Origin of the sequence: Photobacterium rosenbergii, from assembly GCF_033022775.1 — a bacterium.
In the GTDB taxonomy this organism is placed as follows: Bacteria; Pseudomonadota; Gammaproteobacteria; order Enterobacterales; family Vibrionaceae; genus Photobacterium; species Photobacterium rosenbergii_A.
The window spans coordinates 1-47,057 of sequence record NZ_JAWJZI010000023.1 but is presented as its reverse complement, the minus strand read 5'-3'; the positions used below and the strand labels follow the sequence as shown (position 1 = coordinate 47,057).

The 47,057-nt window shown below is 49.8% G+C and carries 37 protein-coding genes, 2 tRNA genes and 1 riboswitch; of the genes, 29 read left to right on the top strand and 10 right to left on the bottom strand.

Annotation, left to right across the window (positions count from 1 at the left end):
• Positions 1-408: 408 nt before the first annotated feature.
• From malI to R2X38_RS24485, 18 genes are all read left to right on the top strand, one after another.
• Positions 409-1,431 carry a Mal regulon transcriptional regulator MalI gene (gene malI, locus R2X38_RS24570; RefSeq protein WP_317524975.1) on the top strand — a complete coding sequence of 341 codons (1,023 nt, stop codon included), beginning with the start codon at positions 409-411 and terminating at the stop codon, positions 1,429-1,431.
• Positions 1,432-1,543: 112 nt separating this feature from the next.
• Positions 1,544-2,656, top strand: a complete 1,113-nt coding sequence (locus tag R2X38_RS24565) for an NADH:flavin oxidoreductase (protein ID WP_317524974.1) — start codon at positions 1,544-1,546, stop codon at positions 2,654-2,656.
• Between the two features lie 218 nt (positions 2,657-2,874).
• Entirely contained in the window at positions 2,875-3,432 is a 558-nt protein-coding gene (locus tag R2X38_RS24560; protein WP_317524973.1) for a DUF1439 domain-containing protein, read from the top strand.
• 149 nt (positions 3,433-3,581) lie between these two features.
• Positions 3,582-4,850, top strand: a complete 1,269-nt coding sequence (locus R2X38_RS24555) for an extracellular solute-binding protein (RefSeq protein ID WP_317524972.1) — start codon at positions 3,582-3,584, stop codon at positions 4,848-4,850.
• A 6-nt stretch (positions 4,851-4,856) separates the two neighbouring features.
• Complete coding sequence (locus R2X38_RS24550) at positions 4,857-5,960, top strand: sugar ABC transporter permease (protein WP_317524971.1); 1,104 nt, start codon at positions 4,857-4,859, stop codon at positions 5,958-5,960.
• Positions 5,961-5,962: 2 nt separating this feature from the next.
• Positions 5,963-6,853 carry a carbohydrate ABC transporter permease gene (locus R2X38_RS24545; RefSeq protein WP_317524970.1) on the top strand — a complete coding sequence of 297 codons (891 nt, stop codon included), beginning with the start codon at positions 5,963-5,965 and terminating at the stop codon, positions 6,851-6,853.
• 448 nt (positions 6,854-7,301) lie between these two features.
• Positions 7,302-7,931: a CatB-related O-acetyltransferase gene (locus tag R2X38_RS24540; RefSeq protein WP_317524976.1), complete on the top strand. Its 630-nt coding sequence runs from the start codon at positions 7,302-7,304 to the stop codon at positions 7,929-7,931.
• Between the two features lie 285 nt (positions 7,932-8,216).
• On the top strand, positions 8,217-9,188 hold the full coding sequence (locus tag R2X38_RS24535) for a LacI family DNA-binding transcriptional regulator (RefSeq protein WP_317524969.1): 972 nt from the start codon (positions 8,217-8,219) through the stop codon (positions 9,186-9,188).
• Between the two features lie 189 nt (positions 9,189-9,377).
• Positions 9,378-10,613, top strand: coding sequence for an extracellular solute-binding protein (locus tag R2X38_RS24530; RefSeq protein WP_317524968.1), 1,236 nt, complete (start codon positions 9,378-9,380; stop codon positions 10,611-10,613).
• A 12-nt stretch (positions 10,614-10,625) separates the two neighbouring features.
• A complete protein-coding gene (locus R2X38_RS24525; protein WP_317524967.1) occupies positions 10,626-11,720 on the top strand; it encodes a sugar ABC transporter permease in 1,095 nt (364 codons plus the stop codon).
• A complete protein-coding gene (locus R2X38_RS24520) occupies positions 11,713-13,125 on the top strand; it encodes a carbohydrate ABC transporter permease (protein ID WP_317524966.1) in 1,413 nt (470 codons plus the stop codon). The genes R2X38_RS24525 and R2X38_RS24520 overlap by 8 nt, the downstream gene beginning before the upstream one ends.
• 15 nt (positions 13,126-13,140) lie before the next feature.
• Positions 13,141-15,483: a glycoside hydrolase family 65 protein gene (locus tag R2X38_RS24515; RefSeq protein WP_317524965.1), complete on the top strand. Its 2,343-nt coding sequence runs from the start codon at positions 13,141-13,143 to the stop codon at positions 15,481-15,483.
• Positions 15,476-16,111 (top strand): beta-phosphoglucomutase, encoded by a 636-nt coding sequence (gene pgmB / locus R2X38_RS24510; protein WP_039469552.1) that lies wholly within the window; start codon positions 15,476-15,478, stop codon positions 16,109-16,111. The genes R2X38_RS24515 and pgmB overlap by 8 nt, the downstream gene beginning before the upstream one ends.
• 25 nt (positions 16,112-16,136) lie before the next feature.
• Entirely contained in the window at positions 16,137-17,270 is a 1,134-nt protein-coding gene (locus tag R2X38_RS24505) for an ABC transporter ATP-binding protein (protein ID WP_222550030.1), read from the top strand.
• Positions 17,271-17,501: 231 nt separating this feature from the next.
• Positions 17,502-18,485 carry an OmpG porin family protein gene (locus R2X38_RS24500; RefSeq protein ID WP_107300503.1) on the top strand — a complete coding sequence of 328 codons (984 nt, stop codon included), beginning with the start codon at positions 17,502-17,504 and terminating at the stop codon, positions 18,483-18,485.
• A 254-nt stretch (positions 18,486-18,739) separates the two neighbouring features.
• Positions 18,740-18,955, top strand: coding sequence for a hypothetical protein (locus R2X38_RS24495; RefSeq protein ID WP_222550029.1), 216 nt, complete (start codon positions 18,740-18,742; stop codon positions 18,953-18,955).
• A gap of 255 nt (positions 18,956-19,210) precedes the next feature.
• Entirely contained in the window at positions 19,211-20,122 is a 912-nt protein-coding gene (locus R2X38_RS24490; protein WP_317524963.1) for a LysR substrate-binding domain-containing protein, read from the top strand.
• Between the two features lie 177 nt (positions 20,123-20,299).
• A complete protein-coding gene (locus tag R2X38_RS24485; RefSeq protein WP_317524962.1) occupies positions 20,300-21,772 on the top strand; it encodes a C69 family dipeptidase in 1,473 nt (490 codons plus the stop codon).
• 123 nt (positions 21,773-21,895) lie between these two features.
• Here R2X38_RS24485 and R2X38_RS24480 read toward each other — a convergent pair whose 3' ends face one another.
• The 3 genes from R2X38_RS24480 to R2X38_RS24470 form a co-directional block, all read right to left on the bottom strand.
• Complete coding sequence (locus tag R2X38_RS24480) at positions 21,896-22,867, bottom strand: TAXI family TRAP transporter solute-binding subunit (RefSeq protein WP_317524961.1); 972 nt, start codon at positions 22,865-22,867, stop codon at positions 21,896-21,898.
• Positions 22,868-22,925: 58 nt separating this feature from the next.
• A complete protein-coding gene (locus R2X38_RS24475; protein WP_317524960.1) occupies positions 22,926-23,810 on the bottom strand; it encodes a 3-keto-5-aminohexanoate cleavage protein in 885 nt (294 codons plus the stop codon).
• Positions 23,811-23,876: 66 nt separating this feature from the next.
• On the bottom strand, positions 23,877-25,208 hold the full coding sequence (locus R2X38_RS24470; RefSeq protein ID WP_317524959.1) for an aspartate aminotransferase family protein: 1,332 nt from the start codon (positions 25,206-25,208) through the stop codon (positions 23,877-23,879).
• A gap of 319 nt (positions 25,209-25,527) precedes the next feature.
• On the opposite strand from R2X38_RS24470, the gene R2X38_RS24465 reads away from it, so the two are divergent.
• The 3 genes from R2X38_RS24465 (at position 25,528) to R2X38_RS24455 (ending at position 30,323) form a co-directional block, all read left to right on the top strand.
• Complete coding sequence (locus tag R2X38_RS24465; RefSeq protein WP_317524958.1) at positions 25,528-27,048, top strand: glycoside hydrolase family 32 protein; 1,521 nt, start codon at positions 25,528-25,530, stop codon at positions 27,046-27,048.
• On the top strand, positions 27,042-28,967 hold the full coding sequence (locus R2X38_RS24460; protein WP_317524957.1) for an alpha-amylase family glycosyl hydrolase: 1,926 nt from the start codon (positions 27,042-27,044) through the stop codon (positions 28,965-28,967). Before R2X38_RS24465 ends, R2X38_RS24460 begins: the two co-directional genes overlap by 7 nt.
• 348 nt (positions 28,968-29,315) lie before the next feature.
• Positions 29,316-30,323 carry a substrate-binding domain-containing protein gene (locus R2X38_RS24455; protein ID WP_317524956.1) on the top strand — a complete coding sequence of 336 codons (1,008 nt, stop codon included), beginning with the start codon at positions 29,316-29,318 and terminating at the stop codon, positions 30,321-30,323.
• A 109-nt stretch (positions 30,324-30,432) separates the two neighbouring features.
• Here R2X38_RS24455 and edd read toward each other — a convergent pair whose 3' ends face one another.
• Both edd and R2X38_RS24445 read right to left on the bottom strand, forming a co-directional pair.
• Positions 30,433-32,229, bottom strand: coding sequence for a phosphogluconate dehydratase (gene edd / locus R2X38_RS24450; protein ID WP_317524955.1), 1,797 nt, complete (start codon positions 32,227-32,229; stop codon positions 30,433-30,435).
• A complete protein-coding gene (locus R2X38_RS24445; RefSeq protein WP_317524954.1) occupies positions 32,226-32,801 on the bottom strand; it encodes a gluconokinase in 576 nt (191 codons plus the stop codon). Before R2X38_RS24445 ends, edd begins: the two co-directional genes overlap by 4 nt.
• A 214-nt stretch (positions 32,802-33,015) precedes the next feature.
• Between R2X38_RS24445 and R2X38_RS24440 the strand changes: the two genes are divergently transcribed.
• The 3 genes from R2X38_RS24440 (at position 33,016) to R2X38_RS24430 (ending at position 36,776) form a co-directional block, all read left to right on the top strand.
• Positions 33,016-33,633, top strand: coding sequence for a bifunctional 4-hydroxy-2-oxoglutarate aldolase/2-dehydro-3-deoxy-phosphogluconate aldolase (locus R2X38_RS24440; RefSeq protein ID WP_317524953.1), 618 nt, complete (start codon positions 33,016-33,018; stop codon positions 33,631-33,633).
• A 126-nt stretch (positions 33,634-33,759) separates the two neighbouring features.
• Positions 33,760-35,247, top strand: a complete 1,488-nt coding sequence (gene ascF / locus R2X38_RS24435) for a PTS cellobiose/arbutin/salicin transporter subunit IIBC (protein ID WP_317524952.1) — start codon at positions 33,760-33,762, stop codon at positions 35,245-35,247.
• Between the two features lie 98 nt (positions 35,248-35,345).
• The gene (locus tag R2X38_RS24430) at positions 35,346-36,776 is read left to right on the top strand and encodes a 6-phospho-beta-glucosidase (RefSeq protein ID WP_317524951.1); all 1,431 of its coding nucleotides are present in this window, start codon (positions 35,346-35,348) and stop codon (positions 36,774-36,776) included.
• 108 nt (positions 36,777-36,884) lie between these two features.
• Here R2X38_RS24430 and R2X38_RS24425 read toward each other — a convergent pair whose 3' ends face one another.
• Together R2X38_RS24425 and R2X38_RS24420 are read right to left on the bottom strand one after the other, a co-directional pair.
• On the bottom strand, positions 36,885-37,799 hold the full coding sequence (locus R2X38_RS24425; RefSeq protein ID WP_317524950.1) for a D-alanine--D-alanine ligase: 915 nt from the start codon (positions 37,797-37,799) through the stop codon (positions 36,885-36,887).
• Between the two features lie 373 nt (positions 37,800-38,172).
• Positions 38,173-39,759, bottom strand: coding sequence for a Na+/H+ antiporter NhaC family protein (locus tag R2X38_RS24420; RefSeq protein ID WP_317524949.1), 1,587 nt, complete (start codon positions 39,757-39,759; stop codon positions 38,173-38,175).
• Between the two features lie 84 nt (positions 39,760-39,843).
• Positions 39,844-40,014, bottom strand: a riboswitch (Lysine riboswitch).
• 185 nt (positions 40,015-40,199) lie between these two features.
• Between R2X38_RS24420 and R2X38_RS24415 the strand changes: the two genes are divergently transcribed.
• Positions 40,200-42,113: a BCCT family transporter gene (locus R2X38_RS24415; protein ID WP_317524947.1), complete on the top strand. Its 1,914-nt coding sequence runs from the start codon at positions 40,200-40,202 to the stop codon at positions 42,111-42,113.
• Positions 42,114-42,199: 86 nt separating this feature from the next.
• On the opposite strand, the gene R2X38_RS24410 is transcribed toward R2X38_RS24415, so the two are convergent.
• A complete protein-coding gene (locus tag R2X38_RS24410) occupies positions 42,200-43,324 on the bottom strand; it encodes a M14-type cytosolic carboxypeptidase (protein WP_317524946.1) in 1,125 nt (374 codons plus the stop codon).
• 172 nt (positions 43,325-43,496) lie between these two features.
• Between R2X38_RS24410 and R2X38_RS24405 the strand changes: the two genes are divergently transcribed.
• The 3 genes from R2X38_RS24405 (at position 43,497) to R2X38_RS24395 (ending at position 44,364) form a co-directional block, all read left to right on the top strand.
• Positions 43,497-43,940 (top strand): NUDIX domain-containing protein, encoded by a 444-nt coding sequence (locus R2X38_RS24405; protein WP_317524945.1) that lies wholly within the window; start codon positions 43,497-43,499, stop codon positions 43,938-43,940.
• Between the two features lie 130 nt (positions 43,941-44,070).
• Positions 44,071-44,161, top strand: a tRNA-Ser gene (locus R2X38_RS24400).
• Positions 44,162-44,287: 126 nt separating this feature from the next.
• Positions 44,288-44,364: transfer RNA gene (locus R2X38_RS24395), tRNA-Asp, on the top strand.
• Between the two features lie 157 nt (positions 44,365-44,521).
• Here R2X38_RS24395 and R2X38_RS24390 read toward each other — a convergent pair.
• Complete coding sequence (locus R2X38_RS24390; RefSeq protein ID WP_317524944.1) at positions 44,522-45,694, bottom strand: iron-containing alcohol dehydrogenase; 1,173 nt, start codon at positions 45,692-45,694, stop codon at positions 44,522-44,524.
• 135 nt (positions 45,695-45,829) lie between these two features.
• On the bottom strand, positions 45,830-46,192 hold the full coding sequence (locus R2X38_RS24385; protein WP_317524943.1) for a hypothetical protein: 363 nt from the start codon (positions 46,190-46,192) through the stop codon (positions 45,830-45,832).
• A 117-nt stretch (positions 46,193-46,309) separates the two neighbouring features.
• Here R2X38_RS24385 and R2X38_RS24380 point away from each other — a divergent pair, with 117 nt between their 5' ends.
• Positions 46,310-46,885 carry a protocatechuate 3,4-dioxygenase gene (locus tag R2X38_RS24380; RefSeq protein ID WP_317524942.1) on the top strand — a complete coding sequence of 192 codons (576 nt, stop codon included), beginning with the start codon at positions 46,310-46,312 and terminating at the stop codon, positions 46,883-46,885.
• Positions 46,886-47,057 lie beyond the last annotated feature (172 nt).

Below are 47,057 nucleotides of genomic sequence, written 5' to 3'. Positions count from 1 at the left end.
GGCCCAAATCAAGGACCGTTCGTATCAGTAAAACCCGCTATGTGGTTCGCTCCAAACATCTTAATTGATAGGAGTTACCCATAGGGTAGTCTTCTTGGATGTGTTGGACATAGTGGGTAACCCCTAACCGTATTATTGTGTAGGTAGAGTTGATAAAACGTTTTATCAATTTTTTGAAAAAAAACGCTGAGGCAGAGACGTTAGTACTCATGCATCAACGTGTTGAATGTGTTCACGCAATAAGGATAAAACGTTTTATCAGTTGATTTCGCTGGTTTGATCACGAAATCTGATCGGTTTTTCGCTAGTGATTTAAACTGTGATCGAGGTAAAAGTGTGAAAAGCACGATAGAACGTTTTACTGGCATGTAATATTCTTGGGCTCTCGAAGACGGATACGAATGGCCAATGACCCAAAGAAAAGTAAAAATAACTGATGTTGCTGAATATGCGGGAGTGTCGGTATCGACCGTGTCTCTTGTCCTTGGCAACAAAGGACGGATCTCCGAGGCCACGATTAACAAGGTCAATGAGGCGATCAAGGCCTTGGGCTATGTACGCAACAAAGCGGCGGCCAACTTGCGCTCTAACCAGTCCAACCTAGTTGGTTTAGTGCTTAAAGATATTACCGACCCTTTTTATACCGAGATCACCGCTGGATTTAGCCAGATCCTCGAAAAACATGGCTTTATGCTCTTTCTCGCCCAATGCGGTGACTCACCAGAAAGGTTGGAGACATGCGTACAGTCGATGATCCAGCAAGGCGTTGCAGGTGTGGCGTTCAGCCCATTGCGCGGGGCAAGCCAGAGCGTGATTGATATGCTGTCCCAAGCAGAAATCCCCGCAGTTTGTGTTGCCCGGGCAACGGTGAATGACGATATCGATTATGTCGTCCCGGACAATACCCTAGCGGCTAAACGTGCTACGCAACACTTGGTTGAACAAGGGCACAGACATATTGCCTATGTCGGAGGGCAAGGGGATTCACTGACCCGTGCCGAGCGAATAGGCGGCTATTGCACGACTTTGATCCAATATGGCTTGCCGTTTAAAAACGAATGGATAGTTGAATGTGAGGGCAGTCAGAAGGCTGCGGCAAATACCGTACAAGACCTGCTGACCCAGCATCCTAAAATCACCGCTATCTTATGCCATCGTCCTGCAACTGCCTTGGGGGCAGTGTATGGGGTCGAACGTGCCAACCGCACTGTCGGGCGTGATAACTATATCGGCCAGCAAGTTGCTTTGATTGGCTTTGATGATGTGGCAGAGGCGGAGCTCACTCATCCACCGCTGACCTTTATGTCGTCAACCGCCAATGATATCGGTACGCAGGCGGGTAAACGCTTGGTACAGAAGATGAAATCCACCGAGCAAGCGGTTGAGAAAGTGGTACTGGCTCCAGAGCTTATCAGTCGTGGCTCGGCGTAAAGTTGATTTACTTGGGGTTACTTTAATCTAGATTAAGTTTTACCGGCAGGATCCTCGTTATTATCGGCCCCCACTTTTTGCTGTACCACACGATATTTGTAGAGGATTGGACTTGAGCACTTTGTTTACTGAAACCCGCATTGGCAAGATGGCGTTGAAAAACCGCTTTATGCGCAGCGCGACGTGGGAAAATATGGCGACAGAAGATGGCCATATGACAGATAAGCTTTACGCTATCTATGAAGAGCTCGCACAGGGTGAAGTCGGCCTGATCGTAACCGGTTATGCAAATATTGTTGAAGAAGAAAAGCCCAATGCCGGCATGATGGGGATCTACAATGATTCCTTCATCGATGAATACAAGAAACTGACTGAGCTGGTGCATCACAACGATTCTAAAATCGTTATGCAGCTGGCTTACGGCGGTACCAAAACTACCTTTAACCTTGGCGAAAGGGTTATTTTCGCGCCAAGTGAAGTGCCGGAAAAAGGCACCCAAACACTGGGCAAGGCGATGACCAAAGACGACATTGACTACATCGTCAAGGCGTTTGCCGAGGCCAGCCTGCGGGCACAAAAGTCAGGGTTTGATGGGGTTGAAATTCATGCTGCCCATACTTACCTGATCAACCAGTTCCTGAGCCCTTACTACAACCGCCGTGAAGACGAGTACGGTGGTAGCTTGGAAAACCGCATGCGCTTTTTGATGGAGATTTACGCTGAGACCAGAAAGTTGGTCGGTGACGACTTCCCAATCCTGGTGAAGCTGACGGCGACGGAATTTTTCGACGGTGGCGTGAGCTTTGACGAGACCCGTATCGTATGCCAAAAGCTCGAAGAGGTCGGGGTTGATGCGATCATCATCTCGGGCAATATCCATGGCAAGGCAAACACTATGGTTGGCCAGTCTTTCGATGGTTATACCATCCAGGAAGAAGGGTATTTCCATGAATACGGCCATGCTATCAGCCAGCAGGTTAGCGTGCCGGTTATTACTGTCGGTGGTCTGACGGACATTGCTGCAATCGAAAAGATCGCAGAGAACACAGGTATTCAATATTTCGCGCTATCACGTCCGCTATTGTCCGAACCGCATTTGATCAAAAGATGGAAGGAAGGGGATAGAACGCCTGTCGAGTGTGAGCGCTGCTCGAAGTGCCGTACCAAGCGCGGTAACTTCTGTGTGGTGAACAAGGAAAGAAAGACCCAGCTTGCGCACATGTAATTAGGCCGGATTTGAGTCTTATTGATGGTAAAGCCAGCAAAGTGTTGCTGGCTTTTTTGATCTTGTTGGTTGTCATGGAATACTGACGTCCCCATGACTTGATACGGACAGGGATAGTGTATTGATGACTGTAAAACTAAGCGCCTGTAAATGGGTGTGAACCACTTTTCAATTGTTGTGCTAACAATTGAAGGGTAGACAGAAAAGAGTAGTGATTGATGATAAAAACAAAAGCCAAATTACTTGCTGCGGCATTGGCTGCCGCTTTGCTTGGGGGCTGCGCCAGTTACAGCATTTCAGAGCAGGACATGACCAATTACCTGCAAGATTCAGTTAGCCTAGACCAATCGGTCGGGGTCGAAAATGTCATGTATGCCGAGGTTGCTGTGGACGACTTGGAAGTCAAAATTGGCCGGGCTGATGCCGATCGCGTATCGGTTTTCGCCAGTACCAATGCCCAAGTGCAGATGCTTAGCATGAAGAACATGGGGCTGGATCTCGACGTTGAGTTCAGTGCCGTGCCTGAATACGACAAAGACACGGGCGAAGTGTATTTGAAATCGCTGCGGTTGGAGCGTTTTGACGAGAGTAGCCAGCAGCTGACACCAGAAGTGAAGAAGCTATTGAAGCCGGCAGTCTCTATGATCGGATATGCGCTATCTAAACAACCGGTATATAAGTTGGATAGCTCGAAGGTACAGGAGGCCTTGATCAAATCAGCCGAGCCCAACTTGGTTATCAAGAATAACAAGCTGGTGATCGAGTTGTTTGATTAACTTTGCAACCCCTTTGGGCTCAACAGCCTAAAGGGGAGAGTGCTTGCAATAGTCAGTCGGCAGGCGTGGCGGTGTTAATCTGCCTCAAATTTCCCTAAGATCAGAGATTATGGGTTATGGCTGTGTGACTGAACATGGGGTTATCGCACGTGACTAAAAGCGCCATGGTAATTTGCTCAGTGTTTGGGCTATTTTCTGCCGCTTTTGCATCAGGTCCACCAAGGGAACTAACACTTTGGCGCCATCAAACGGGCACCAATGAGATGCAAGCCAGCGCCGACCAAGTGACGAGATTTAACCAGTCGCAGCAAAAATGGAAAGTCGTCGTTGAGTCACTGCCACAGGCGTCATACACCGAATCAATTACAGCTGCTGCCTTGGCGCGTCAGCTGCCCTGTATTTTGGGGGTCGACCAACCGACCGTCCCCAACTTTGCATGGTCTGGCTTTTTACAGCCTTTATTCCCTTTGCTCGCGCCTGCAACATACCAGGGTCTCAGCGTCGGTGGGCGAGGGATGTATCAAAACCAGCTGTATTCTGTCGGGCCTTTTGATGTTGCGCTGACGCTTTTTACTCGCCACTCCATTTTGGAGCGCTATCAAATTCGGGTACCCACTCTGTCATCACCTTGGACAAAAGAAGAGTTTGATTACGCCTTGCAGCGATTGAAAGCATCAGGGGAGTTTGCGTATCCCTTCGATATCAATACTGGATGGGGCGACGAGTGGCCAAGCTATGGCTGGGCACCATTAATGCAGAGTTTTGGGGCTGATTTGATTGACCGCTCAAACTATGTAGAAGCTGAAGGCATTCTGAATTCACCTGAAGCGGTGGCGTTTGCCGAATGGCTTTCCCAACTCGTTGAGTTTGGTTTAATTGACCGCCGTCCGGCTGACAGCCAAGGGTTTATTAATGGCCGTACGGCGATTCACTACACCGGCAGCTGGTCAGTTAGGCAGTATCAACAGGCTTTTGGTGAAGATTTGGCTATCCTACCTGTGCCTGATATGGGGCATGGTCCGGTCATTGGAGGAGGCTCTTGGCAGTGGGCGATAACCACTAGTTGCCAGGCACCCGATGGTGCTGCAGCCTTTATAGATTTCGTGATGCAACCGGAAGAAATCGCGCTTTTTTCAAAAAGCACCGGATTCATACCGACAAAATCCTCTGCCGCCGAGCTGACCGCGAACTACAACATAGAAGGTCAGTGGCGCATATTTTACGAATTTACTAAGCGGTATACGGTAAATAGGCCAGCCACACCCGCCTACGCCATTATTTCGGCTTCGTTTGCCAAAGCAATGCGCGATACTTTAGATGGCGGTGAACCGCAGGAAGAGTTGGATATGGCAGTCGATAATATTGAACGCAGTATCTATAACAACCGTGGCTTTGGCTTTTCTCTGCCGCAGGAATAACACGGATTGGAAGAGCAGTTAGACATGTTATCCAAAGGAATGACATTAGAAAAAAGACAGAAAGTCTGGGGTTGGATGATGGGGGGACCGGCGTTTTTTGGTTTGGCCTTCTTTGTCATTCTGCCATTTGTCATGGCAATCGCCATGACCTTTACCAATCAGCGGCTGTTGTCTCCGTATCCGACTGAGTTTGTCGGTATGCAAAACTATGAGCGACTGCTGGGTATTAACTACGTCGTGCTTTCACCCTTGGAAGATGAGGCTGGCGAGCTGATTTTGGATCAGAATGATGATCCGATATACCCCCGGCTACGGACGGTACTGAGATCCGATTATCCCAAACTGCGTTACTACTACCAACTTGCCAGTATTAAAGTCTGGGATGACAAAGCGTTTGTGTTGCTGGCGCGCGACCCGGTGTTTTGGCGCTCTTTGTGGAATACCCTGAGCTTTGTTTTGCTGGTGGTGCCGCTGCAAGGCTGCGTGGCTCTGGGGCTCGCGCTTTTGGTCAACCAAGGGCTAAAAGGGACGCTGTTTTTCCGAACGGTCTTTTTTGCCCCGGTTGTGACCTCGATGGTGGTGGTGTCGATTGTCTGGACTTTCCTCTACCACAAGGATATGGGCGCAATTAATGTCTACTTGCGTTGGTTTTCGCTAGGGCTACTAGGCCCGGTGGACTGGCTCGGAGATAAAGCCTGGGCCATACCCTCTATTGTCATTATGTCGGCATGGCAGGGGGCTGGTGTGCAGATGCTGATCTTTTTGGCTGGCCTGCAAGGGATCCCGAAAGAGCAATACGAAGCGGCCAGTATTGATGGTGCCAACCGTTGGCAGCGCTTTCGCTACATCACCCTGCCGGGACTCAAGAACACCTTGGTGTTCATTGTTATTTCGACCACCATTGCGGCATTTGGTTTGTTTACCCAGGTTGATGTCATGACCCAGGGCGGGCCACAGGATTCAACCTCAACCGTTATGTATCACGCAATAACCCAAGGGTATCGACAGATGGATATCGCCTACGGGGCAACTATCAGTGTGGTGTACTTTATTGTCATCTTCATTATCGCCCTATTGCAGAAGCGCTTCATGAGCCGGAGGCAGAAGTAATCATGGTGTCACGTTTCCATTTCAATAACCGTTACCAACGGATCCTGATGTGCGCAGTGATGCTTTTTCTCGCTTATATCTTCGCTTTTCCCCTGCTTTTCATGCTGGTGTCATCGTTCAAGCCTGAGGCGCAGATTTTCAAAGATCTCTATTCGTTGCGAGCAATACTGCCAAGCGGTGAGCTATCCCTCGACAACTACCGCGCGGTGTTTGATAAAAGTAATATCGTACGGTTCTTCTACAATTCGATGTTGATCACTGGCATCAGTGTGTTACTGGGGTTATTGATTAACTCTATGGCGGCGTTTGCCTTGGCAAGGTTGCGCTGGAGGGGGCAGGCATGGATTTTAGCTGGGATTATTGCCTTGCTGATCGTGCCTTTCGAAGCCATCGTGATCCCATTATTGATGCTGGTGGCAAAGTTGCCGTGGATCGAATGGCAGGATGGGCAGTTTATCCTTGCCCAGTCTTGGCTGAAAAGCTACCACGTACAGATTTTGCCCGGTGTCGCCAATGCGTTTTCTATCTTCCTGTTCTACCAGTTCTTCAAGGATATCCCGAAGGATTTCGATGAGGCTGCAGCGGTAGATGGCGCTACCCCGTGGCAGATTTACTGGAGGATCATAGTACCAATGTCGAAGCCGGTGTTTGCGACGGTAGCTATTTTGCAGTTCCTGACCAACTGGAACCAGTACCTTTGGCCTGTCATGGTGGTACAGAGTGAAGACGTCAGGCCGGTGATGTTGGGTATACAGCAGTTCTTTGGGGTGAATACCTCATGGGGTGAGGTCATGGCTTACGCTACCTTGATCACGCTTCCGGTGCTGGCAGTGTTTTTGTTCTTCCAACGCCGCTTTGTCCAGTCGATGGCAGGGGCGGGGATCAAAGGGTAAACCTTGTTGCTGATGGGCTGTAGCGGCAGCAGGGTGAAATGGCAGGGAAGAGGTCGGTGAGAGCGCTTAACTAGCAACCATTTTAGGAAAATGAGTTTTCTATTACAGCTCTCTCGTTATTGTTGACGCCGGTGGGCATATCGTTATGATCACGCTCTGAACTATTCATAAAACCAATTACGACGGAGGTGCACAAGATGGCTAAGCTTACCCGCAAGCGCGTGTGCATCTTTGTTGCCAAAATTGCTTACCTCAAGCAGCCCCAAATCGCTTAGTGCAGGCAGTAAATAATACTCACTTATTTACTGCCGAAGAATGATGCGAGACCATGCCCAACACTATGTGCACCCTAGCTTGCCGATAAAAAGATAACGCAAGTAGTTTGCTGTGGTTTACTCCGCTCTTCCATCGGCTTTCAGTTTTTCTATTTTATGAGAATGAAACGATGATGAATAACAAGCACTGGACGAAAATGGAATTGCTCCATCAAACAGTCAAAAACAAAAACATTTCCATCAAGGGCACCCATAGCTATTACAGCGATGCTTACGATAATGGCTTTGAGCGCTCGGTGGTGCGTTACCTCCATGGTGACGAACAAACTTGCCATCGCGAACCCCGTTGGGATATCGACAAGCTGTATATCGGCGATTATGTCTGTATTGGTGCTGAAGCGGTGATTTTGATGGGGGGTAACCATACCCACCGTTCCGACTGGTTTTCGCTTTACCCGTTTATGGACAAGATTGACGAAGCCTACCAATCAAAAGGAGATACCCATCTTGGTGATGGCTGCTGGATTGGCATGCGTGCGATGATCATGCCGGGGGTTAGCATTGGCGAAGGGGCGGTTGTCGCTGCCAATAGCGTTGTCAGCAAAAATGTCGAGCCATATACCATCGTTGGCGGCAGTCCGGCGAAAACCATACGTAAACGGTTTGCGCCAGATACTATCGAACGCTTGTTGGCCTTGAAAATCTACGATTGGCCTGAAGCCAAGTTCGATGCCCTCAAAGATGTGATCTGCAGCAATGATATTGAGGCATTGGAACACGCTCACCTTAGTTACGTGAACTGATCAGTGTTAGCAGCCTTTAGACGCTTTCTGTAGGCTGCTATTTACTTGTGTTACGTCGGTTTTTTCATCAATAACTCGAATGAGTAGTTTTTAATTTTGGCTTTCTTAGATTTACGTAAAGGCTAAAGCGTGATGTAAGTACCTAAAAGTTGGTAAAAAGTTAAGCTGTTCGTGTTGTTTTGTGTGATTCTGAGGCGTAAAGTGTCCAGCAGTTTGAGAAAATTGACCTTGAGTATTTACGTAAACTTTACGAAAATAGTTAAGTGATCTGTTATGGGGAAGAAAATGAACGTCATGGAACCAGTCGATATTCCAAAAGCGACCATCAAAGAAGCGGCAGAAAGAGCTGGCGTTTCGATTGCTTCGGTCAGCCGGGCTTTGAACAACAAACCGGGAATTAGCGAAAAAACACGTAAGCGCATCTTAGACATCTGTGCTGAGCTTAACTACATCCCGAATACCTCGGCAAGGGAATTGACGGCAGGGCATAGCAATACCATTGCTATTTCCATGGGGCCACATGACTTCGTTGCTTCGCGCTACCTTGGCATGCTCTGGCCTGCATTATCTTCTGCGATTCGCAAAAAAGGCCAGAACCTATTGCCGGTCGAACAAGATACCGATATCAGCCAGATCACTGGGGCGATTTTGCTCGGGGTTGAAGATAACGACGCCCGCGCCAAGTACCTAAAAGAAACAGGAGTTCCATTTGTTTCAATAGGTTGTAGCGATGGTGTGTTCTGGGTGGCACCGGATGACTTCAATGGTGCCCGCCAAGCAACCGAGCACTTACTGGAGCGTGGGCGTAAGCAAATCGCTTTTGTCACCCCGACGGTTTACGGCGGAGGTTATCAGTTCCGTTACCAAGGTTATATGTCGGCAATGGCGAGCAAGGGCTTGCCAGTCAGAGAGATCCGCACCACCAGTGAGCCGCTGGGAGAGATTGCCGCTTATCGCTATTTCCTCAATATGGACGAAAAACAGCTGGGGTCCCTTGATGGCTTCGTCTGTGAGTGTGATGAGACGGCGATTGGTTTGATTGCTGCCTTGCAAGATAGAGGTTACAAGGTGCCAGAGGACTTCTCTGTTGTCGGATATGACGGTTTACCTGGGGTAGCGAAAGAGCTGACAACGATTGTCCAGGACCCGCACGATATTGCCGAAAAAGTGTCTGAGTTACTTGAAGCAGCAATTGCCGGTGAAATGCCCCGTGGTGCTGTGATCCCTGTCACATTGAAAGTCGGCAAAACAAGCTGATCTAAGCAAAAAATATACCTTCCCATTATATTTCAACGTAAAAGCGTGACGAGAGTCGCGCTTTTTTTATCTCTATAGCAAATTGCCCCTACCTATTACGTTTTTGTGATCCTGTTAACGTAAACGTTTACGTTAAGATCGTAAACTCACCTCAGATTTTACGGATTGGACGAAAAGGTGAGGACAACAATGAACAAAAAAGCATTGGCGTTATCTCTGCTGTTAGCAGGCATGGCTTCCCACACAATGGCTGCAACTGAAGTGACGATTGCTGGTTGGGGCGGCAATGATGTCGTTGCCATGAACAAACTGGTGAATGATGTCCTGGTTGAAGATTTCAAGGCGGCAGGTATTGCCATCAAATACATGCCGGTTGAAAGTGACTTCGGGCAGTACATCATCAATGGTTTGTCTGCGGGTACAGCGCCGGATGCGTTTTACATTGATGTCTTGATGGCTCAGGCATTGGTGAACTCTGGCAAGGTTGCGGCAAACGACAAGAGCTTGGATAAGGTCTCAGAGCAAATCCTTCCTAACCTGAACCTAGCATTCACCCTAGAAGATAAGCAGTACGGCGTTGCTAAAGATTTCAATACTTTAGCGCTGCAATTCAACAAAGATATCTTCGATGATGCCGGCGTTGACTACCCAACCAACAAAGACTCCTGGACAGATCTGCTGACTAAGCTAAAAGCGATTAAAGCTGAGCTGGGCGATGAAGTCTCCGGTATCTGTGTGATGCCTGACTACGCACGTTTCGCTCCATTTGCGCTATCAACCGGTTGGAAGCCATTTAACGAAAATGGCCAAACTATTCTGGACGACGATTTCCGTCGTGCGTTTGAATTCTACACTTCGCTTAAGTCTGAAGGTGTTGGCATTCTTGCTTCTGATATCGGCCAGAGCTGGGGTGGTGGTTGCCTCGGCACAGAAGAGACGGCAGTTGCCATCGAAGGTAACTGGATAAGCGGCTATTTGCGCGATAAAGCGCCGAACATGCAGTATGGCTCGACGATGATGCCTGTCGATAGCAAGACTGGTGAGCGTGGCAACCTGCTGTTTACTGTGGCATGGGGTATCAATGGTGATGGTGCCAATGTTGAAGCGACCCGCAAGGCTGTCGACATCCTGACTAGCCAAAAAGCACAGAACTGGGTGCTGGATTCGGGTCTTGCCCTACCAAGCCGTGCAGATCTGTCTGAGGCGGAATACTTTGCCCAGCCTGATCAGGAAAACCAGCTAGCGAAAACCATTTTCGACGGTGCTTCAAGCGGCCACGTGATGCCATTTGCCTTCGGTCTGCATGGCTCGAACTGGATGCAACCAGTGAACGAAGCCCTGAACGCCGTATTGCTTGAGCAAATGACCGCTGATGAAGCGATCAAGATGGCTCAGGCGAAATACGACGCCATGACTGGCAAGTAAGCGAGGTTTGCAATGAATTCCCTTCGCTTACGTGAACAGGTTTACGGGTGGCTCCTAGCTGGGCCATTCGTTCTGACCCTGGTTGTTTTCTTCTTATATGCCTTGGTTCGTACCGTTTACTTCAGTTTTACGGAATACGATCTGTTTTCTGAGGCGGTCTGGGTTGGCCTGAATAACTTTGTTGCTCTGTTCAAGGATGACTTGTTTTTGCTGGCATTGGGTAACACGGTGGCTTTCTCGGTGATTGTGACGGTTATCCAGACGGTATTGGCATTGGGCTTGGCGATTTTGGTCAACTCCAAAATCCGCGGTAAGTCTTTCTTCCGCACAGCTTTTTACCTGCCGAGTATTTTGTCGAGTGCTGCCGTTACCCTGATTTTTATTTGGTTCTACCAAAAGAACGGTTACCTCAACGGCTTTTTGACTTCGGTAGCGGCAAACTCCCCGTACCTGACGTGCTTTGTAGTTACTGCTGCGATTTGCCAGCTGGTACTGGTGTGGCGTGACCGCATCCACGGTTTGCCGGCAAGCTGGTTCGATCCGGCTTGGGGAATCCTGTCATGCATGATTGCCGCAGTGATCACCTTGGTTGGCTCGATGACCGGCTTGGTTGAAGCCTCAAGTCATGTGGTGGAAGTGAACTGGCTCAACACCCGTGAAGAGGTTGGCCCGATGCCGCTGACGCTTTGGGCGATTGTTATCCAGAACATCTACACCACGATCCCGACCTTCATGCTGCTGTTTTTGGCTGGCTTGCAAGGGATCCCAGAGGAGCTGTACGAAGCAACCCGCATCGATGGTGCGAAGAAGTGGCAACAGCACTGGCACATCACGATTCCTCAGCTTGCACCGGTGACCTTTGTCGTTATCACCTTCGGCATCATCGGTACGCTGCAGATGTTTGACCAGGTTGCCCTATTAGGTGCCGCTGCACCACTAGAGTCACGTATTACCCTGGCTTACTACGTTTACCACAATGCTTTCCCACCGGGCGGTATACCGCAAATCGGTATGGCAAGTGCTGCATCACTGGTACTGGCGTTCATTACCTTGGTCGTGGTTTACATTCAGAAAATTTTCGGTGTGAAGGAGAAAGCAGATGTCTGATTTGGCACTGGCACAACCAGCTGAAAAACCGGCGGTTAGCATGGAGCAAATCAGTAAGTTCCACGCCCGCCGCCGCTGGGCCAAGGTGGCCTGGGTTTACGGTGCGCTGATGATGATTGCGACCGTGATGCTGGGTACGTTTGTGGTCGCTTTCATGGCGAGCCTCAAAGATGACCCGTTGGAGCAACCATTCAAGTTCAATTTTGCCCAGGTACAGCCTGCTAACTGGTCTGCAGCTTATCAGCTGGGTAATGACGGCAACAGTGCCCCTTGGTTTGGTGGCTTTGCACCGGGTGCGGATATCTCTTTCCAGGTGACTTATGCGGTCGAAGAGGGTGACGAACTCACTATCCCTGTGATTGAAGTGCCTCGTCGCCGTCCGGGTACTGGTATGGCGGCGGCTATTACCACCGAGTTTGCGGCCGATTACGCTGTGGTTTCCGAGCCGAAGCTGATTGGCGAAGCCAGCGACGTTACGTTTGTCGAGCAACGCGGTAAACGTGAAGTCACCCGCCAAGGCAACAGCGCGACGTGGGAATTCACTGTCCGCTACGAAGGCGATGGTCCGGTAGTGGATACCCTGCCACTTAACATCACCGCCCCTCGTGGCCAGGTACTGGTGGATAGCACCCTGTCACCGAACCGTATGGAGCGTCGAGGCCGAGTTGCCGCGTGGGACAACCTTGCACCGGGTGTGATTGGTTATGTGTTCAAAAGCTATGTAAGGGTTTACACCGAGTCCGTCAGCCTTGAAACCGGCAAGAGCCTGTTTATGAGCTGGACGATGAACTCATTCTTCATCGCCTTCGGCAAGGTACTGCTGACCCTGTTCTTTGCATGTACAGCAGGTTATGCCCTGGCGCGATTGAAGTTTACCGGTGCGCGCTTTGTGTTTGCTTTCATGCTGCTGAGCATGATGGTACCGGGTCAGGTGACCTTCATTTCGAACTACTTGATCTACCGTGACATTGGTTTGCTCAACACCCCTTGGGCTGTGATAACCGCCATTGTCGCCTCGGGACAGGTACTGATTATGAAGCAGTTCTTCGAGAGTGTACCGAAGGAACTGGAAGAGGCCGCGATTGTCGACGGTGCCAACCCAGCCACTATTTTGTTCCGTATTTTCATGCCATTGGCGAAGCCGGCCATCATGTCGGTCACCATCCTGGGCTTCCAGGGCGCATGGAATGATTTCTTCTGGCCGCTGGTGGTTATCAACAGCCCGACAGATGCCTACACGCTTCCTGTTGGTCTATTGAGCCTACGTAACGCTTACGGTGTTGCTGGCGACTGGAACCTGATCCTGGCCGGGGCCTTCCTGTCCACGATCCCTGTACTGATTGTTTTCATTATTTTCCAACGTTACTTCGTTGGTAACGATATTTCTTCCGCTGTTAAAGGTTAATTAGGAAATTTTACGATGTTTATGAACTACAACGCTGGTCAAGGCGAACTGAAAAACTGGATCGTTGAGGAAACCGCGTTTGACTCAGCATTCCAAGGCAAATGTGAAGTTGTTATGAGCCAAGGTAACGGCTACATGGGTGCGCGTAGTGCAACGGAAGAAAAATACGTTGGCCAGACCCGCAACCTGTTCGTTGCCGGTACGTACAACAAGTTCGATGAAGAAGAAGTGACTGAACTGCCAAACGCAGCAGACATGAGTGCGATTGAAATCTTCATCGACGGTCGCCGCTTCCACCTTGAAGCCGGCGAAGTGAGCAACTACTCACGCCGCTTGAACGTGAAAAACGGTGAGCTGACTCGTGAGTTCACATGGAAAAACACTGAAGGCAAGAGCTTCGAGATGCGCTTCCGTCGCTTCTTCTCACAAGCGAACCTTCACCTGATGGCATTTGATGTACAGGTTAAAGCCCTAGACAGCGATGCGAAAATCGAAATCCGCTCGGGTGTTGATGCCCAGCTTTCTAACTCGGGTGCTCAGCACTTCCACGAAGGCGAAAAGCGTATTTACGACAAGCGTTTCATCGAGCTTCTGCAGCACACCACTGAAAGCAAGGTAGATTTTGTCTTTCTGACGTCGCACCGTTACTTCGTAAACGGCCAAGAGTCTGAAATCGACCCGGGTCTACAGATGGACCGCCGTAAAGTATGGCTGAACATCCACCACGACCTGAAAGCAGGTGAAACGTTCGGTACAGAGAAAGTGGGTGTAGTACACACATCTCGCGACAAGCAGTTCGACGTTGAAGGCTACGAACTACAGTCGCTACGTGACCACGCACTGACAAACCTTAAGACTAACGCTGACCGTAGCTTCGATGAGCTGCTTGAAGAAAGTGCGGCAGAGTGGGACAAGCGCTGGGCGGGCATGAATATCACTATCGGTGGTTCTGACTTTGACCAGTTGGCAATCCGTTTTGCCCAGTACCAGCTAAACATCTTTACCCCAATGCACGACTCTCGCTTCGGTATCGGCGCGAAAGGCCTTTCAGGCGAAGGCTACAAAGGCCACTCATTCTGGGATACAGAAGTATTCATGTTGCCGTTCTTTATCTACACCATGCCTGAAGTTGCTCGTAGCCTGCTTGAGTACCGCTTCAAGACTCTAGATGGCGCGCGCAAGAAAGCGAAAGACAACGGCTACATTGGTGCGCAGTTCCCATGGGAATCAGCACTAACAGGTGAAGAAGTAACGCCTGTATGGGGTGCCGTTGACATCATCACTGGTAAATCAACCAAGATCTGGTCTGGCTTTATCGAGCAGCACATCACTTGTGACATCACTTATGCCCTATGGCAGTACTACCAAATCACTGGCGACCAGAAGTTCATGGATGACATGGGCTACGAGATCATGTTCGATACCGCGACGTTCTGGACTAGCCGCCTAGAGTGGCTGGAAGATCGCAACATGTGGGGTATTTGTAACGTTATCGGTCCTGATGAGTACAAAGAGCACATCGATAACAACGCCTTCACCAACTATATGGCGGTGGAAAACATCAAGCTGGCGATCCGCTACTACGAAGACCTTGAGCAGTCTAACTTAGAGCTACTGGCGAAACTGTCTGACAAGCTGAACCTAGTAGAAGCACGCAAGATGTGGCTAGAGCGCGTCGATAATGTTTACCTGCCACAGCCGCGCCCTGAAGATAAGGTAATCCCGCAGGATGACACTTACCTACAGAAAGAAATTATTGACCTGACTAAGTACAAAGAGCAGCCATTCGTTGGTGGCCTGTTCCAGGATTACAACCTTGAGCAGGTTAACGAGATGCAGGTTTCCAAGCAGGCCGACATCATGGTGCTGTTCCTGCAGCAGGAAGACAAGTTCGACCTGGAAACCAAGCTGGCGAACTGGAACTACTACGAGCCGAAGACACTGCATGACTCATCGCTAAGCCTGTCTACCCACTCGGTATTGGCTTCGGATGTAGGCAACGCTGAACTGTCTTACGACCTATACCAGCAGGCGGCAGGCATCGATATCGGCCAGAACATGAAGAGTTCTGATCACGGTATCCACGCGGCGTCTATCGGCGGTATGTGGCAGTGTGTGGTATACGGCTTCGGTGGTGTTCGTATGCTGGGCGGCAAGCTTCGCATCAACCCTAACCTACCTAAGCAGTGGGACAGCCTGAACTTCCCTATCTACTGGAAAGGCGAGCGTCTAGAAGTCACTGTCGACCAGGAAACAGTACAAATTGCCCGTCCTGAATTCACAGGCCAGGCGCTGGAAATCGAAGTGGCCGGTGAGCCACGTGTTATCGAGTCAACTGAGGTAACTTTCAATGTGTAAGGCATTTATTTTCGACCTGGACGGTGTGATCACCGATACTGCCGAGCTGCACTACCAAGCTTGGCAGCGTATGGCCGACGAAGAAGGTTACTACTTTGACCGTGAAATCAATGAACAGCTGCGCGGCGTTTCACGCCGTGCATCACTGGAAATTATCCTTAATGGCCGTGAGATCAGCGAAGAGAAAATCGCTGACTTGATGGAGCGCAAAAACAACTACTACGTTGAGCTGCTGAGCACGATTACTGCAGCAGATGTCCTGCCGGGTATCGAGCAGTTCCTGCTTGAGCTTAATGCGCGCGGTATCAAGGTTGCGCTGGCATCGGCAAGCAAGAATGCCCGCCCAATCCTGCACCGCTTGGGCCTGACGCCACTGTTTGATGCAATTGGTGACGGCTGGTCGGTAAACCGCTCCAAGCCTGCGCCGGATGTATTCATCCACGCAGCGGGCCAAGTGGGTGTTAACGCCGATGAGTGTATCGTAGTGGAAGATGCTGAAGCCGGTGTTGATGCTGCGAAAGAAGCGGGCATGAAGGTTGTTGGCATCGGGCCGAAAGAGCGTGTTGGCCATGCGGACTGGGTCTGTGCAGACACCAGCAAGCTAGTGGTATCGCAAATTTTGGCGTAACGAGTAGGGATTCAGAGGTAAAAAAATGGCGCGTTTAGAACTTAAGAACATCAACAAAATCTATCCTGATGGTGCCCACATCATCAAGGATGCCAACCTGGTAATCGAAGATGGCGAATTTACGGTTTTCGTCGGCCCATCAGGCTGTGGTAAATCGACCATGCTGCGAATGGTGGCAGGCCTTGAGGAAATATCATCAGGCGATATGCTGATCGACGGTGACGTGGTCAACACCCTGTCACCGACCGATCGCGGTATCGGCATGGTGTTCCAGTCTTACGCGCTATATCCGCATATGACAGTGTTCGAGAACATTGCCTTCGGCCTCAAACTGGCGAAGAAGCCAAAAGAGGAAATCGAACAGGCAGTGAAGAACGTGGCCGAAATGCTGGAGCTGACCAAGCTGCTTACCCAGCGCCCGAGCCAGCTTTCTGGTGGCCAGCGCCAGCGTGTGGCAATTGGCCGTGCCATTGTCCGTGACCCGAAGGTGTTCTTGCTCGATGAGCCATTGTCGAACCTGGATGCGGCGCTGCGTGTGCGTATGCGTCTGCAATTGGCGGATTACCACAAGAAACTCAAATCAACCGTGATTTACGTAACCCACGATCAGGTGGAAGCCATGACCCTGGCTGACAAGATCGTGGTACTGAAAGACGGTTTGGTTGAGCAGGTGGGTTCACCGCTGGATCTTTACTACTTCCCGAAAACCCTGTTTGTCGCAGGCTTCATCGGCTCACCGAAGATGAACCTGATCCCGGCAACACTCAAGCATGCCACGGAGGATCGCGCCACAGTTGAAGTGGGCGACTACACCTTTGAGGCAGAAGTGAATGCCGAGGCGGCAACACAAGGCGCTTTGATGACATTGGGTATTCGTCCGGAAGATATTCACCTGGCTGAGAGTGGTGTCGGTGTCCGCGTTGAGGGTATGGAACGTTTGGGTACTGAATCGCTGCTTTACACCACACTGCTGCGCGGTGGACAGGAGGTTCTGGTACGTGTACCAGGTACCGTGCATGTGGAAGTGGGCCAGCACCTGAATATCCATATTCCGGCGGAAAAATGTCACTTGTTTGATAGCAAGGGTAAGGCATTTACCCGCAGCTTTACGCTGGACGATTTAATAACCTTACCGCCACAAGTTCGCCAGGCCAGCTAGTTCGGTTCTGACGAAGAGCGTCTGAAAGTCAAAATAAAAAGCCCGCTTGGCGGCGGGCTTAATATCCAACGTCTGAGTTAACTCATTGACGTTTAAGTATTCCTCAACCTGTTGGCGCAGGTTGAAAAAATTGTCCTGACAGCATGCGAGTCTGTTTGCAGGACAACAATACTCTGCCCGTTGGCGCGGGCAAAACATCTACTGTACGCAAAATTATAATAGGGAAATATTATGAATAAAACAGTCGTGGCAATGAGCTTGGCACTCATTTTCTCTGGACAAGCCTTAGCGGAAACTGAACAGGAAGCAGAAAACCAATCAACGCTAGTTCGTCTGGAGAACGAGGCTTCAAAAGCAGAGCTGCTGACGGCGACTAACGCACCGGCGAAAGAAGAGGGTCGCCTCCATGGTACGTTAGGCACCAACATTGAAGTAGAGCGAGTGATCCGTGATGACGGGGTAAACGAAGGTAAACTGAAATATACCCTGGCACAGGGTAGCTTCCGCCATGATGATCTTCCGGGCTGGGACTTTGGTTTTTACTCGGCGCGTGAAGAGCTGTTCAACGGTAACTTGAAACACGCTGATTATGACCGTGGTGTTAACTCGATCCAGGAAATCTGGGCAAACCGCAGTTACGGGCAAGCATGGGGCAGCGTTGGCTGGGGGGTTAAACTAGCCGGTGAATCCATCGATAAGCGTACTACGCCAGAAGTTAAAGTGTTCGGTAACTACAACATTACTGATCGCCTAGATATTCATGGTTATGCGATGTACCACGTAGAATATAACCGTGGTAGCAGTGAGTTCCCTTATTGGGAAATCGAACCGGGTTTCGGCTATAAAATTGCCGACAACATGGGTGCATGGCTGAATTTCCGTTACCAGGAAGGTACACTCAAACCAAAATCAGGTGATAACTTTGTTGAAACAGAGACCATCATCAAGCCGGGTATCTGGTACAGCTGGGGCGACCTAAGTGCCTCTTTATGGGGTGAGTTCGGTAAATTCGAGAAAGAAAATGACCAAACAGGTGCACACGAGTGGTCGGAAGACTACTGGAAGCTAGGTATCTCAGCTAACTATGCACTAAACAGCAGCTGGCGTGTCTTTGGTGAAGTGAGCTATAAAGACATCAAGTTCGAAGATAACAGTAATTCAGAGTTCGATGGTTACATCCCGCTATTTATTGCCGGTATTAACTACAGCTTCTAATTTTCCTTCGTTTACTATCGATGTATCCAGGCCGTTTTCGCGGCCTGGAATAACAAAATCAATAAATATAATAAGTTACTATTAAATTTATTAAGAAAACAAAAGTAAGCCATGTGTATTGGACGTAAATTGAACCTTACGGCAAGCTGAACTTTACGCGAATATGCATGGATTTACGTATATCACACATCTTTTTATTCGCTACACTCATTGTGTAGGCAATAATGCAGCTATATACGGATGTGAGGTATAGGATGAAAAAACTATTATTGGCGTTAGTTTTAGTGGTACCAGCATTTGGGGTTTTGGCTTCATCATCAAGCTCTCCTTCAAGCTCATCTTCAAATAATGGCAGCCTTTCCGGTAGGCATTCAGAGTCTTATCAAGTTTGCTATATCGATGGCAAAGCTATCATGCTTCAACAAAACATGTGTTATGCCAAAGGCGGCAGTCTAGTAAAACCAAATTAATTAGTTTTAAACTTGCCTTTTAAAATGCACTTATAATGCAAGCGATATTAATTTAAGCAGGCTTTTTATTTTATATAACAAGCCTGTTTGGCTATTTATTGTATTTCAAAATACTCCCCTTATAGTGCTATTGCCTATTGCCTATTGCCTATTGCCTATTGCCTATTGCCTATTGCCTATTGCCTATTGCCTATTGCCTATTGCCTATTTAAACCATAAATTAAAGGCTCAACCTAAAGGAATAGGGTAACGGCATTGTTAGACATGAAAGAGCTTCCTTCGATAAGAGCGCTTCGAACCTTTCTCGTTGTCGCTAATCATTTGAGCTTTTCCAAGGCTGCCAGAGAGCTATCCCTTACCCAGGGGGCTGTCAGTAAGCAGATTGCCCAGCTTGAGCAGCAGTTAGGCCAACCTTTATTTGAACGTCACCTCAATGGTATCCAGTTATCTAGTATTGGATTAAGATATCTCCCACAGATAGCTGAAGCGCTGGAAGCGCTGCAAAATGCCACGGCCAGTTTGCGTCAACTTGATCAGGTTGAGGAAATAATAACGGTCAATGTCACCCCTTCATTTGCCAGCTTGTGGTTGATACCAAAGATAAACGGTTTTGCCAAAGCTTTTCCTCACCTTCAAGTCCAACTGAAAACCGGGGATGGGATGGTGAATGATATTAGCACTGACAATGACATCATCATTCGCTGTTTACCTCTTGCCAAGCATTACGAAAATGCCACTCTCTTATGCTACGAAAGTCTTCGGCTGGTGGCATCAGCTAATTTGTTACAGTTAAGGCCAATCAGGCACATTGATGATTTAGCTAATCATGTTTTTCTACCGCAAGTTACCCGGCCGCAATTGTGGGAGCAATTCAGAACCCATCATGACATTGCATTTCCAATGGATTTCTACGGCGTGGGATTTGAGCACTTTTATCTATCATTGGAGGCGGTGAGAAACCAGTTGGGCTTGGCTTTATTGCCCGATTTTATGGTCGATGATTTGATTGCCGAGCAGTTATTATTCAACCCACTTAATTCTGCGATGACCAGCCATTATGGTTATTACATGATTGTGCCTCATTATAAACGCCATGCCCGTAAGGTGTGTGTGTTTACTCAGTGGTTAGCCGACATGATGGGCAACAGCCAAGATCATATTTCCTAGCATTAATGTTCTCGTAAGTCCTTATTCGTGATCTTATCAGCAAATATTCCCTCCGATTGTGTTTACACTGCTTTTTGATTAGTGAGTCGATATTTGTGCTGATTTAATCAAAATTAAAAGAATAACTGAATAATATTTCATTGTTCCAATAGGTGTTCACACCATAGGAGAGATACGATGACGAAAATGTCTATCACGCTGTTGAGTGCTGCTGTTTTGTCAGCACTTAGCATGAGTGCTAATGCTTGTACGGGTTTGATTGTGGGTAAAGGCGCATCGGTAGATGGCAGTATTATGATTGCCCGCAACGAAGACTTTGGCATAAATAACTGGAATAAACACCTTGCCTATCGCCCACAGCAAATCAACGAATCGGGCGATTGGACCTTAGGTAATGGTTTAGTTGTGCCTATGCCGAGCCAGTTTTTTGCCTATTCGGCCATTCCTGATTGGGATGCACTGACCGTTGATAAAGACGGCAAGTATTACGAAGAGCGTGGTATCAACCAGTACAATGTTGCCGTCTCTGCTACCACCAGTGCCGAGGTTAATGAAAAAGCTGCGAAAGCCGATCCATTGGTGAAACCGGGAATTATTGAAGCCGTGATCCCGACACTTATCCTGCCTCAGGTGAAAACCGCCAAAGAAGGGGTAGAGTTGCTTGGCCAGTACATTGAAGAATATGGGGCTGGCGAAGGGAACAGCTTGTATATTGCCGATGTCAATGAGGCATGGTTGTTTGAAATCGGTTCAGGCCACCACTGGATTGCGGTGAAAGTACCTGATGACAGCTATGCGATGATCGCCAATGGTTTGCGGATCCACGGGGTCGACTTAGATGCACCGGATGTGATGCACTCCGAAGGACTACTGGATTTTGTTAAGCAACATAAGTTGCTCGATAAGCCAGATGCCAGCTCGTTCAACTTCGCCAAAGCCTTCGGGGTAATTGGTGATGTCTACAACGTTGACCGCGAGTGGTTGGGGCAGGCGATGCTGACACCTTCGCAGGTACAGGACACCCGTGAGCAGCAGTATCCACTGTTCTTAAAGCCTGATGATAAAATCTCGGTTGAGGATGTCGCTAGCGTGCTGGGTTCAACCTATGAAGGCACCCAACTGGCAGAGAAAGGGGAGCGGCCTATCCGTGTAGAACGCCAGCTTGAGTCGCATATTATTCAGCTTCGCCCGGATATGCCGGAAGAGTTCCAGGGCATCATCTGGCAGAGCTATGGTGTATTGTCAGAATCTGTCTTGGTGCCGCTATACACTAGCTTGCAAGAGTACCCAACCCCGTACACGGTTGGTACCGATACCTACAGTGATGACTCGGCTTATTGGCAGTTCCGAAGCCTGACGGCGTTGGCTACCGCCAATCCTGACAAGTACCTGCCAATGCTAAAAGCGACCTGGGACAAGGAAGAGAGCAAGCTTTACAAGCAAGTGAGCAATATGGATATGCTGCTCAAAGATATGTACAACCAAGATAAAGCGACCGCAGTCGAAATGGCGTCGGATTTCTCTTATGGCCAGTTGCAGCGCACCTTGAGCATGGCAACGGAGATCCGCTACAAGATGATGACAGACCTGACCAAGAGCACCGAGAAAAAATATAGCGAAGAAGAGTTCAAGAAGATCATGAGTCTTTAACTAGGCATTGTTTTAGTGTAGGTCTGCTGCATTAAACCTTATTTTTTCTGGAATGTTTGCCATCAATAAAAAGAGCGCGTGTGCGCTCTTTTTTAGTTCAAGCATGACTTGCAGATAACTCAGTTACATCAAGCCGACTTCTTTGTAGTATTTTGCTGCACCAGGGTGAAGCGGGGCAGAAAGACCGTCTCGGATCATCTCTTCTTTCTTCAGGTGGGCAAAAGCTGGGTGGAGCTTCTTGAAGTCATCAAAGTTTTCGAATACCGATTTGACGATGCTGTAAACCACATCGTCAGGTACAGATGTTGAAGAGACAAAGGTCGCACCGACACCGAAGGTGGTGACATCAATGGCATTGCCTTTGTACATACCGCCAGGCACAGTTGCGACACGGTAGAAGCTGTTGTCCTCGATCAGCTTGTTCACCTTGTCACCGGCAACGGTAATGATTTTGCTATCACAAGACGTGGTAGCTTCTTTGATAGCACCGCTTGGGTGGCCAACGGTATAGATCATGGCATCAATTTTGTTATCGCAAAGTGCTTTTGACTGTTCAGAAGCTTTTAGCTCAGAAGCCAGTTTGAAATCCTTCATTGACCAGTCGTATCTTTCCATCAACACTTCCATGGTGCCGCGCTGGCCTGAGCCTGGGTTACCGATATTTACGCGCTTGCCTTTAAGATCTTCGAAGGTTTTGATCCCTGAATCGGCACGGGCAACGATAGTAAACGGTTCTGGATGGATGGAGAAAACCGCACGCAGATCTTTGTATGCCCCGTTGTCGGCAAACTTGCTGGTACCGTTGTAGGCATGGTACTGCCAGTCAGACTGGGCGATACCAAGGTCGAGCTCACCGGCTCGGATAGTATTGATGTTATAGATAGAGCCGCCAGTACTTTCGACCGAGCAGCGGATGTTGTGATCTTTTCTGTCTTTGTTGACCAAGCGGCATATTGCTCCACCTGTAGGGTAATATACCCCAGTGACACCACCTGTACCTATGGTAACGAAACGGCTTTCGGCAAAAGATAGCGTCGAGGTACCCAGTAAAACGGCGGCACCGGTGTAGGCAAGAAGCTTGTTGATAGATCCCATAGAAGTCCCTTTTGATGAGTTTTACGCAAAAAGCAAAGCCAATGGATACTGCTTCTGGCTAAGCAGTGAGGAGCTGGCGAAAATGGTTAGCATCAAGGGTTGCGAGACCTAATTGCTTGGCGGTCTCGGCAAGGTTAGCCACTTGTTCTGCGTTGCTTGAGGCTAATGTACCTTGATGATTAACATGGTTATTTTCAAAGCCAACCCGAATATCTCCACCCATAATCATAGACGCTGTCAGGCAAAGGTGTTCATATTTTCCAAAAGCGCAAACTGCCCAGCGTTTGTCATGGTCAAATAACCGCTGTTGCAGGAAAGGTGAGAGGTCTTGCGGTAAGGCGGTTTGGTGTTTGTCGTAGCGACCAAGCACCAGCAAGATATGGTGGTTGTAGCTTGGCAACAGCCCTTTATCCAACAAGGAAAAGTATCGTTCAAGATCTTGAGGGCTGTAGAGAATGTATTGGGCGATGATCCCCTGCTCGGCAATATCGTGGAAAAAGCCGCTCGCTTTATCAAGGTATGAAGTTTCAAAGTTTAAAGTATCTTGATGGTGGCTAGTTGGGATTAATTCGCTAAGCGCCAAGGAGGCCGCTTCCGGCCTTACTTCGTTGATCAAGGCCATCTGCTGGTTGGGGGAATACTGCCCGACAGCCTCTGTGGTTAACTGGACAATAATGCTTTCACCCACTTGCTCTTTCAGGGCTTGGTAGAGGTGGAGGTTATCGTCGATCGCCAAAGAGTGCTTGCCTTCTTTATCCCTGGCATGGAGGTGCACCATCGCCGCGCCTGCGTCACGGCAGGCGATAACCTCGTCGATGATTTCCTGCCGTAGCATCGGCAGGGAAGGGTGATCGGCTTTGGTTTTCCTAGCCCCATTGGGGGCCACAATTATCGCTGTCTGACCGATAGAGTGCCTGTTTTCCATTTCTTCCTTTCCTGTCATTCAAATATAACCTATCCCATAGCCCATAGCCCATAGCCCCTAGCCCCTAGCCCATAGCCCATAGCCTTACATCCACCCCACCGAGGCTTGCAGCAATGAGGTATGTAGCTTGCTGACCAACTCATCCAGTTGGTGCTCTTCGATAATAAAAGGTGGCGCAAGCAATATGTGGTGACCCGCTTTACCATCTATCGTGCCAGACATGGGATAGCACATCAGCCCGTTGCTCATGGCGGCTGATTTTATCGCTTTGTGGGCTTGCGAATGGCTGGGCAGTGGAGCTTTCGATGGTTTGTCGGCGACTAACTCTATGCCGATAAACAGCCCCTTGCCTCGGATATCCCCGATGTAAGGTAACTCCCCTAAGCTCTCGTTGAGTTTTGCCATGAGTTGGCTGCCACGGCGTTTGACGTTGCCGAGTAGGCCGTCATCGACAATGGTATCAACGGTCGCCAGCGCCGCAGCGCATGCCATTGGGTGCCCCATAAAAGTGTGGCCGTGCTGGAAAAAACCGGAACCGTCGGCAATGGCCTGGTAGATGTTGTTATGGACGATGGCGGCACCTATCGGCTGGTAGCCGGCACCAAGCCCTTTGGCGACCGTGACGATGTCAGGCACGATCCCCTCTTGCTCAAAGGCGAAAAAGGTACCAGTGCGGCCAATACCGCACATCACCTCATCGAGGATCAGCAGCACATCATAGGTATCGCAAATCTCCCTGATCCGCTTGAAATAACCAGCAGTAGCAGGAAGCGCCCCAGCGGTTGCACCGACCACGGGCTCGGCAATGAATGCCATTACGCTGTCGGCTCCCAGCTCTAGGATCTTTTGTTCTAGCTCATTCGCTACCCTGAGGCTGTAGCCCAGCTCTGATTCACCCGGCTGCTGATCACGATAAGCATAGCAAGGGGCAATATGGTGGGCAGCCGAGAGTATCGGCCTGAAAGGCTCTCGCCGCCACTCATTACCACCGACCGAAAGTGCGCCGAGGGTATTGCCGTGATAGCTCTGTCGGCGGGCGATGAATTGGCTTTTCGTTGGTTTACCCTTTTCGACAAAGTACTGCCGTGCCAATTTCAGCGCCGCTTCCACTGCTTCGGAGCCGCCGCTGACAAAGTAAGTGTGGTTCAAAGCACCAGGTGCAAACTCTGCCAGACGCTTAGCCAGTTGCTCACTGCTATTACTGGTAAAAAAACCGGAATGGGCATACGGAATGCTATCTAACTGTTGGCTGATGGCCGCCTTTATCCTTAGGTGGTTATGGCCCAAATTCGAGACTGCAGCACCACCGCAACCATCGAGGTATTGCTTCCCTTGGCTATCCGTCAGGTATATCCCTTGCCCGCTAACTACGGTGGGTAGCGGCGTATGGCAATGGCGGTGGAAAACATGGCTCATTATTAGATCCCTTGCATATCGTTAATGGCTTGATTGTTGAGCTAACCCAGCCACTGTGGCAAACGAAAAAAAGTGCAGGGGTATGAGGAAAAAGAATAGGGGGCATGAAAGTCAGGGTTTATGGCTAAATTGCGGGAGTGTTTTCGTAAATTTTACGTTTTACGGGCGTGTTTAGATGATGTTTTGATGTTTTTACACATCTAACGAAGAAGAAAAACGACTAAAACAGCTGTTTTTGACGTTTTGTTGATACTCTTGTTTTCTTTAGTGTGATCGAGTTAACGTAAGCGTTTACGTTAATGGTGCATAATCCGCTGCATTGAGATGGATTGATACGGAAGAAGAGCAAGACATGGCAGAGGCTTACCGCCCTAAACTTCATATGACGCCGGATCAGGGATGGATGAACGATCCGAACGGTTTGGTTTTTTTTAACGGGCACTATCACCAATTTTACCAGTATTACCCACATGACACGGTGTGGGGACCGATGCATTGGGGGCACAAAATCAGCCAGGATTTGATCAACTGGCAGGAGTTGCCGCCGGCACTCTATCCTGATGAGTCGGGCATGTGTTTCTCTGGCAGTGCAATTGTTGATTGGAACAATACATCTGGTTTGTTCGAAAACGGTAAGCCGGGCTTGTTGGCCTTCTATACCTCATTTATCCAGCCTGAGGTAATTTTGGCCGATGGCCGCAAGGTTGAAGACCCTATCCAGCAACAATCGCTGGCCTATAGCCAAGATGGGATGATTTGGAAAAAGTACCAAGGCGGCCAGCCAATCATTCCCGCTCGCGGCAACCCAGGCTTCCGTGATCCTAAGGTCATCTGGCACCCAGCCAGCCAAGCCTGGGTGATGGTGGTGTCTTGCGGCCAGCATATTGAATTCTATCGCTCTACCAATTTATTGGACTGGCAACTAGTCAGTGAGTTCGGCTACCGTCATGGTGCCCACAGCAAAGGGCCGTGGGAGTGCCCGGACTTGTTCGAACTTCAAGTAGAAGGCAGCGAAGAGACCCGTTGGGTATTGGTGGTTGGTATCGGCGAAGGTGCCCATTGTGGTGGTGCAGGTACCCAGTACTTTATCGGTGATTTCGACGGCAAGACTTTTACGAACCACAACCATCCAGAAGATATTCTGTGGCTCGACTTTGGCCGTGACTATTACGCGACCCAGTCATTTTCAGATATTCCGAGTGAAGATGGTCGCCGGATCGTCAGTACCTGGATGAGCAATCACCAATATTCCTTGGAGCTGCCAACGCAAGCCTTCCGCAGTTCGATGGCGATGCCGCGTGAGCTTTTCTTGTTGGAAAGCAGTGCTGGCCTGCGGGTTGGGCAGCGTTTTGTCCGTGAACTCGGCACTATGCTGAAGCTTGAATCGAAGCCTGTGAGTGCACTATCAGCTTCTGAGGTGAAAAGCTCAGTGGTAAAAAGTTCGGTGATGAAATGTGAATTCACGGCGGCGCTTTCTCAAGACCAGACCTTATCACTGGCACTGTTTGAAGATCACGACATCGAGTTCCAGTTCAAGCACCTTGAGGCAGGGCTTGAAATCCGCTCTTTGCGCAAAGGGCAATTCGGCCATGCGCGTATTGATGAGCACTACCCCCATGATTACTCAGTCGTTCTTCCTGTCGCTGCTGAGTTTTCCGTTTCTGTCTTAGTGGACAACGGTTCGGTTGAATTGTTGATCAACGGCGGTGAGTTCAGCTTTACCAATTTGGCCTTCGCTCGCAATACCGACGCGATGTACGCAATCAGTGTTGATAACGGCGAGTTACCTATCCAGCAAAGTGCTGTCAAAATATTAGTGCAAGGAGAGCAGGCATGCTAACGCTTCAACAGGCTGAAAAAGCTCTAGCCAAGGTGCTCGATTCTATCGAACTGCCTAAATTGACCAAGAAAGACGAGCAGGCTTTTCTAAAACGTCTGGGTGAACACTTTCCGGCCTTGGTGATCAAGCTGCACCAGCTATACGGTGAGCGTTATGATTTTTTCTTCCACCTCCAGCAGTTGGTGGTGGTATTAGCCAAGGCGTTTGCTGCCCGCAAGCGAAAGTGGAAGAACCTGGATGAACGCCGCCTTAAATCACCGGCATGGTATCGCGATGAGAAAATGCTCGGAATGGCGGTGTATGTTGATTTGTTTGCGGGCGATCTGAAAAAACTCAAAGCTAATATCCCATACCTCAAGTCAATGGGGATCACTTACCTTCACTTGATGCCACTATACAAAGCGCCGGAAGGAGACAGTGACGGCGGGTATGCTGTGTCTGATTACCGCTTGGTCGACCCTAAGCTGGGTTCTGAAAAAGATCTGGTTGCCCTTGCCGATGCTTTGTCAGCGGAAGGGATCAGCTTGGTACTGGATTTTGTTTTCAACCATACCTCAGACGAGCACCGCTGGGCGGAAGCGGCAAAAGCTGGCGATCCCGAATTCAAAGAGTTCTACTACTTCTTCGAAGACAAGCAGGAAGTGGATGACTATAACCAGACCTGCCGTGAGATTTTCCCGACAGTGCGCCGCGGAAGCTTTACTTTCCTTGAGCCTCAGCAAGAGTGGGTATGGACAACGTTCAACAGTTTCCAGTGGGATCTGAATTATGCCAATCCGGCAGTGTTCAATGCCATTACCGACGAGATGTTGTTTCTTGCCAATATTGGCTGTGAGGGGTTACGTTTGGATGCATTGGCGTTTATCTGGAAGGAAAAGTGGACCCAATGTGAGAGCCTGCCAAAAGCCCATACTTTGATCCAGGCGTTCAACAGCTGTTTGCAAATTGTCGCGCCTGCGGTGTTGTTCAAGTCAGAAGCGATCGTTCACCCAGATGAAGTGGCGCAATACATCGGCAAAGATGAGTGTCAGCTGTCCTACAACCCGCTAATGATGGCTTTGATGTGGGAGAGTTTGGCTACCCGAGAAACCAAATTGCTGACCGCATCACTGAAGAAGAGCTTTGAGATTTCACCTGACTGTAGCTGGGTCAACTATATTCGTTGCCACGACGATATTGGCTGGACATTTGATGATGCCATCGCTGAACAGTTGGATATCAATGGTTTCGATCACCGCCGCTTCCTCAACCAGTTCTACACGGGTCGTTTTGATGGCTCGTTTGCCGAAGGGGTGCCGTTCCAGGAAAACCCGACTACCGGTGATTGCCGGGTCTGTGGTTCGCTGGCATCGCTGGCAGGGCTGGAGCGTGCCTTGGAGCAAGACGATAACCAGTTGATTGAACTGGCGCTCAAGCGCATTCGCTTGCTCAATAGTATCAACCTGAGTATTGGTGGTATCCCGCTGATTTACCAAGGTGATGAGCTAGGTATTCTCAACGATCACAGCTACCTGGAAGATAGCAGCAAAGCCGATGATGCCCGTTGGGTAAACCGGCCTGCAATTACTGATGACGCGATTGCCAGAGCGCAACTGCCGGGGTCATTCGAGGCGTCGGTGAACCAGTCGCTAAAAGCAATGATCAAGCTTCGTCAGAACAATGAAGTATTTGGTGCTTCCCGAACCGAGATTCTGGAAACCTATAATCCACACTTGTTTGCTTATGCCCGCTTAAATGACAACGGCCAGACAATGCTGGCTATCTGTAACTTCAGCGAGCAAGAGCAACAGGTTCCGTTTTCAATCACCGATATTTTAGCCACTGCATCTGTGCTAGATATTTTGAATCACTCCCCTTTGCAACCTACGGAGCAGATTACGCTGGGGGCGTATGACGTGAAATGGTTGGTACCTGCCTAACTGGTATGTAGGGATACCCCGCAACATTGTGTTCTTTGGCCGGTAAGCGTTGAGTGACTCGCTACCGGCCTTTTTTATCACTCAATTGACACCAAAGCGTCCTCAATTGGTCATTCGAAACTGCCACGATAAAGAGGCTAAGAACCAGTGCCTAACCGAAGGCGCACAACGAAGACTCATAACGTTAGGGCTTGATGCTGAAGGTAAAGGCGGCCATTTGAATGGCTGGTGCCAGGTAACTAGAGCGGGAGGTTAGCTTTGGTGCGCCGGTAAATCATTGCCTTATAGCCAGACAAAGTGGTATGTTACAGTAACATTTTAAGCCTAGCTGTAACTTATCCTATTGTTATGACACAAGAACAACGAAAAGCGCGTCCTACCCTGCAAGATATTGCTGACCGTGTCGGCATCACCAAAATGACCGTGAGTCGCTATATGCGCAATCCGGAATCTGTGTCGGCCAAGACAAGGGATAAGATCGCCGAGGTGGTGGAAGAGTTGGGGTATATCCAAAATCGCGCGCCAGCCATGTTGTCGAAGTCTTCCAGCAAGGCGATAGGGGTGTTGCTGCCTTCATTGTCGAACCAGGTCTTTGCCAGCTTTGCCCAAGGTATCGAAGCGGTAACCAATGCCAACGGTTACGAAATCCTGATTGCCCACTTTAGCTACGATGAAGAAATTGAAGAGCGCAAAATAGCCTCTTTGCTTTCCTACCAGGTTGATGGCCTGATCCTGACCGGAACCTCCCATACCGAGCGTACTTTGCAGATGATCAAAACTGCCGGGGTGCCTGTGGTCGAAGCGATGGAGTTACCAAGTAACCCAGTCGATATGGTGGTGGGGCTGGATCATATCCACGCTTCCTATACGGCGGTGAAAACCATGCTAGATAAGGGCAAACGCCACATAGCCTACTTTGGTGCCCGCTTGGATACCCGTACCAAACTGCGTATGGAAGGCTATGACAAGGCGATGGAAGAAGCCGGCTTGCCGAAATACCATATCCTGACCCATGAGCACTCCAGCTTCACCCTCGGCGGAGAACTACTAAGCCGTGCCTTGGCAGAGTGTCCGGAGCTAGACGGCGTGTTCTGTACCAATGATGATATCGCCATCGGTACTATCCTCGCCTGTAATGAGCGAGGTATCGAAGTACCTCAGCGGATCAGTGTCGTCGGTTACAACGCCCTGGATATCGGACAGGCTATCACGCCGCGTCTGACCAGTATCTATACGCCGCGTTACCAAATTGGCGAGAAGAGTGCGGAGCTATTGCTCCAAGCCCTTGATGGCAAGCGCAGCGAGCGCAATGTCTTCGATATGGGCTTTACCATCAGCCGGGGCGAAAGCTTGTAGGGAAAAGCTAATAAACAATGGGAGCGAAATTGCTCCCATTTTTATTGATATCAGCTTAGAAATTCTCGCTGAACCAGTATCTTGAAGTGGCTTGGGTATATGTTTTGGCTTAGAACAAGAAGCTCGCGCCTTCATCGGCTCCGCCGACATTTTCACGCATCACCTTGAAGATATCCCTTCCCCAAGTAATTTGGCTGGCTTCGGTATCGAGTTGAACCGGCTGCCGTTGGTCAAAATCAACCGCCACTTCCAATAGCCCGGTGCTGCAGTCAAGCTTCACGATATCGCCATCTTTGATCATGCCGATGGTACCGCCACGTAGCGCTTCCGGTGAGACATGGATAGCTGCTGGGATCTTGCCTGATGCGCCAGACAAGCGACCGTCGGTAACCAAAGCGACCTGGTGGCCGGCTTTTTGGATATTGCCAAGGATTGGCATCAGTTTGTGTAGTTCCGGCATACCGTTGGCGGCAGGGCCATTGTGGCTGACCACAATCACGCAGTCCCCAGTGAACTCTCCGGCTTGGTAGGCAGCTTCAACGTCATGCTGGCAGCGGAAAACTTTGGCAGGCGCTTCAATGAACTGGTGCTCTTGCTTGACCGCAGAGACCTTGATAACAGCTTGGCCAAGGTTGCCTTTGAGTACTTTGGTTCCGCCAGTTTGGTTGAATGCCTGGCCGTTGGCTGCGATCACTTCCGCGTTGCTACTCTCGCCAACAGGTTGCCATACCAGCTTGCTATCAGTGATAGCTGGCTGGGTAAGCTGATCGGCAAACTCGCCAAACACCGTTTTCACGTTTGAGTTCAGCAGGCCGCGTTCATGCAGTGCTTTCATCAGTGCAGGTACACCGCCCGCTTGCTCGAAGGCGTTGATATCCGCTGGGCCATTCGGGTAAATCTTGGCTAGTAGCGGCACGATGTCAGATAGTTCGCTGATATCATCCCAAGTTAGGACGAGACCGCCAGCACGGGCGATAGCCAGCATATGGATAGTGTGGTTGGTACTGCCGCCCGAGGCCAGCAAGGCGACTACACCGTTGACCAAGTTTTCAGCGGTAAATACGTCAACAAGCGGGCGGTAGTTAGCGGAGTCCGCAGTCATCGCTGCCAGTGCAAGGCTAGCATGTTCAGTTAAGGCAGAGCGCAGCTCAGTATTAGGTGCCACAAAGGCCGAGCCCGGTAGCATCAAGCCCATGGCTTCGAAGACCAGCTGGTTGGTGTTGGCTGTACCGTAGAACGTGCAGGTGCCTCCGGAATGGTAGGCTTGGCACTCCATCTCGAGCAGGGCATCTTTGCCCACTTCGCCGGCGACATACTGCTGGCGCACAGCCACTTTCTTGTCATTGGTTATGCCTGTTGGCATCGGGCCTGCCGGAATGAAGGCGGTCGGCAAGTGGGCGTAGCTCAGTGCGCCCATTAATTGCCCCGGGGCAATTTTATCGCAAATGCCCAGCAGCAGTGTGGCATCAAATACATTGTGGCTTAGCGAGAAGGCGGTGGACTGGGCAATTAAATCACGGGAGAACAGCGACATATCCATACCCGGCTGGCCTTGGGTTACCCCGTCGCACATCGCAGGTACACAGCCAGCAATTTGGGCGGTATGGCCGAGCGACTGCAGCGCTGACTTGATTTGGTCTGGGTAGTTTTTGTAGAGCTGGTGGGCGCTCAGCATGTCATTGTAAGACGAGACAATGGCAAGGTTGGCACGGGTGAAATCGAGGATCTGCTGCTTTTCTTGCCGGCAGGAAGCCGCTACCGCGTGGGCAAGGTTGCCACATGACAGACTGGCTCGCCCTTTTCCTTGCTCAGCCTGATACGCTGTTTTGTCTTCAAAGTTCGCACGGATAACTTGGCTGCGGGCTTTGATACGCTCGGTGATCAAGGTAATGGTTGGGTGGATCATGCGGGGATCTCCTGGGCGGTCGCTGGCATTGGCATCGCTTGTTCTGTTTCAGATGGCTTTGTATCAGTTTGTTCAGTCAGTGCAGCAACAGCCTTGTCCAAAATCGCTTTAATGCTCTGGTCAATATCCACTGTAATGACATCTGGCTCATCGACAGGCGTTTCCAGCACGGCAAACTGGCTGGCAATCATGTTCTCTTTCATGAAATGTCCCTGGCGAAGGCGGATACGCTCTCTGATCACCTCTTGAGATCCAGACAGGTACAAAAAGGCTAAATTGTGATTTCCTTCACGTATTTGTTCCCGGTAACATTTTTTCAGTGCCGAACAGACAATGACACCGGTTTCGTTCTTGCTTTCAATGCTGAATGCGGCATCACGGATCCGCTCTAGCCAAGGCTCACGGTCTTGGTCGTTCAGTGGCTCCCCTCGGGCCATTTTCAGGATGTTGGCTTTTGGGTGCAGGTCATCGCCATCGATAAACTTGCCGCCAATACGCTGGGCAAGTTCATAACCTATAGTACTTTTCCCTGATGCCGATACCCCCATCACTATGATGCTTTTCCCCACCATGTAAGCTCCTTGAATTTTTTTCTGATCTGGATCTCATTTTTCAGATGATCTTCAAAATCGGGTTTATTTTACAAATGTTATTGGTAACATGTTACCCGTAACTTGAATGGTTGTGAACCACTGAATCAAGAATTCATCAAAACACCATGTTCAGCACAGCGACAAAAATGTTCAGGTTAAAGAGAACGGCTGTGCCATGGAGAGGGGGAGAGAAATGGAACAGACAATTGAAAGCAAGCTAAGTGCGATGAAGGTCGTGCCAGTCATTGCTATCAAACAGGCTGACAAAGCACAACCACTGGCCAAGGTGTTGGTAGAGAACGGTTTGCCGTGTGCCGAAATTACCTTCCGCACCGAGGCCGCTGCTGAGTCGATTCGCCTGATGCGCGAAGCCTACCCGGACATGCTAATCGGCGCAGGCACAGTGTTGACAACCGAGCAGGTTGATCAGGCAGTTGAAGCGGGGGCTGATTTCATTGTGAGCCCAGGCCTGAACCCGACCACGGTGGCGTACTGCCTGCAGAAGAATGTGGTCGTTATCCCGGGTGTCAATAATCCGAGCCTGGTGGAACAGGCGATGTCGCTTGGCCTGAAAACATTGAAGTTCTTCCCGGCGGAGCCTTCAGGTGGCATTGGCATGCTAAAAGCGCTATCGGCGGTTTATCCGGTTGAGTTTATGCCGACAGGCGGTATTAGCCCAGCCAATGTGGCGGATTACCTGGCACTGGAGAAAGTGGTTGCTTGTGGCGGTACCTGGATGGTTCCGAACAACTTAATCGACCAAGGCGATTGGCAAACCATTGGCCAACTGGTGAGTGAAATCAACCAGTAAGCAAAATAACAAATTGATGGTCACCAGAATTTACATTTTATCGGGTGACATTTAACGCATTTTATTGGGGAATAGGCCGCAATTTACGCTAGCCAACTATTCTCCGTACACGCAGGAGTTGAGAAGATGTCGAAGGAATTTAGCGCGGTAGCCCGCTCGGTCGTTGAAAAATTGGGGGGCGCCAATAACGTTGTCGCCCTTACCCATTGTATGACCCGCCTACGTTTCGTATTGAAAGACGAAGCGAAAATTGATGCCGCAGCCATTAAAGGCGTGAAGGGTGTAATGGGCGTCGTGCGCAATGGTGATCAGTGTCAGGTGATCATTGGTAACAATGTGGCTGCTGCCTACAAAGAAGTGATGAAGCTGTGCAACTTTGATGGCGTGCCTTCTGAATATACGCCGGCACCTAAGGTTAAGCTGACGCCGAAAGTGATCGGCGCCAAAATGCTCGACGCGCTTGTTGGTACCATGTCGCCACTGATCCCTGCGATTATCGGTGGCTCGATGGTTAAGCTGGCTGCCATGCTGCTGCTGATGTTCAACATCTACGAAGCCGATCACTCGACTATCATTTTGCTCAACACTATTGGTGACGGTGCCTTCTTCTTCCTGCCTATCATGGTAGCGGCATCTGCAGCCATTAAATTCAAAACCAATATGTCACTGGCCATCGGTATTGCCGGTGTGTTGGTTCACCCGAACTTTATTGACCTAATGGCTCAGGCTGCGGATGGTCGTGCGGTAGAGCTATTCGGTATCCCAGTAACGTCTGTTCGCTATACCTATACGGTTATTCCTGTCCTTATCATGACTTGGATTCAGTCGTACATCGAGCGTTGGGTAGATAGCATCACACCTGCTGTGACGAAGAACTTCCTAAAACCTATGCTGATCGTATTGATTGCTGCGCCAATCGGTATCTTGCTTGTTGGTCCTATGGGTATCTGGATCGGTACTGCAATCTCGACGCTGGTATACACAATCCACGGTGCATTGGGTCCACTGGCTGTTGCTATCATGGGTGCACTATGGCCGCTATTGGTTCTTACCGGTATGCACCGCGTATTTACGCCAACTATCATCCAGACCATTGCTGAAACGGGTACTGAGGGCATGGTTATGCCATCGGAAATCGGTGCGAACATCGGTATGGGTGGTGCGTGTCTGGCAGTAGCTTGGAAAACTAAGAACATCGCTCTTAAGCAAACATCTATGGCGGCAGGTGCCTCAGCACTGATGGCTGGTATCTCTGAGCCTGCACTATACGGTGTGTTGGTTCGCCTGAAACGCCCTCTAATCGCGACGCTTATCACTGGCTTCATCGTTGGTGGCCTTGCCGGTATGGCGGGAATTGCAAGTCACTCGATGGCGGCACCTAGCCTGTTCACCAGTGTCCAGTTTATCGACGTTAACGACCCGATGAGCCTGGTTTGGGTACTGGGTCTGATGGCACTGTCAGTGGTTCTGTCTTTCGTACTGACGCTTGTCCTAGGCTTTGAAGATATCCCTAACGATGAGGATGAAGCAAACCCGACGGCAGCAAAAGAGTCAGCGAAAGAAAGCGCTGAAGAAGTTGAAACACCAGTGCCAGCAAAACCTGCAACGGCCTAGTCTTTCATAACGAGTAAAATGAGCCACCTCTAAATGGGGTGGCTTTGCAACAATTCGCGGTAACGTGCGGTAATTAGCGAAAACACAAGAGGCAAACCATGTCTGATATTAAATTCCCGGAAGGGTTTCTATGGGGCGGCGCGATTGCGGCAAACCAATCTGAAGGTGCTTACCGCGAAGGCGGCAAGGGTCTTACCACAGTAGATATGATCCCTTACGGTGAAAACCGGATGCCAGTTAAACTGGGTCAGGTTGATAAAGTGGAATTAGACGCGGACGAATTCTACCCAAGCCATCAGGCCATTGATTTCTACCACCGTTACAAAGAAGACATTGCGATGCTGGCCGAGATGGGCTTTAAGGTATTCCGTATGTCGATTGCCTGGGCACGTATCTTCCCTAATGGTGATGAAGAAACCCCGAACCAAGCAGGTATCGATTTCTACCGCTCGGTATTCGAAGAGTGCAAGAAATACGGCATCGAGCCATTGGTGACCCTTTGCCACTTTGATGTACCTATGCACCTTGTCAACGAGTATGGCTCTTGGCGTAACCGCAAGATGATCACGTTTTTTGAGCGTTATGCCCGTACCTGTTTCGAGGCGTTCGATGGCCTAGTGAAATACTGGCTGACGTTCAATGAAATCAACATTTTGCTGGCAAGCCCGTTCTCTGGTGCCGGTATTGCTTTCCAGGAAGGCGAGAACCACGATCAGGTTAAATACCAAGCGGCGCACCATGAGTTGGTAGCCAGTGCGTTGGTGGCCAAGATCGCCCATGAGATCAATCCGGAAAACCAAGTGGGTTGTATGTTGGCTGGTGGCCAGTTCTACCCGTATTCATGCAAGCCTGAAGATGTTTTCACGGCGATGCAAAAAGATCGTGAAAACCTGTTCTTTATTGATGTTCAGTCACGCGGCTACTATCCGTCTTACGCCCAGAAAGTGTTTGATGAGAAAGGCGTGAAGTTGGATATCCACGAAGAAGACTTTGAGATCTTGAAAAATACCGTCGATTTCATCTCATTTAGCTACTACGCCTCTCGATGTGCGTCTGCTGATATGAACGAGGGCAACACCAGCGCGGCGAACGTGGTGAAGTCGATCAAAAACCCGCATTTGGAAGCCAGTGACTGGGGATGGGTTATTGACCCACTTGGCCTGCGCATAACCATGAACTCGCTGTATGACCGTTACCAAAAGCCATTGTTCCTGGTTGAAAATGGTCTGGGTGCCAAAGACACCATCGATGAGAATGGTGAGATCAACGATGACTACCGTATCGACTACCTGCGCTCTCACGTTGAAGCGATGAAAGATGCGATTGCCGACGGTGTGCCATTGATGGGTTACACGCCGTGGGGCTGTATTGATTTGGTTGCGGCGTCGACAGGTGAAATGAGCAAGCGTTATGGCTTTATCTATGTCGACCGCGATAACGAAGGCAACGGTAGTTTGGATCGTACCCCCAAGAAATCCTTCTACTGGTATAAAAAAGTCATTGCGAGCAATGGCGAAGATCTCGCTTAAAACCAAATGGAGAAAATCCATATAGGTTAGATGTGTTCTGTTGTCTGAGGGGAACTCTGACAGTTTGCCGGTAAGGCCTTTTGGGCTTACCGGCTTTTTTGTGGTTTATTACTTCACATCATCAAAGCTTGCACTTTCGAGCAGCGCAGCGATGGTGTTTTCGAAGCTCATGCCGGCTTCTTTGGCCGCCATCGGGAACACGCTACGGGTGGTCATGCCCGGCACCGTGTTCATCTCGATCAGCCAGATATCGCCCTTGTCATCCAAGAATGTATCCACCCGGCCCCAGCCCCGGCAGCCCAGAGTCTTGTAGGCTTCAAGTGCTGCGTTCTGCATGGCTTCTTCTTGCTCGGCAGTCAGGTCTGACGGACAGTGGTAGGTTGCACTTTGATCACCGAACTTGGCGTTCCAGTCAAAGAAGCTATCTGATTTGATTTGTACAACCGGCAGGGGCTTGCCATCAAGGATGGCACAGGTGTATTCACGCCCGGTAATGAACTGCTCGACCAAAATGTCATCGTCATATTCAAAGGCATCAACCAGTGCATTGAACAGATCTTCTGGAGAGGAGGCTTTAGAGACTCCGATACTGCAGCCTTGATTAAGCGGCTTGACAACAACCGGGTAGGAAAGAGCTGCCAGTGTCGTTTTAACGGTGTCGGTTGGCGTGTGCTTGTTGACCTTGATCCAGTCTGCCGTCGGGAGGCCATTAGAGCGCCAAACTTCTTTGGTCTTTAGTTTGTTGAGCGAGGTGGAAGAGGCCAGGAGGCCACTGCCGGTATAGGGTATTTTCAGTAAATCCAGTAGGGCTTGGATATGTCCGCTCTCCCCCATACCGCCGTGCAGGGCGATGAATACCTTGTCGAGATTGAAGAAGCCCTGCAAAGTGATGTCGATATGGCGCGGATCGATTTTGATTGCCTCATGGCCCAATGATTCAACGGCATCGGCAATGCAGTTGCCCGATTTTAATGAGACTTCGCGTTCGCTAGACTCACCCCCGTATAATATTCCGATTCTCATGGTGTTGTTCCGGTTAAGCTCTGTTGTGGAAAGTTGTCAAAGAAGTGCGAGTAATTATTTGCTCTAAGTGGTTGTATATCAGTAAATTTTTCATCGACGGGAAAGCTATATCAAATCACGCGTACAGTGCGCGGTGGCTTATTGTAATGATTAGCTCTTAAGGTTGAATTTCCTTGCCCAATAAATTTGATATTGTGCATAAAAATTTATTCATGGCAGAGAAGAGTGGTGTTTTCTTGACCAGGGGAAGAGGCAGCAGGGAGCGGTGAGCTGTATTGCTCTCATTTGGCGTGCATGCCAAGTTGCAGCTTAATATCAGCTAAAAAAAGAGCAAGGCCATGGCCTTGCTCTGAATAAGAAGTATCGGTGCGCTTTAGCCCGTTACAGGCTCCGCTGCAACCACAGGTTTGCTCTTGCGAACCGCAAAGGCACAGAACGCCATGAACCACAGACCGCTCACTGCCACACCGGCCCATGCTGAGTGGGTGTAGCCAATAGCGAGGTAACCCAGTAGGGCACCGAAGGCCACCGAACAGGCGTAAGGAAGCTGGGTCATTACGTGATCCATGTGGTGACAGCCCGCACCAGTCGCCGACAAGATACTGGTGCTTGAAATTGGCGAGCTGTGATCACCAAATACCGCACCGGCCAGTACCGCAGACAGCATTGGAAGCAGCAGTGCGATGTCACTGGCCGCAGCAATATCACCGGCTAGCGGTAGCATGATGCCAAACGTACCCCAGCTGGTTCCTGTCGCAAATGCCATGGCACAAGACAGCAGGAAGACAACCGCCGGAAGCAGCTCAACCGGCAGGTTACCGTTAGACATTGAAGCTAGGTAGATACCGGTTTGCATGTCACGCACAACGGCGCCAATTGTCCAGGCAAAGAATAGGATAATAATAGCGGGCATCATGGCTGAAATGCCTTGTGGGGCTGCTTTCATCCAGCTGCTGGCATCAAGCTTTAGACGCAGCGCAAGGCCAATCGAAACCACTAAGCTGCAGATCGCACCGTAAACAAGCGATGAACCTACATCGGTGTTCTCAAACGAGCCGATCACGCTGAAAGCTTCACCGTTAGCAGCCAGTACATCCGCACCGGACTGCACCATGAAAAATACCGTAGCCATAGTCAGAGTCAGGATAGGCAATACCATATCGATCATGCCGCCCTTAGCTGACTCAGGCGCTTCAACATCTAGGCCTGCAGGTTTGCCTTTCGACTCATCCCATAGTTTGCCTTCAAGCGCCCATTTTTCATGCTTGCGCATTGGGCCGATATCGAGCTGGAATGCAATCACACACAGCACCATCACCAGGGTGAATACCGCGTATAGGTTCATTGGCATCATCTCGACAAAGGCTGAGATAGGGCTTTGGTCGGTTACGCCATGTGCCACCATGATGCCGCCAACGAGGGCGATGATGTAGGCGCCCCATGAAGAGATTGGCATCAATACACAAACTGGTGCTGCTGTGGAGTCCAGCAGGTAGGCCAGTTTGGCACGAGAGATATTGAAACGGTCAGTCACCGGGCGGCAGATAGCACCCACCGATAGGCTGTGGAAAAAGTCGTCGATAAAGAAGATGAAGACCATCAGGCCTGTCAGTGATTTGGCACTGCGACGGTCTTTACAGCGCACCGCTGCCCAGTCGGCGAACGCTTGGGTAGCCCCGGAAACACTCATCAGGCTGATCAGCGCGCCAAGCAGCAGCATGAAGATGATCATGTTGACGTTATCGCTGTTCATTGCGCCGTCGACCCATACAATTGCCAGCACTTTGCCGACCAGGTATTGCAGGGATTCAAGCGGTGAGTATTGGTTTAGCATCAATGCGCCGGCAAAGATACCTGCTCCGAGGGAGAGCAAAACCCGCCTGGTGGTGACCGCAAGGATAACAGCCAGCATGGCAGGGATAACGGACATTAGCGAGTCCGAGAAATCGACAAGGTTCATGATCTCATCACACCTATAATGTTTCAGGTGGAGATCTACCGAAAGGAAGTGTAACTAAGACGCAGAAAAAGAAGACTTGTTACCCCCTCAGGTAGCGCTCCATAGGTAAATACTATGGCAGTTCTGTGCCTATTCGACACAGACCCAGCGACTGAGTTGATGGCTGCAGTCACTTCGGCGCTGACTCCTTTCTCCGGCTTCGTAGGTATCACCCTCCACACGGTTACTTATAGGCAGCGCGCCTCTACTGATTTAGGGTTTATCACCGTCAATCCTACTGGATTTTGGTCATAAGATTAACATTATATACGGCTGAATATTTATGTCAGCTAATAATCAGCTTTTTTCATCGTAGTAATTAGAATCTTGGTTTGAAGCGTTTGTCCTTTCCTCGGATTATCCAATTACCCATTGCTGGGTTTTAATTTTAAGGAGCTAACGTGTTTTCTCGCAAACACTTTGAATTGATTGATAAACCGACGTTCTTCGGGGCGCTGGGGATGTTGATCTCGGTTGTGGTACCTTTGCTGCTGTTCCCGGCGCAAGGGGCAGAATGGATTGCTGTCGCCAAAACGTTTATGACCGATAAGCTCGGTTTCCTCTATTTGGCGCTCGGTGTCGCTGCATTCTTCTTTATGATCTACATCGTTTTTTCCGATATCGGCCAAATCAAACTGGGCGATCCTGATGAGCAGCCCGAGTTTACGACCGCGTCGTGGGCGGCGATGCTGTTCTGTGGTGGTATCGGCGCCAGCATTCTTTACTGGGGAACCATCGAGTGGGCGTATTACTACCAGGCGCCACCCTTCCAGCTAGAACCCGGCAGTGAAGAAGCGGTTCGCTGGGCGGCGACTTATGGCTTGTTCCACTGGGGGCCGATTGCATGGTCTATTTACTTGGTACCAGCACTACCGATTGCCTATTTCTTCTATGTGCGCAAGCAGCCTGTACTTAAAGTTTCGGCGGCATTGATGCCAGTGATCGGTGAAGCTCGTAGTTACGGTTGGCTGGGTAAAGTCATCGATGTGTTGTTTATCTTCGGCTTGCTTGGTGGTGGTGCTACGACGCTCGGTCTGGCCGCGCCGCTTATCACTGAAGGGGCTAACTATCTATTTGGCGTACCGAAAGATACGGTTACCCAAATCATCGTATTGATGCTTTGTACCGCTATTTTCGCCTACTCGGCCTATGCCGGTATGGAGAAGGGCATCAAGTTTCTCAGTAATATCAATTTCTGGGGGGCTTTGGCTCTGCTGGCTTTCATTTTGGTCACCGGGCCGACGATATTCATGCTGGAAACCGGCTTGGATTCACTGGGCCGAATGTTGTCGAATTTCTTTGTCATGGCCACATGGGCTGAGCCGTTCGGTGGCTATGGCTCGTTTGAAAATACCCACTTCCCGCAGGATTGGACGATTTTCTACTGGGCATGGTGGCTGGTGTTTGCCCCAAGCATGGGCTTGTTTGTGGCGAGGATTTCCCGTGGCCGTACCATCAAGCAAATGGTCACCGGTTCGATTTTCTTCGGTTCGATGGGCTGCTTCCTGTTCTTCATGATTTTGGGTAACTATGGCCTGTCGCTTCAGCTTTCTGGCGCGCTGGATGTGGTGGGTATTCTAAATTCTGAGGGCGCGACCAAGGCGATTTTCTCTATCCTTGAGCAGTTGCCGTTCAGTACTTTGGTCATTGCAGCCTTTACCCTGCTGTGTTTGATTTTCACCGCTACGACGTTTGACTCGATTTCCTACATCTTGGCATCGGTTGTACAGAACAACGTGACTGAAGACCCAATGCGCTGGAACCGCTTGTTCTGGGCATTTGCGCTGTCATTCATGCCGTCTGTGTTGTTGTTCATGGGCGGCCTATCGACCCTGCAAACCGCGGCGATTGTCGGAGGTTTGCCATTGTTGGTGATCGCCGTGATGTTGATGATGTCGGCAGTGAAGGCAGCAACGCTCGATTTGACCCATCAGGAAGGTTATGAAGATCCGGTGATTAACATTGAGGAGCTACCCGATGTCGACCCATGGTCTAATGAAGGTATGGCACTGACTAAGTTCGAAGAGCTGAAAGAAATCGCCATGGCAGCGGCTGAAGCCGAGCGTGAAGCGCTGTACAAAGTGTGGAAGCTGAAGAAGAAAATTCGTGCCGAAGCGGTGGCCAACGGTGAGTCCGGGATGGACTTTAGTGATGCACCGCAAGAGCGCTTGGATCAGCTCCAGCAGTTGATGGACGATGCCATGACAGCCAAAGAGAACAAGCTGGTGGCCTCGGAAGAAGCGCAGGAAGCCCGCAAGGTGTTCAACGAGCTAATGCGAACCCGCTTGGAGGCGATGGTCGAGCAGGAAGTGTAGGGAAGCACTGACCTACAGCTATAAAAAATGCCGAGTCATCTGACTCGGCATTTTTGTATTTAAAGCCTTTGTGTTTAAAGAAGGCGTTAGATCTGATCGACCACAGCCCACACGGCTGCCAGCACATCCTGGCCGAAGGCGACGCTACGCTCCGGTGACCAGCCGTAGAACTCATCAGGGTGGCTGATGTGATCTTTAAATGGCATCTCGATAGTGTAAGACAGACATTTGAACTGCTCGGCAACCCAGTTGGAGCCAATAGCCAGGTTAGCTTTGCCCGGCTCGTCTTTGTCGTAACCGTGCGCCACCTGGAACTCTGGGGTGATAGTGAGTAAGGCTGCTTTGAAGGCATTTTCCAAAGCGGCATGGCGCTCATTGTACGATGGGATCCCTTCACTGCCAGCAACGAAGTTATACGGGATCGCTTCGTCACCGTGGATATCAAGGAACATATCGACGCCAGTAGTTAGCATACGCTCACGTACGAGGAAGACTTCCGGGCTCTTCTCCATTGATGGCGTTTGCCACTCACGGTTTAGGTTGACCCCAATGGCATTAGTACGCAGGTGTCCGCGGATGCTGCCATCTGGGTTCATGTTCGGCACGATATGGAACACCGCTTTGTCGAGCAGGGCTTTGGCAACGGTGTCGGTATCATCAAGCAGGCGTTGCAACAGGCCTTCGATGAACCACTCGGCCATGGTTTCGCCAGGGTGCTGGCGGCCGATGATCCAGATGTTTTTCTTCTCGTCTGACGGCTCGCCAATCGTCAGCAAGCTCATGTCATTGCCATCGAGGGTGGCGCCTAAGGTTTCAAGTTTACAGCTGAACTGGCTTTGCGCTTGGTGCAGCAAATCTTGGTGGCGGTCGTAGCTGTAAGGGGCAAAGTAGGCAAAATACATCGAACCGTATTCTGGGATCACCTTGAAACTTAGGGTATCGCCGTCGAATTCTGCCGGGATACGGAACCATTCCTCTCTGTCATAGGAAGCGACGACGTCATAATCCTGCCAGCCTTCTGGGTAGGCGGATTTGGCCAAGTTTAAGATTGAGAACTGGTGTTGTTGCTGGGGCTCGCTTTCGAGGCGGAAATGGAACCACTGCGAGATCTCTGACTGGTTATCGGCTGGGATGGTCAGCTGGATGTTGTTTGGCGTATCGGCACTGACGATATGGATGTTACCACTTTCGAAATTGCTGAAAATTTTCATTGTTATCAATCTTATGTTTGTTGAGGTAAAAAGAGGTTAGCTGTAAATATAGCTGTTTTGAAGCATTTATCTGTTACAGGGCGTTTATATTCCAGCGAGAGCGCGCAGGAAAGACTTCGGTGCATTGGTTCACTGCGGTAAACTTGCGAAAAAAGATAAACAGGAAGGTAAAGTGGCTTTTCATTATGTTGCTCGCGGGGTGATCTGTGATGGTAACCATATCCTTTTGGTTAGGGCGGTTGGCGATAACATGACTTTTTTGCCTGGGGGGCATATAGAGTTTGGTGAATCGGCACCGGTGGCTTTGGCGCGTGAACTGTTTGAGGAAGCATCGATAAGTGCCAACGTCGGCGAATTTATCGGGGCGGCTGAAAATGAGTGGTTGCTTGATGGGCAGCCACAGGCTGAAATCAACTTGCTGTTTGAGGTTGAAACGGGTTTGTCGCACAGAGACCCTGTCGTTTCCAATGAAACTCATCTCGAGTTTTTCTGGGTGCCTTGCAAGGAAATTGAGCAATGGAACCTTTTTCCCGAGTCTCTCCGTGCCCTTGTTAAGCAACAACAAACACCTAAACAGGCATTTTGGGGCTCGGGAATCCCACTCAAATCAGTATGATCACACACATTTTCATGTGCTTTTGTTGATTAAACGGATAAATTGGCTCTGTGTTGCCTAATGTGTGAGCAAACAAACATTTTTGGGGTTTACACATTGCGGCAAGCTTTATATTATACGCCGCACTTACGGAGAGATGGCTGAGTGGTTGAAAGCACCGGTCTTGAAAACCGGCATACGTTTGTAGCGTATCTAGGGTTCAAATCCCTATCTCTCCGCCACATTTCAATAGTCAGTAGTCATACTGGTTATTTGACCTTCTGGGTAAGCAGGGTTCAAATCCTCCATACCCAGAGCGTCTCCACCACATTCTAGAAGTTTGACTACGTCGAGCTTTATAAAGAATTGGAGCGGTAGTTCAGTTGGTTAGAATACCGGCCTGTCACGCCGGGGGTCGCGGGTTCGAGTCCCGTCCGCTCCGCCACTACACTGAAGGCTCAGTCGAAAGACTGGGCCTTTTTTGTATGCGTTGAATTTGGCGTCAGTCCTGCGGACTGATGAGTCCCGGTCGAGTGCGACCCCAGCCCTCCGCCACTACAACGAAGCCCTGTCAGAAATGACGGGGCTTTTTTGTTTTCTCGCTATTCCTTAGTAACAAACTTCGTCAATAGTGCCTCCCCCTGCGCTTGTGTGAGATAGCCAGGGACTGGATAGGTGCCATGGGCTTCAGACAGTGCGCGCCGGGTAATCTGCGGGATCTCTTCGGCTTTTAGCTCTGGGAAAGAGGTTGGGATCTCCAACGTTTTGTTAAGTTCAGTCACTGCGACGATGAAGTCTTCTGCGGTATTCAGGCCAATGGCTTCGGCGAGGAGCTGCAACCGGTTTTGGCAGTAGGGTTTTAGCAGTTTGAGGACTTCTGGTAGCAGGACGGCATTTGCCAGGCCATGGGGAATGTTGTACATGCCGCCTAGCTGGTGGGCAAAGGCATGGACATAGCCAACGTATGCTCGGGTGAAAGCACACCCTGCCTCGTAGGAGGCTATCGCCATTTGCTCTCTGGCCTCAAGGTTATGGCCATCCTCAAAAGCGGTAGTTAAATGTTTGAAGATCTTCTCGGTTGCTTGGATCGCGTATTTATCAGTTAGCGGGGTATGGTAGGTACCAATATATGACTCAACAGCGTGGGTCAGTGCATCCATACCGGTTGCGGCAGTGATGGATTTAGGGAGTCCGACCATGAGCGTCGGATCTATCAGGGCGACATCTGGCAGAATGGCCGGATCGACAATGGCAAACTTTTCACGTGCACTTGGATCCGAGACGACCGCCGCAACCGTTGCCTCCGAGCCTGTGCCAGCTGTGGTTGGAATAGCCATGAACGGTGGTAATTTCTTTCTGATTTTGAGCTTGCCTGCCAATCTACGTACTGGCTTGTCCCTCACGATTTTTGCACCTATCGCTTTAGCACAATCAATCGGTGAGCCCCCGCCAATGGCAATAATGGCGTTGCATTGTTGCTCTTTGTACACATCCGCACCCACTGCGACATTGGCAATGGTCGGGTTGGGTTTTACCTCATCGTAGATGACATATTCAATGCCCTGGTCTTTCAGGGCGTTACATAAAGCCGTTGTGAGACCGAGTGAGTGAATCATGGCATCGGTAACAATGAGCACTTTCTGAGCGCCTTTTGCGGCCATGAGCTCACCGGCTTTGGTGACGCTATTGGTACCCATTTCGAGTTCGGGGAAAGGAATCGTGATGAGTTTGTTGAGCTGTTTATTGATTCCAACCACGGTTTTGTAGAGCAACATAGTAAACATCCTTTTAAACACGTGTTTGAATTATAGTCATAACTCGTGATGCGTTTATGGGATGAGCTTCATGGTTGAACAAAAATATGCTGCTAAGTGCTTATTGGCTATTGGCTATTGGCTATTGGCTATTGGCTATTGGCTAATGGTTAATAGCTCAATCAAAGGGTGTGGCTGTGAGGTCAATTTGTTGTTTTGGTATAAAAAGCTATTGGTCGTTTGGCTACCGTTACTGAACAGCTTGGTAATTTGGTAAGGCGTCCCTTTGGCAAGGTGCCAGATAAAATGCTCAGCGGCCTTATCAAATGTCCTAACGCGTTCAATTTTGTCGACAGTCCCTAAAGGCGAATGGAAGGTGAACTCAGTTAAGATAACGCTGCCATCACATTCAAGGCGTTGCTTGTCGACATGCTCGAAGCCGAAATCATTGGCTGAAGGGGCCACGCCTCCTGGCAGCATATGTGCGGGTAGGATTAATGTTGCTTGTGAAAGGGTCATTTCAACTCCTGCTTTTTTATTATCGTGGCACAGGCTGCAGGTTAATGCACTGCGATCTTATGAGCAAATTATCTATGGGCTGCCACACTGTAAGAAAGCCAGCAAAGGAGATAAGGGATGAATAGGCGGCATTTTCTGGCATTGTGGTCGGTATTTTTTGTAAAACCATTGTGGGCAAAAACGCCTGTTGTTGCGACCCCTTCGCAGGCTGAAGGACCCTTTTATCCTGTTACGCCTATTCCACTGAGAGCCAATTTAGTTTTGCAGGAGGAAGGTTTGGCTGGGGAGCCGATAGATTTACTTGGTCGGGTGATAAACACAGATGGCCAAGCGCTATCTGGAGTAAAAGTGGAAATTTGGCAATGCGATGGCAATGGCGTTTATGATCACCCTCTGCAGCCAAATACTGAGGCCTTTGATCGCCACTTTGCCGGTTTTGGTGCTGTAGAAACCGACAGTAATGGCCAATACCGTTTTCGTACTCTCTATCCTGTGCCCTATACCGGCCGTCCCCCTCATATCCATGTCAAACTTTGGCGTGGTAATAAAGAACTCTTAACGACGCAGCTCTACCTCAAAGGGCAAACGGGTAACGAATGGTGGGGTGGGCGAGAACGCCAGCATCTGCAGTTTGATCCTGTTGGAAGTGGGAAAGATAAAGTCGGAAATTTCGATTTTATTCTCTCTGTGTGAGTGCGTTACTCTCAAATATTGAATTATCGGTTGCATTGTGAGCATTCAGTCGTTCGGGGTGTTTACAAGTCTCTTAGTGCCCGATAATATACGCTGCACTTACGGAGAGATGGCTGAGTGGTTGAAAGCACCGGTCTTGAAAACCGGCATACGTTAATAGCGTATCTAGGGT

Coding starts and splice junctions, on each gene's coding strand:
- malI (WP_317524975.1), top strand. CDS start 409: ATGACCCAAAGAAAAGTAAAAATAACTGATGTTGCTGAATATGCGGGA.
- R2X38_RS24560 (WP_317524973.1), top strand. CDS start 2,875: ATGATAAAAACAAAAGCCAAATTACTTGCTGCGGCATTGGCTGCCGCT.
- R2X38_RS24545 (WP_317524970.1), top strand. CDS start 5,963: ATGGTGTCACGTTTCCATTTCAATAACCGTTACCAACGGATCCTGATG.
- R2X38_RS24540 (WP_317524976.1), top strand. CDS start 7,302: ATGAATAACAAGCACTGGACGAAAATGGAATTGCTCCATCAAACAGTC.
- R2X38_RS24535 (WP_317524969.1), top strand. CDS start 8,217: ATGAACGTCATGGAACCAGTCGATATTCCAAAAGCGACCATCAAAGAA.
- R2X38_RS24530 (WP_317524968.1), top strand. CDS start 9,378: ATGAACAAAAAAGCATTGGCGTTATCTCTGCTGTTAGCAGGCATGGCT.
- R2X38_RS24525 (WP_317524967.1), top strand. CDS start 10,626: ATGAATTCCCTTCGCTTACGTGAACAGGTTTACGGGTGGCTCCTAGCT.
- R2X38_RS24520 (WP_317524966.1), top strand. CDS start 11,713: ATGTCTGATTTGGCACTGGCACAACCAGCTGAAAAACCGGCGGTTAGC.
- R2X38_RS24515 (WP_317524965.1), top strand. CDS start 13,141: ATGTTTATGAACTACAACGCTGGTCAAGGCGAACTGAAAAACTGGATC.
- pgmB (WP_039469552.1), top strand. CDS start 15,476: ATGTGTAAGGCATTTATTTTCGACCTGGACGGTGTGATCACCGATACT.
- R2X38_RS24505 (WP_222550030.1), top strand. CDS start 16,137: ATGGCGCGTTTAGAACTTAAGAACATCAACAAAATCTATCCTGATGGT.
- R2X38_RS24500 (WP_107300503.1), top strand. CDS start 17,502: ATGAATAAAACAGTCGTGGCAATGAGCTTGGCACTCATTTTCTCTGGA.
- R2X38_RS24495 (WP_222550029.1), top strand. CDS start 18,740: ATGAAAAAACTATTATTGGCGTTAGTTTTAGTGGTACCAGCATTTGGG.
- R2X38_RS24485 (WP_317524962.1), top strand. CDS start 20,300: ATGACGAAAATGTCTATCACGCTGTTGAGTGCTGCTGTTTTGTCAGCA.
- R2X38_RS24480 (WP_317524961.1), bottom strand. CDS start 22,867: ATGGGATCTATCAACAAGCTTCTTGCCTACACCGGTGCCGCCGTTTTA.
- R2X38_RS24475 (WP_317524960.1), bottom strand. CDS start 23,810: ATGACAGGAAAGGAAGAAATGGAAAACAGGCACTCTATCGGTCAGACA.
- R2X38_RS24470 (WP_317524959.1), bottom strand. CDS start 25,208: ATGAGCCATGTTTTCCACCGCCATTGCCATACGCCGCTACCCACCGTA.
- R2X38_RS24460 (WP_317524957.1), top strand. CDS start 27,042: ATGCTAACGCTTCAACAGGCTGAAAAAGCTCTAGCCAAGGTGCTCGAT.
- R2X38_RS24455 (WP_317524956.1), top strand. CDS start 29,316: ATGACACAAGAACAACGAAAAGCGCGTCCTACCCTGCAAGATATTGCT.
- edd (WP_317524955.1), bottom strand. CDS start 32,229: ATGATCCACCCAACCATTACCTTGATCACCGAGCGTATCAAAGCCCGC.
- R2X38_RS24445 (WP_317524954.1), bottom strand. CDS start 32,801: ATGGTGGGGAAAAGCATCATAGTGATGGGGGTATCGGCATCAGGGAAA.
- R2X38_RS24440 (WP_317524953.1), top strand. CDS start 33,016: ATGGAACAGACAATTGAAAGCAAGCTAAGTGCGATGAAGGTCGTGCCA.
- ascF (WP_317524952.1), top strand. CDS start 33,760: ATGTCGAAGGAATTTAGCGCGGTAGCCCGCTCGGTCGTTGAAAAATTG.
- R2X38_RS24430 (WP_317524951.1), top strand. CDS start 35,346: ATGTCTGATATTAAATTCCCGGAAGGGTTTCTATGGGGCGGCGCGATT.
- R2X38_RS24425 (WP_317524950.1), bottom strand. CDS start 37,799: ATGAGAATCGGAATATTATACGGGGGTGAGTCTAGCGAACGCGAAGTC.
- R2X38_RS24420 (WP_317524949.1), bottom strand. CDS start 39,759: ATGAACCTTGTCGATTTCTCGGACTCGCTAATGTCCGTTATCCCTGCC.
- R2X38_RS24410 (WP_317524946.1), bottom strand. CDS start 43,324: ATGAAAATTTTCAGCAATTTCGAAAGTGGTAACATCCATATCGTCAGT.
- R2X38_RS24390 (WP_317524944.1), bottom strand. CDS start 45,694: ATGTTGCTCTACAAAACCGTGGTTGGAATCAATAAACAGCTCAACAAA.
- R2X38_RS24385 (WP_317524943.1), bottom strand. CDS start 46,192: ATGACCCTTTCACAAGCAACATTAATCCTACCCGCACATATGCTGCCA.
- R2X38_RS24380 (WP_317524942.1), top strand. CDS start 46,310: ATGAATAGGCGGCATTTTCTGGCATTGTGGTCGGTATTTTTTGTAAAA.